This window comes from Rhodoferax sp. SPJ21, from assembly GCF_058216335.1.
The window spans coordinates 230363-286320 of sequence record NZ_JBYZMO010000004.1; the positions used below are offsets into that span (position 1 = coordinate 230363).

At 63.1% G+C, this 55958-nt stretch carries 56 protein-coding genes and 1 other RNA gene (2 of these 57 running past the window's edge); 29 read left to right on the forward strand and 28 right to left on the reverse strand.

Annotated features, from left to right (window positions below):
* Positions 1–25: the final stretch of an HDOD domain-containing protein gene (locus tag AC4BBN_RS20365; protein WP_490593841.1), read on the forward strand. 782 nt of this gene lie to the left of the window's left edge; only the last 25 of its 807 coding nucleotides appear in the window; the start codon falls outside the window, past its left edge; it ends in the stop codon at positions 23–25.
* Between the two features lie 18 nt (positions 26–43).
* Positions 44–682, forward strand: coding sequence for an endonuclease III (gene nth, locus AC4BBN_RS20370; protein ID WP_490593842.1), 639 nt, complete (start codon positions 44–46; stop codon positions 680–682).
* Positions 683–690: 8 nt separating this feature from the next.
* Here nth and AC4BBN_RS20375 read toward each other — a convergent pair whose 3' ends face one another.
* Positions 691–972, reverse strand: coding sequence for an EAL domain-containing protein (locus AC4BBN_RS20375; RefSeq protein ID WP_490593843.1), 282 nt, complete (start codon positions 970–972; stop codon positions 691–693).
* 1 nt (position 973) lies between these two features.
* Positions 974–2002 (reverse strand): nicotinate-nucleotide--dimethylbenzimidazole phosphoribosyltransferase, encoded by a 1029-nt coding sequence (cobT, locus tag AC4BBN_RS20380; RefSeq protein WP_490593844.1) that lies wholly within the window; start codon positions 2000–2002, stop codon positions 974–976.
* 211 nt (positions 2003–2213) lie between these two features.
* On the opposite strand from cobT, the gene AC4BBN_RS20385 reads away from it, so the two are divergent.
* The 12 genes from AC4BBN_RS20385 to AC4BBN_RS20440 all read left to right on the forward strand — a co-directional run bounded on the left by AC4BBN_RS20385 (position 2214) and on the right by AC4BBN_RS20440 (position 14215).
* Positions 2214–2984 (forward strand): lysine/arginine/ornithine ABC transporter substrate-binding protein, encoded by a 771-nt coding sequence (locus AC4BBN_RS20385; RefSeq protein ID WP_490593845.1) that lies wholly within the window; start codon positions 2214–2216, stop codon positions 2982–2984.
* A gap of 207 nt (positions 2985–3191) precedes the next feature.
* Entirely contained in the window at positions 3192–3878 is a 687-nt protein-coding gene (locus AC4BBN_RS20390; protein ID WP_490593846.1) for an ABC transporter permease, read from the forward strand.
* Between the two features lie 10 nt (positions 3879–3888).
* On the forward strand, positions 3889–4602 hold the full coding sequence (locus tag AC4BBN_RS20395) for an ABC transporter permease (RefSeq protein ID WP_490593847.1): 714 nt from the start codon (positions 3889–3891) through the stop codon (positions 4600–4602).
* The gene (locus AC4BBN_RS20400) at positions 4602–5720 is read left to right on the forward strand and encodes a succinylglutamate desuccinylase/aspartoacylase family protein (protein WP_490593848.1); all 1119 of its coding nucleotides are present in this window, start codon (positions 4602–4604) and stop codon (positions 5718–5720) included. Before AC4BBN_RS20395 ends, AC4BBN_RS20400 begins: the two co-directional genes overlap by 1 nt.
* Positions 5721–5738: 18 nt before the next feature.
* Entirely contained in the window at positions 5739–6515 is a 777-nt protein-coding gene (locus AC4BBN_RS20405) for an ABC transporter ATP-binding protein (RefSeq protein WP_490593849.1), read from the forward strand.
* 236 nt (positions 6516–6751) lie between these two features.
* Entirely contained in the window at positions 6752–7828 is a 1077-nt protein-coding gene (locus AC4BBN_RS20410) for a LacI family DNA-binding transcriptional regulator (RefSeq protein ID WP_490593976.1), read from the forward strand.
* Positions 7829–7957: 129 nt separating this feature from the next.
* Positions 7958–8923: an ABC transporter substrate-binding protein gene (locus tag AC4BBN_RS20415; protein ID WP_490593850.1), complete on the forward strand. Its 966-nt coding sequence runs from the start codon at positions 7958–7960 to the stop codon at positions 8921–8923.
* Between the two features lie 160 nt (positions 8924–9083).
* A complete protein-coding gene (locus AC4BBN_RS20420; RefSeq protein WP_490593977.1) occupies positions 9084–10604 on the forward strand; it encodes a sugar ABC transporter ATP-binding protein in 1521 nt (506 codons plus the stop codon).
* Entirely contained in the window at positions 10597–11553 is a 957-nt protein-coding gene (locus AC4BBN_RS20425) for an ABC transporter permease (RefSeq protein WP_490593851.1), read from the forward strand. The genes AC4BBN_RS20420 and AC4BBN_RS20425 overlap by 8 nt, the downstream gene beginning before the upstream one ends.
* The gene (locus AC4BBN_RS20430) at positions 11553–12494 is read left to right on the forward strand and encodes an ABC transporter permease (protein WP_490593852.1); all 942 of its coding nucleotides are present in this window, start codon (positions 11553–11555) and stop codon (positions 12492–12494) included. Before AC4BBN_RS20425 ends, AC4BBN_RS20430 begins: the two co-directional genes overlap by 1 nt.
* Complete coding sequence (locus AC4BBN_RS20435) at positions 12494–13282, forward strand: phytanoyl-CoA dioxygenase family protein (RefSeq protein ID WP_490593853.1); 789 nt, start codon at positions 12494–12496, stop codon at positions 13280–13282. The genes AC4BBN_RS20430 and AC4BBN_RS20435 overlap by 1 nt, the downstream gene beginning before the upstream one ends.
* Positions 13283–14215: an aldose 1-epimerase gene (locus AC4BBN_RS20440; RefSeq protein WP_490593854.1), complete on the forward strand. Its 933-nt coding sequence runs from the start codon at positions 13283–13285 to the stop codon at positions 14213–14215.
* Here the strand turns inward: AC4BBN_RS20440 and AC4BBN_RS20445 are convergent.
* From AC4BBN_RS20445 to AC4BBN_RS20455, 3 genes are all read right to left on the reverse strand, one after another.
* The gene (locus AC4BBN_RS20445; RefSeq protein ID WP_490593855.1) at positions 14207–16510 is read right to left on the reverse strand and encodes a putative bifunctional diguanylate cyclase/phosphodiesterase; all 2304 of its coding nucleotides are present in this window, start codon (positions 16508–16510) and stop codon (positions 14207–14209) included. The genes AC4BBN_RS20440 and AC4BBN_RS20445 overlap by 9 nt on opposite strands.
* 69 nt (positions 16511–16579) lie before the next feature.
* Positions 16580–18124: a cobyric acid synthase gene (locus tag AC4BBN_RS20450; RefSeq protein ID WP_490593856.1), complete on the reverse strand. Its 1545-nt coding sequence runs from the start codon at positions 18122–18124 to the stop codon at positions 16580–16582.
* Between the two features lie 121 nt (positions 18125–18245).
* Positions 18246–19166 carry a GGDEF domain-containing protein gene (locus AC4BBN_RS20455; RefSeq protein WP_490593857.1) on the reverse strand — a complete coding sequence of 307 codons (921 nt, stop codon included), beginning with the start codon at positions 19164–19166 and terminating at the stop codon, positions 18246–18248.
* 168 nt (positions 19167–19334) lie between these two features.
* On the opposite strand from AC4BBN_RS20455, the gene AC4BBN_RS20460 reads away from it, so the two are divergent.
* Together AC4BBN_RS20460 and AC4BBN_RS20465 are read left to right on the forward strand one after the other, a co-directional pair.
* On the forward strand, positions 19335–21542 hold the full coding sequence (locus tag AC4BBN_RS20460; protein WP_490593858.1) for a phosphocholine-specific phospholipase C: 2208 nt from the start codon (positions 19335–19337) through the stop codon (positions 21540–21542).
* A gap of 32 nt (positions 21543–21574) precedes the next feature.
* The gene (locus tag AC4BBN_RS20465; RefSeq protein WP_490593859.1) at positions 21575–22222 is read left to right on the forward strand and encodes a choice-of-anchor R domain-containing protein; all 648 of its coding nucleotides are present in this window, start codon (positions 21575–21577) and stop codon (positions 22220–22222) included.
* Here the strand turns inward: AC4BBN_RS20465 and AC4BBN_RS20470 are convergent.
* On the reverse strand, positions 22219–22890 hold the full coding sequence (locus AC4BBN_RS20470; RefSeq protein WP_490593860.1) for a nucleoside/nucleotide kinase family protein: 672 nt from the start codon (positions 22888–22890) through the stop codon (positions 22219–22221). The genes AC4BBN_RS20465 and AC4BBN_RS20470 overlap by 4 nt on opposite strands.
* A gap of 9 nt (positions 22891–22899) precedes the next feature.
* Positions 22900–23874 carry a TIGR01777 family oxidoreductase gene (locus AC4BBN_RS20475; RefSeq protein WP_490593861.1) on the reverse strand — a complete coding sequence of 325 codons (975 nt, stop codon included), beginning with the start codon at positions 23872–23874 and terminating at the stop codon, positions 22900–22902.
* A gap of 77 nt (positions 23875–23951) precedes the next feature.
* On the opposite strand from AC4BBN_RS20475, the gene AC4BBN_RS20480 reads away from it, so the two are divergent.
* From AC4BBN_RS20480 to AC4BBN_RS20495, 4 genes are all read left to right on the forward strand, one after another.
* Positions 23952–24779, forward strand: a complete 828-nt coding sequence (locus AC4BBN_RS20480; RefSeq protein ID WP_490593862.1) for a helix-turn-helix transcriptional regulator — start codon at positions 23952–23954, stop codon at positions 24777–24779.
* A 71-nt stretch (positions 24780–24850) separates the two neighbouring features.
* Entirely contained in the window at positions 24851–25420 is a 570-nt protein-coding gene (locus AC4BBN_RS20485) for a YbhB/YbcL family Raf kinase inhibitor-like protein (protein ID WP_490593863.1), read from the forward strand.
* A gap of 45 nt (positions 25421–25465) precedes the next feature.
* Entirely contained in the window at positions 25466–25996 is a 531-nt protein-coding gene (locus tag AC4BBN_RS20490) for a DinB family protein (RefSeq protein WP_490593864.1), read from the forward strand.
* Positions 25997–26145: 149 nt separating this feature from the next.
* Positions 26146–27033 carry a VOC family protein gene (locus AC4BBN_RS20495; RefSeq protein WP_490593865.1) on the forward strand — a complete coding sequence of 296 codons (888 nt, stop codon included), beginning with the start codon at positions 26146–26148 and terminating at the stop codon, positions 27031–27033.
* Here the strand turns inward: AC4BBN_RS20495 and AC4BBN_RS20500 are convergent.
* A complete protein-coding gene (locus tag AC4BBN_RS20500; protein ID WP_490593866.1) occupies positions 27030–27884 on the reverse strand; it encodes an amidohydrolase family protein in 855 nt (284 codons plus the stop codon). The two genes, AC4BBN_RS20495 and AC4BBN_RS20500, sit on opposite strands and share 4 nt — an antisense overlap.
* 188 nt (positions 27885–28072) lie before the next feature.
* Here AC4BBN_RS20500 and aroQ point away from each other — a divergent pair, with 188 nt between their 5' ends.
* The 6 genes from aroQ to AC4BBN_RS20530 all read left to right on the forward strand — a co-directional run bounded on the left by aroQ (position 28073) and on the right by AC4BBN_RS20530 (position 35513).
* Positions 28073–28522: a type II 3-dehydroquinate dehydratase gene (gene aroQ / locus AC4BBN_RS20505; protein ID WP_490593867.1), complete on the forward strand. Its 450-nt coding sequence runs from the start codon at positions 28073–28075 to the stop codon at positions 28520–28522.
* A gap of 9 nt (positions 28523–28531) precedes the next feature.
* Positions 28532–29365 carry a shikimate dehydrogenase family protein gene (locus tag AC4BBN_RS20510; protein ID WP_490593868.1) on the forward strand — a complete coding sequence of 278 codons (834 nt, stop codon included), beginning with the start codon at positions 28532–28534 and terminating at the stop codon, positions 29363–29365.
* Between the two features lie 79 nt (positions 29366–29444).
* Entirely contained in the window at positions 29445–30407 is a 963-nt protein-coding gene (locus AC4BBN_RS20515) for an AEC family transporter (RefSeq protein WP_490593869.1), read from the forward strand.
* A gap of 211 nt (positions 30408–30618) precedes the next feature.
* Positions 30619–32976, forward strand: coding sequence for a coiled-coil domain-containing protein (locus AC4BBN_RS20520; protein WP_490593870.1), 2358 nt, complete (start codon positions 30619–30621; stop codon positions 32974–32976).
* Positions 32977–33279: 303 nt separating this feature from the next.
* Positions 33280–34383 (forward strand): GGDEF domain-containing protein, encoded by a 1104-nt coding sequence (locus AC4BBN_RS20525; protein WP_490593871.1) that lies wholly within the window; start codon positions 33280–33282, stop codon positions 34381–34383.
* A 77-nt stretch (positions 34384–34460) separates the two neighbouring features.
* Positions 34461–35513: a Gfo/Idh/MocA family protein gene (locus tag AC4BBN_RS20530; RefSeq protein ID WP_490593872.1), complete on the forward strand. Its 1053-nt coding sequence runs from the start codon at positions 34461–34463 to the stop codon at positions 35511–35513.
* Between the two features lie 850 nt (positions 35514–36363).
* Here the strand turns inward: AC4BBN_RS20530 and AC4BBN_RS20535 are convergent.
* The 9 genes from AC4BBN_RS20535 to cobU all read right to left on the reverse strand — a co-directional run bounded on the left by AC4BBN_RS20535 (position 36364) and on the right by cobU (position 43141).
* Positions 36364–37323 carry an aminotransferase class I/II-fold pyridoxal phosphate-dependent enzyme gene (locus AC4BBN_RS20535; protein WP_490593873.1) on the reverse strand — a complete coding sequence of 320 codons (960 nt, stop codon included), beginning with the start codon at positions 37321–37323 and terminating at the stop codon, positions 36364–36366.
* A gap of 123 nt (positions 37324–37446) precedes the next feature.
* The gene (gene cbiB, locus AC4BBN_RS20540; RefSeq protein WP_490593874.1) at positions 37447–38415 is read right to left on the reverse strand and encodes an adenosylcobinamide-phosphate synthase CbiB; all 969 of its coding nucleotides are present in this window, start codon (positions 38413–38415) and stop codon (positions 37447–37449) included.
* A 4-nt stretch (positions 38416–38419) separates the two neighbouring features.
* Positions 38420–38800: a cupin domain-containing protein gene (locus AC4BBN_RS20545; protein WP_490593875.1), complete on the reverse strand. Its 381-nt coding sequence runs from the start codon at positions 38798–38800 to the stop codon at positions 38420–38422.
* A gap of 17 nt (positions 38801–38817) precedes the next feature.
* Positions 38818–39255 (reverse strand): GNAT family acetyltransferase, encoded by a 438-nt coding sequence (locus AC4BBN_RS20550; protein WP_490593876.1) that lies wholly within the window; start codon positions 39253–39255, stop codon positions 38818–38820.
* Between the two features lie 5 nt (positions 39256–39260).
* The gene (gene bluB / locus AC4BBN_RS20555) at positions 39261–39932 is read right to left on the reverse strand and encodes a 5,6-dimethylbenzimidazole synthase (protein WP_490593877.1); all 672 of its coding nucleotides are present in this window, start codon (positions 39930–39932) and stop codon (positions 39261–39263) included.
* 5 nt (positions 39933–39937) lie between these two features.
* Positions 39938–40717 carry an ABC transporter ATP-binding protein gene (locus tag AC4BBN_RS20560; protein ID WP_490593878.1) on the reverse strand — a complete coding sequence of 260 codons (780 nt, stop codon included), beginning with the start codon at positions 40715–40717 and terminating at the stop codon, positions 39938–39940.
* Complete coding sequence (locus AC4BBN_RS20565; protein ID WP_490593879.1) at positions 40714–41709, reverse strand: FecCD family ABC transporter permease; 996 nt, start codon at positions 41707–41709, stop codon at positions 40714–40716. The genes AC4BBN_RS20560 and AC4BBN_RS20565 overlap by 4 nt, the downstream gene beginning before the upstream one ends.
* Positions 41706–42563 (reverse strand): ABC transporter substrate-binding protein, encoded by an 858-nt coding sequence (locus tag AC4BBN_RS20570; protein ID WP_490593880.1) that lies wholly within the window; start codon positions 42561–42563, stop codon positions 41706–41708. Before AC4BBN_RS20570 ends, AC4BBN_RS20565 begins: the two co-directional genes overlap by 4 nt.
* The gene (cobU, locus tag AC4BBN_RS20575) at positions 42560–43141 is read right to left on the reverse strand and encodes a bifunctional adenosylcobinamide kinase/adenosylcobinamide-phosphate guanylyltransferase (protein ID WP_490593881.1); all 582 of its coding nucleotides are present in this window, start codon (positions 43139–43141) and stop codon (positions 42560–42562) included. Before cobU ends, AC4BBN_RS20570 begins: the two co-directional genes overlap by 4 nt.
* Positions 43142–43313: 172 nt before the next feature.
* On the opposite strand from cobU, the gene AC4BBN_RS20580 reads away from it, so the two are divergent.
* The 3 genes from AC4BBN_RS20580 (at position 43314) to ssrS (ending at position 44114) form a co-directional block, all read left to right on the forward strand.
* On the forward strand, positions 43314–43559 hold the full coding sequence (locus AC4BBN_RS20580) for a DUF904 domain-containing protein (protein ID WP_490593882.1): 246 nt from the start codon (positions 43314–43316) through the stop codon (positions 43557–43559).
* On the forward strand, positions 43556–43876 hold the full coding sequence (locus AC4BBN_RS20585) for a cell division protein ZapA (protein ID WP_490593883.1): 321 nt from the start codon (positions 43556–43558) through the stop codon (positions 43874–43876). The genes AC4BBN_RS20580 and AC4BBN_RS20585 overlap by 4 nt, the downstream gene beginning before the upstream one ends.
* A gap of 58 nt (positions 43877–43934) precedes the next feature.
* Positions 43935–44114: non-coding RNA, 6S RNA (gene ssrS / locus AC4BBN_RS20590), on the forward strand.
* Between the two features lie 133 nt (positions 44115–44247).
* On the opposite strand, the gene AC4BBN_RS20595 is transcribed toward ssrS, so the two are convergent.
* The 11 genes from AC4BBN_RS20595 to AC4BBN_RS20645 form a co-directional block, all read right to left on the reverse strand.
* On the reverse strand, positions 44248–44376 hold the full coding sequence (locus AC4BBN_RS20595) for a hypothetical protein (RefSeq protein WP_490593884.1): 129 nt from the start codon (positions 44374–44376) through the stop codon (positions 44248–44250).
* 13 nt (positions 44377–44389) lie between these two features.
* Positions 44390–44773 carry a hypothetical protein gene (locus AC4BBN_RS20600; RefSeq protein WP_490593885.1) on the reverse strand — a complete coding sequence of 128 codons (384 nt, stop codon included), beginning with the start codon at positions 44771–44773 and terminating at the stop codon, positions 44390–44392.
* Positions 44770–45237 carry a hypothetical protein gene (locus tag AC4BBN_RS20605; protein WP_490593886.1) on the reverse strand — a complete coding sequence of 156 codons (468 nt, stop codon included), beginning with the start codon at positions 45235–45237 and terminating at the stop codon, positions 44770–44772. Before AC4BBN_RS20605 ends, AC4BBN_RS20600 begins: the two co-directional genes overlap by 4 nt.
* On the reverse strand, positions 45234–45857 hold the full coding sequence (locus tag AC4BBN_RS20610; RefSeq protein WP_490593887.1) for a glycoside hydrolase family 19 protein: 624 nt from the start codon (positions 45855–45857) through the stop codon (positions 45234–45236). The genes AC4BBN_RS20605 and AC4BBN_RS20610 overlap by 4 nt, the downstream gene beginning before the upstream one ends.
* 13 nt (positions 45858–45870) lie before the next feature.
* The gene (locus AC4BBN_RS20615; RefSeq protein ID WP_490593888.1) at positions 45871–46365 is read right to left on the reverse strand and encodes a hypothetical protein; all 495 of its coding nucleotides are present in this window, start codon (positions 46363–46365) and stop codon (positions 45871–45873) included.
* The gene (locus AC4BBN_RS20620; RefSeq protein ID WP_490593889.1) at positions 46362–46844 is read right to left on the reverse strand and encodes a hypothetical protein; all 483 of its coding nucleotides are present in this window, start codon (positions 46842–46844) and stop codon (positions 46362–46364) included. The genes AC4BBN_RS20615 and AC4BBN_RS20620 overlap by 4 nt, the downstream gene beginning before the upstream one ends.
* A 108-nt stretch (positions 46845–46952) precedes the next feature.
* Positions 46953–47390 (reverse strand): hypothetical protein, encoded by a 438-nt coding sequence (locus AC4BBN_RS20625; protein WP_490593890.1) that lies wholly within the window; start codon positions 47388–47390, stop codon positions 46953–46955.
* A gap of 145 nt (positions 47391–47535) precedes the next feature.
* Positions 47536–48459, reverse strand: a complete 924-nt coding sequence (locus AC4BBN_RS20630; RefSeq protein WP_490593891.1) for a tyrosine-type recombinase/integrase — start codon at positions 48457–48459, stop codon at positions 47536–47538.
* A 341-nt stretch (positions 48460–48800) separates the two neighbouring features.
* Complete coding sequence (locus tag AC4BBN_RS20635) at positions 48801–50750, reverse strand: hypothetical protein (protein ID WP_490593892.1); 1950 nt, start codon at positions 50748–50750, stop codon at positions 48801–48803.
* A 3-nt stretch (positions 50751–50753) separates the two neighbouring features.
* Positions 50754–51362 (reverse strand): hypothetical protein, encoded by a 609-nt coding sequence (locus AC4BBN_RS20640; RefSeq protein WP_490593893.1) that lies wholly within the window; start codon positions 51360–51362, stop codon positions 50754–50756.
* Positions 51363–51560: 198 nt separating this feature from the next.
* Positions 51561–55958 carry the 3' portion of an LPD38 domain-containing protein gene (locus AC4BBN_RS20645; RefSeq protein WP_490593894.1) on the reverse strand. The gene runs 4422 nt beyond the window's last position, so 4398 of the gene's 8820 nt are visible here — the last part of the coding sequence; its start codon lies off the right edge, out of view — the gene reads right to left on this strand; it ends in the stop codon at positions 51561–51563.

The following is a 55958-nucleotide window of genomic DNA, read 5'->3' on the forward strand; positions in this document are numbered from 1 at the left end:
GTTTGTCGATATCTCCTCACTTTGAAATGAAACTCTGCCAGGCATGAATCGCAAATCCATCGCCGGATTTTTTGCCACCCTGCAGGCGGCCAACCCACACCCCGTCACCGAGCTGGAATACAGCAGCCCGTTTGAGCTGCTGGCGGCCGTGCTGCTGTCGGCCCAGGCCACCGACGTGGGCGTCAACAAAGCGACGCGCAAGCTGTATCCGGTCGCCAACACGCCGCAGGCCATTCTGGACCTGGGCCTGGAGGGACTGGAGAGCTACATCAAGACCATAGGCCTGTACCGTAGCAAGGCCAAGCACCTGATACAGGCCTGCCGCATGCTGGTAGACCTGCACGGCGGTGAGGTGCCGCACGACCGCGAGTCCCTGGAAGCCCTGCCAGGCGTGGGCCGCAAGACTGCCAATGTGGTGTTGAATGTGGCTTTTGGCGAACCCACCATGGCGGTAGACACGCACATTTTCCGCCTGGGCAACCGCACAGGGCTAGCGCCCGGCAAGACCCCGCTGGAGGTGGAAAAAGGCCTGCTCAAACGCATCCCGGCCGAATACATGGTGCACGCCCACCACTGGCTGATACTGCATGGCCGCTATATCTGCCAGGCACGCAAGCCCCTGTGCTGGCAGTGCGGCGTATCCAGCTACTGCGACTTCAAACCAAAGACTGCGGCGCCCTGAATCCTGAGTCAGGCCAGACGGGCACCTGCCTTGGCCCGGGACTGCAGCCATTGCTCCAGCCCGGCCGCAGGCGAAGTCCTAGCAAAGAGATTGCCCTGTAACACCGGGCAGTCGCGGTCTGTAAGGAAATCTGCCTGCAGCTGGGTTTCCACGCCTTCGGCAACCACCGTCAAACGCAGCCCATCGGCGATGCACGAGACGGTATTGGTCAGCGCCTGTGCTACAGAAAAATGCCTTGCAGCGCAGATAGAATATGCGCCAGAAGCTATCAATACAATAGCAAACAGCAAATCATGGAGCGGCGCTTTGCGAGACGCCGGCCGCTGCAAAACTGGCCATGTCCGCCAGCACAAAGCAGGCTGACTGTAGCAGCGGCCAAGCCATGGCAGCCCCGGAGCCTTCGCCCAGGCGCAGGCCCAAATCCAGCAACGGCGCCGCACCCATATGGTGCAGCATCAAGGCATGGCCGCGCTCGCCCGAGCTGTGGGCAAACACACAGCGCTGCAACACCAAGGGCTGTAGCGCATGCGCCACCAGCACCACTGCACTGGTGATGAAGCCATCGACCAGTATCACGCGGTTTTCTTGGGCCGCCTGCAATACGGCGCCCAGCATAGTCGCCATCTCGAAACCGCCAAACGCCTCTAGTGCCTCCAACGGATCGATCACACCAGCATGGCGCTCCAGCACCTGGGTCAGCACGGCGATCTTGCGCTGCAGGCCCGCATCGTCCAGGCCGGTACCCACGCCGGTGCAATCCGCAATATCCAACCCGGTCAAACGGGCCATTAACAGCGAAGCTGCAGAGGTATTGCCAATGCCCATTTCGCCCAGCAACAAGACGTTGCCGGGCAGGCTTTTCACTACCGCGCGGCCCTGGGCAATCGCGCGCTCGCATTCAGCGGCGCTCATGGCCGCTTCCTCCAGCGCATCGGCTGTGCCATATGCCAGCTTGTAGTCCAGCAGACCGGGGCGCGGCGCAAAGTCATGTCGCACGCCGCAATCCACCACCGTCAGCGCAATGCCGTGCTGGCGCGCCAATACGCTCACACAGGCTCCGCCGGCCAGAAAGTTTTCAACCATCTGCCAGGTCACATCGCTGGGATAGGCAGACACACCACGCGCGGCCAAGCCATGGTCGCCAGCAAACACCACCAACTGGGGTTGCTCCAGTACAGGGGCCTCGGTACCCAAAATCTCGCCCAGTTGCAGCGCCAAGGATTCCAGCCGCCCTAAAGAACCCAAGGGCTTGGTCTTCTGGTCGAGTTTGAGCTGTAACAATGGGCGCAAGGGAGATTGGGACAAATCCGTCAAAGTCATGGAGGGTTCTCGGTCGATGCAAAATACGCAGATTACAGCAGACCCAAGAAGCACCCCACCTTGCCAAGCTTGGTATGGGTCTTGCATTCGAAGCAACCTAGCTGTTAAGGGCAAACCCCTGCCGCTGCGCACCACCTTGGGGCCTAAAATTCAAGCCCCTAAAGTGTGTCCTGCAAGCTATTTTTGACACCCCCTCCTACCAGGAACATCAATGAAGAAAATCGTTCTGTCTTTCGCCCTGAGCGCCCTGTCTATTGCCGCAATGGCACAAGGTAAAGACCTCAAAGTCGCCATCGACCCCACCTACGAGCCCTTCACCTTCAAGACTGCCGACGGCAAGCCCACCGGCTTCGACGTGGACATCGCCAGCGCCCTGTGCGAGAAGATCAAACGCAAATGCGTGTTCGTCGAACAGGTCTGGGACAGCATGATCCCCGGCCTGCAAGCCAAGAAGTACGACGCCATCATCAGCTCCATGTCGATCACCGAAGACCGCCTCAAAGTGGTGGACTTCACCGACAAGTACTACAACACCCCTAGCAAGATCGTCGTCAAGAACGACATCAAGTTCACCGACCTGGCATCCCTCAAGGGCAAGAAGATCGGCGTGCTCAAGGGCAGCACACAAGAGAAGTACGCCAACGGCGAACTCAAGAAGGTCGGCGTGGTCGTCACCCCCTATGAAGCCCAGGACCAGGTCTACCTGGACATCAAGGCTGGCCGCCTGGACGGCACTGTCGCTGACATCATCGAAGTCACCGGTGGTTTCCTGAGCAAGCCCGAAGGCAAGGACTACGTCGCCGTGGGCCCAGAGTTGTACATCCCCAAATACTTTGGCGGCGGTGCTGGTGTGGCCATCCGTAAGGGTGACAAGGCACTGAAGGAAGAGCTGAACGGCGCCATCAAGGCTATCCGCGCCGACGGCACTTACAAGACCCTGAACGACAAGTACTTCAAGATCGACGTGTACGGCAAGAACTAGGCTCACCCCCAGGCTGCAGCGCTTCGCGTCTTTCGCCAACCCCCTTGCAGGGGGCGAACCCGGTGGACCGGCAGAGCCGGATCCACGGGTTCCTTGGAAGGGGAATCGGGGTGTCTATTGCGGTAGCGGTAGCCCTAGCCGTGGTCTTGCCGCGCAACTTTCTGCGCGGCGGCCACGGCGTATTTTTTTCTACTTGGGAAATGTGTTTTGTCTGATTACTACTGGTCCATCCTCCACGGCGCACTGCTCACGGTTGGCGTGTCCCTGGCCGCACTGGTGGTCTCGGTGCTGCTGGGCCTGCTGGGCGCGGCTGCCAAACTCTCCGGGCGGCCCCTTTTGGTGGTGCCCGCCACGCTGTACACCACCGTCATCCGAGGCATCCCGGACCTGGTGCTGATGCTGTTGGTGTTCTACGGCGGCACGATTGGCGTGAATTCCCTGCTGGAGTTGGCCGGCAGCGAGGCGACTCTGGACCTGGAGCCGTTCACGGCCGGGGTGCTGACCCTGGGTTTCATCTACGGTGCGTACATGACCGAGACGTTTCGCGGCGCCATCATGGCGATTCCGCGCGGGCAGTTCGAGGCTGCGGCCGCCTTCGGCATGGGGCCGCGCCAGGCGTTCCTGCGTATCACGGCGCCGCAGATGGTGCGCTATGCCTTGCCGGGCTTTACGAATAACTGGCTGGTGCTGATCAAGGCGACGGCCTTGGTGAGTTTGATTGGTCTGCAGGAGATGACCTATCTGGCCAAGCAGGCCAGTGCGGCGACCCGCTCGCCGTTTGTCTATTTGCTGTTTGCCGGGGCTTTGTTCCTGGTCTACACCTGGGTGTCGCTGGAGGTGTTGCGCAGGCTGAACGCCCGCTACAGCCTGGGCACCAAGCGCATTACGCTGTGAGGATGACGTTATGAACTGGGAAGTCATCTTTCGCGAAGAAAGCCTGGCCATGTTTGGCGAGGGGATTCTGAATACGCTGTGGCTGTTGGTGGCCTCTGTCGCCATCGGGGCGGTGCTGGCGGTGGCCTTTGCTTTGGCTTTGACGAGCAACAACACCGTTCTCAAACGGTTGGTGGGGGCCTATACCTTTGTGATTCGGGGTACGCCGCTGTTGATCCAGGTGTATTTGATTTACTACGGTCTGGCGCAACTGGAGTGGATACAGGCGCGCTGGGACACGGTGTGGCCGCTGGTGTATTTCAAGAACGCGTTCTTCTGCGCTCTGCTGGCATTTGCACTGAACACCGGGGGTTACACGGCGGAGATGCTGGCCGGGGCCATCCGCGAGACCAATGCGGGGGAGATCGAAGCAGCGCAAGCCTTTGGCATGAGCCACTTCAAGATCATGACCCGGGTGGTGCTGCCCAGCGCCATGCGGCGTACCTTGCCCGCTTACAGCAACGAGGTGGTAATGATGCTGCAAAGCACCAGCCTGGCCAGTGCGGTGCCGGGGCTGCTGGATGTGACGGCGGCGGCCAGCCGCATCTACTCGGACTTCTACCTGCCGTTTGAGGCTTATCTGTTTGCTGCGGCGATTTACCTTGTTGGTACTTTTGCGCTGATCGCAGCTTTCCGTTTGGCTGAACGGCATTTCCTGGCTTACATGGCACCTCGTAAACACTGATGCAACGCCACGACCACCTCCTACGCACCCAAAGCCTGGGTAGCCAAAAAACCCTGACCAGCTTCCACTTTGGCACGCCGGGTGCCCGGCCCAAGGTGTACATCCAGGCCAGCCTGCACGCTGAAGAGCTGCCTGGCATGCTGGCGGCCTACCACCTGCGCCGCTTGCTGGAACAGGCCGAGGCCCAAGGCCAGATCCAGGGCGAGATCATTCTGGTGCCTGTCGCCAACCCCATGGGACTGGCCCAGCGACTGGACCACAGGCCCATGGGCCGCTTCGAGCTGAATACCTCGGAGAACTTCAACCGCCACTACCCCGACTTCTGCGCAGCCGTATTACCGCTGGTGCAGGACAAGCTCGGCTCTGATGCCGCGCACAATGTGCACACCATACGCCAGGCCGTCGGACAGTACCTGCAAAACTGGGCACCCGAAACCGAGCTTGCAAGCCAGCGCAAAATTCTGACCAGCATGGCCTTTGATGCCGATGTGGTGCTGGACCTGCACTGCGACTGCGAAGCCGTCATGCACATGTACGCAGAGGTGCCTTGCTGGCCCACCCTGGAGCCGCTAGCCCGCCTGCTAGGCACCCAGGCCGTTCTATTAGCCAAGAACTCTGGCGGTCTGTCTTTTGACGAATGCATGTCCGGACTGTGGTGGCAACTGGCCGACAAGCTGGGCAATGCCTACCCGATTCCACAAGCCTGCTGCAGCACCACGGTAGAGCTGCGCGGTGAGGCCGAGGTCGGCCACGCCTGGGCCCAGGCCGATGCCGATGCCATCTTTGCGTATCTGCAGCATCTGGATGTAGTTGGCGGCACCAAGCCTGCCCTGCCCGCTTTGGCCTGCGCGGCAACGCCACTGGCCGGCGCCCAATTTGTCAAATCACCCGTGCCCGGCGTACTGGTGTTTGCAGCCAAACCCGGCGACCACCTGGCGCTGGGCGATCTGGTATGCGAAGTCATAGACCCTATTGGCAATACCGTGCACGCCCTGCGCGCCGAGGTACCTGGCGTTATGTATGCACGCACCAACGAGCGCTACGCCACGCCCGGCGACGACCTGGCCAATATTGCGGGTGCTGTCCCCTTCCGTACTGGCAATTTGCTGGGTGCCTAATTTTTCTGAATACCGCTTATGACCACCCAACCCCTAAAACTCCAGGCCATAGACATCCACAAGAAATTCGGCTCCAACGAAGTGCTCAAAGGCGTCTCGCTGGAAGCGCGCGCAGGCGATGTGATCAGCATCATCGGCAGCTCCGGCTCCGGCAAGAGCACTTTTTTGCGCTGCATGAACCTGCTGGAAAAGCCCAATGCGGGCCGCATCATCGTCGCCGGTGAAGAGCTGAAGCTGGTGCCCGACAAGCATGGCGAACTGGTGGCCGCCGAGGCCAAGCAGCTGCAACGCATGCGGACCAAGTTGGCCATGGTGTTCCAGCATTTCAATCTGTGGGCGCACATGACGGTGCTGCAAAACATCATCGAAGCACCGGTGCATGTGCTGGGCGTTCCCAAGGACGAAGCTATCGAGCGCGCCCGCAAATACCTGAAGCTGGTGGACCTGCAGAACAAGGAAGACAGCTACCCCGCCCATATGAGCGGCGGCCAGCAGCAGCGCGTGGCGATTGCGCGCTCCCTGGCCATCGAGCCCGAGGTGATGCTGTTTGACGAACCCACCAGTGCGCTCGACCCGGAGCTGGTCTCCGAGGTGCTGAAAGTGATGCAGAAGCTGGCCCAAGAAGGCCGCACCATGGTGGTGGTGACACACGAAATGGGCTTTGCCCGCGAGGTGGCCAACCACCTGATCTTTCTGCACAAGGGCCAGATCGAAGAGCAAGGCGTGCCGCGCGAGGTGCTGAGCCAGCCCAAGAGCGAGCGCCTGCAGCAGTTCTTGTCGGGCAGTTTGAAGTAGCGCAGAGCCACCACCCTTCGCCCGGGAAACCCGGTCGGGCCAAGGCATTGCCTACTTGGGTGGTGGGCGTGTTCACTTTGCGAATGCAGCTCCGTGGGCTACCCCGGACGCGTCTTATGATTTAATAAATTGTTTGCATACTTATTTATTAGTCATAACAAATCCAACTCACGACTATGACGACCTCCAAGACCATGGCCACCAAGCCCAAGGGCAAGGCATCCAAAAGAGTGACCATGACCGACATCGCCACGCAAGCCGGGGTGTCACAGTCCACCGTATCGCTGGTGCTGAACGCCATGACCGGCACCAAGCTATCAAGCGAAACCCGCCAGAAAGTATTGCGCATAGCCGAAGAACTCGGTTACCGGCTTCCCGAAGGGCGCAAGCCAGCGGGCACCGTGATAGCAGACCGATCTGCCACCACCGCGCCGGTACCGCCACGGGACGGCCGCCGGCTGGTGCTGTATCTCGTCGATGAAATCTCGACCAGTTCGCACCCGGTGGTCTCCGTGGATGGAGCGAAAGACGAAGCCTGGAGCCAGGGCACGCTGGTCGCCGTGTTTGCCACACGCTCCAACACCGACATCGAGTCCGCTGTACTCGAATCGATGCTGGCGAACCCCCTGCTGGCAGGGGTGATCTACTCCACCATCTTCACACGCCAGGCAGTGGCACCTGCGGTGCTTGCTTCCGTACCCACGGTGCTGCTCAATTGCTATGTGCCCGAAGGCGGCGAACCCCACTTCTCCTCCGTAGTACCTTCTGAAGTGGTCGGCGGTGCTACCGCGACCGAACATTTGATCCAGGCAGGCCACAGACGCATTGCCTTCATCAATGGCGAACCCTGGATGGACGCGGCCAAAGACCGCCTCAAGGGCTACCGCCGCGCGCTGGCCAGTGCCGACATCGCGTTTGACGACATCCTGCTGCGCGAGGGCGACTGGCAAGTTACCACCGGCTATGACTGCACGCTGTCATTGATGCGCGCAGCCCACCCACCCACCGCCATCTTCTGCGCCAACGATCTGATGGCTGTGGGATGCCTGGAGGCACTACAGCACCTTGGCTTGCGTGTGCCAGAGGACGTGTCCGTCGTTGGCTACGACGACCAGGAAATCGCCCGCCACACCCACCCTCCCCTCACCACACTGGTGCTGCCCAACTACGAAATGGGCCGCTTGGCGGTTGAGCTGCTGCTGGACGAGGCCAACGGCATGCCGCACCGCAAGCGGCGTATCAAAGTGGACGTGTCCCTGGTTGAGCGCGGCACGGTCGGCCCACCACGATCGCACACTTTAGCTATCGGATAGCCGTTAATAAATATTTACTAATATTAGTAATAACACCGATGAGGCAACGCATGATTATTCATACCATGCGTTGTCTTCATTCGATACCCCGTTTGAGGACTCTGTTTAACCACATAAAAAAGAGGACTCATGCGCTTTCACCACACACTCCTGGCCGTCGCAATGGCAGCCATCCATTTTTCTGGTGCGGCCGCTGACGCACCCAAGGTCGCCCAGAAAACCACCTACAAAGTGGGCTTTGCCCAAACCGAAAGCAACAACCCCTGGCGCCTGGCCGAAACCAAGAGCTTCCAGGACGTAGCTGCCTCCTGCGGCTGGCAAGTGATCTTCACCGACGCTGGTGGCTCCGCCGCCAAGCAGGTCGCCGACATCGACTCGCTGATTGCGCAAAAAGTGGATCTGCTGGTGTTCCCACCCCGTGAAGACAAGCCTTTGATTCCTGCAGTGATGAAGGCCAAGAAGGCCGGCATTCCCGTCATCCTGGTAGACCGTGACGTGGACCACAAGCTGGCCAAACCAGGCGTGGACTACATCACTTTCATTGGCTCGGACTTCATCGACCAAGGCCGCCGTGCAGCCCAGGCACTGGTAAAAGCCACCGGTGGTAAAGCCAACATCATCGAGCTCGAAGGCAGCACAGGCGCATCCGCCGCGACCGACCGCAAGAAGGGCTTTGACGACGAAATCGCCAAGAACCCCGGCATGAAGATCGTGGCATCGCAGTCTGGTGACTTCAACCGCGACAAGGGCCGCCAACTGGCGCAGACCCTGCTGCAAGCACACCCGGAAGCGAATGCGGTCTATGGCCACAACGACGAGATGGCCGTGGGCGCCATCACCGCCATTGAAGCCGCCGGCAAGGTGCCAGGCAAGGACATCTTCGTAGTGTCCATCGACGGCCAGCGCAACGCATTGGACGCCATCATCGCCGGCAAGATGGTTGCCACGGTGCAATCCTCGCCGTACTTCGGCGGCATCAGCTGCAAGACGGCCCAGGCTTCCGCCAAGGGTGAAAAGATCCCACCATGGGTCAAGGTGGAAGACAAGATCTACGACATCAGCAATGCGGCCAAGGACCTGGCCGAAGGCTTCTGATCAGCGTTCATCGCGTTTGATCGAAGCGCCGGTACAGCTGCAACGCGCAGGCTGAACCGGTTGCCACAGCCTCGGGGCGCAGTCACCACTGCGCCCCTGCCCAAGAAGTCACCCCAGGGATTAAAGAACTGTGTCAAACAACAGTCCGCCGCTGCTAGCCATGCAGGGCATTCAGAAATATTTTGCCGGCGTACCCGCTGTACGCAATGGCTCACTGAGCTTGCAGGCCGGTGAGGTACATGCGCTGATCGGCCAAAACGGTGCCGGCAAGTCGACGATGATAAAGATCGTCACCGGAGCATACGACCTGGATGGCCCGCAAGACGCCGGCGGCATCCGGTTCGAGGGCCGTGAAGTCCGCTTCCAATCCCCCAAGCAAGCACGCGAAAGCGGCATCAGCACCATCTACCAGGAGATCAACCTGGTGCCGTTTGCCTCGGTGGCAGAAAACATTTTTCTGGGCCGCGAACCTCGCCGGCTAGGCCTGATCGACTGGCCGCGCATCCACCGCGACGCCCAGCGGGCGGTCGAGTCTGTCGGCCTGTCGGTCGATGTACGCAAGCCCGTGTCCTCGCTGTCCACCGCCGCCCAGCAGATGGTGGCGATTGCGCGCGCAGTGTCGGTCGATGCCAAGCTGGTGATCATGGACGAATCTACCTCCAGCCTGGACGACCGTGAAGTCGATGTGCTGTTCGATGTCATCCGCCGTCTGAAAGCAGATGGCCGTACCGTGGTGTTTGTATCGCACCGACTGGATGAGCTGTATGCCATCTGCGACCGCGTCACCGTGATGCGCGACGGCCAGACGGTGCATGTCTCGGCCATGGCCGACATCTCCAAGCTGGACCTAGTGACCACCATGCTCGGCAAAGAGCTGGCCGTGGCCCACCGCAAGGCCGGTAGCCACAAGCCGGTAGCGGGCCTTGCGCCGCTACTGAAAGCCGACGCACTGCAAGCAGCACCCAAACTGCGCAATATCTCGCTGCAAGTGCATGCGGGTGAAACCGTGGGCCTGGCCGGCCTGCTGGGCTCGGGCCGCACCGAGACCATGCGACTGGTTTTTGGTGCCGACCGGCCTGATGGCGGCACCCTGCACTTCAACAACCAGGCCGTGGATTTCAATGCACCATCCGACGCCATCGCCCAAGGCATTGCCTACCTGTCCGAAGACCGCAAGATCGAAGGTATCTTCCCCGACCTGTCGGTGCGCGAAAACATGACCATGGTGATGCTGCCGCAGCTGGCCAAGCTCGGCGTGGTAGACCGCGCTGCGCAGATGCGCATCGTCGACGCCTTCATTGCCCGGCTGGGCATCAAGACATCCGGGCCAGAGCAGCCCATCAAGGAGTTATCAGGCGGGAACCAGCAAAAAGTCTTGCTGGCGCGCTGGCTGGCGCTATCACCCAAGCTGCTGCTGCTGGACGAGCCCACGCGCGGTATCGACGTCGGCGCCAAGGCCGATATCGCCAACCTGATCCACAGCCTGGCTGCCGACGGCATGGGCATTTTGATGTCAGCCTCTGAGCTGGAAGAACTGGTGAGCATGGGGGACCGTGTGGTCGTGGTGCGCGATGGCACCAGCATTGCCGAGATAAGCGGAGACGGCCTAAGTGAGCAATCCATCATGTCGGCTATTGCCGAAGGCCGCAGCGCCCACGCGTCGGAGGTCCAGCATGGATAAGCTGCAACACTGGGCTAAAAATAATATGAAGAACCTCATGCAAAGCGGCGGCGCACTGCTGGCGCTGGCCTTGCTGGTCGTCTTCAACCTGCTGTTTACCGATAGCTTTATATCGCTGCAAACGCTGAACGTGAACCTGACCCAGGTCACCACCATCGTGATTGTCGGCGTCGGCATGACGCTGGTCATCGCCACCGGCGGCATCGATCTGTCAGTCGGTGCGCTGATGGCGATTGCCGGCACCCTGGCGCCGCTGATTTTCCAGGCCATGCCCGGCCCGCTGGGCTTGCTGCTGGGCGTCGTCCTACCCATCCTGGTGGCGGCCGCCTGCGGCTGCTTCAATGGCTGGCTGGTGACAAGTTTCAACATCCAGCCCATTGTGGCGACGCTGGTGCTGTTCATCGCCGGGCGCGGCGTGGCCCAGGTGCTGACCAATGGCAATCTGCTGGCCTTCGCCAACGAAGGCTTTGCAATGTTGGGCAAGGGCAAGCTGCTGGGCATACCGGTGCAGGTGTTGCTGATGCTGGTGATCGTGCTGGCGGCGTCCTGGGTGCTGCGGCGTACGGTGTTTGGCCGCTTCATCGTAGCCACCGGTGCGAATGCGCGGGCCGCACACCTTGCGGGCATACCGGCTGCGCGCATCAAGGTGCTGGTCTATGCACTGTGCGGCGCCTTGGCAGGCTTGGCCGGGCTGATTACGGTATCGATCAACGCCTCGTCGGATGCCAACCAGAACGGCCTGGGCATGGAGCTGGACGCGATTGCCGCCACCGCCGTGGGCGGCACGCTGCTGGCCGGCGGGCGGGCCAACATTTTCGGCACGCTGGTCGGTGCACTGATCATCCAGCTCATGCGGTACACCCTGCTGGCGCACGGCGTGCCAGACGCGGCGGCCATGCTGGCCAAGGCGGCAATCATTGTTATCGCCGTATGGGTGCAGAAAAAATGATGAAAAACAAAGAACTTCTAGGTGTGTCCAGCGCCGTCATCCTGCTGGTATTGCTGGGCACGCTGCGGTATGAAAACTTCTTCAGCGCCTACAACCTGCTGGAATTCGGCCGGTACAACGCCATGTTTGCGCTGATCTCCATCGGCATGGCGTTTGTCATCATGGCCGGTGGCATCGACCTGTCGGTCGGCACCGTGGCGGCGCTGGCATCGGTGGTGTCGGCGCTGCTGTCGCCACACAGTGCCATCGGCGCCGTCATCGCCGGCACTCTGGCTGGCACGCTGTGCGGTGTGGTCAATGGCTTGGTGGTCTCGCGCATGCGCATCCAGCCCTTCATCGCCACGCTGGCGATGACCTTGGCGGCCCACGGCCTGGCGCTGTTGCTGGCGGACAACCAGGCGGTGTCCCCGTCCTACGACACCGGCTTTACCGAAGTCGGCCAGGGCGACCTGCTGGGCGTGCCGGTACCGATGTGGATCTTGCTAGTGGTGCTGGCGCTGGCCGGCGTGGCCCATGTGTACAGCGCTTTTGGGCGCCACACGCTGGCCATCGGCGGCAGCGAAGAGGCGGCCAAGCTGATGGGCCTGAACGTGCATAAAAACCTGCTGCTGGTCTACGCGCTGTCGGGCACTTTGGCCGGCCTGGCCGGCGTGCTGCTGGCGGCGCAGGGCTCGGGCCAGCCGAACGAAGGCATGGGCTGGGATTTGTTCGCCATTTCGGCGGTGGTGGTCGGCGGGACCCTGCTCAGCGGCGGTGCCGGCTCCATAGCGGCCACGATGGTAGGCGTGGTGCTGCTGGGCTTGGTGTTCAACCTGCTGAATTTTGAGAACGGCCTGGGCCAGTTCACGCTATCGTCTTACTGGCAATCGGTGGTGCGCGGCGTGTTCCTGCTGGTCGTGGTGCTGATCCAGGCCCACCTAATGAAGAAAAGGAGCCGCTGATGCGCCTGACAAGTTCAGAGCTCGACGCCCATGTGGCGGCCTTCAACCGCGACGGCATGGTGATGCTGCGCGGCCACTTCTCCAAAGACGTGCTGACCGCCTGGCGCGCAGCCTTCGAACCGCTGCTGCAGGCGCATATCGCCAGCGAACACGACAAGCCGAACCGTGGCACCCAGCGGCACTATGTCACCCTGCCCTTTGCCGGCCTGTTTGCCGACCCGGCCATCCACGCCGACCCCGATGTGCTGGCGATTGTCGAACGCGTCGTTGGCGCCGCCCCGGTGCTGTGCCAACTGGCCAGCGACACACCGCTGCGCGGCTCCGACTACCAGCCATGGCACCGCGACACACCGCCGCTGTTCGAAGAATGGGGCCGAGAAACACCGTCGTTCCAACTGGCGGTGAACTTTCCGCTGTGCGACGTGACGCCGGAAAACGGGCCACTGGAAACCACGCTAGGCACCCACGTTCTTGAGAAAAATAGGGTTCTAGCGCAGATAGATTCTGCGCAGACAGCTATAGAAAGCGTAGCAATGCAGCTGGGCGACGTGCTCATACGCGATGTGCGCCAGATCCACCGCGGCACGCCCAACCAGACCGACCAGCCGCGTCCGATGGTGGTGCTGGGCTACAGCCGGCGCTGGCTGTACCGGCCTGAAGTACATATCCGCGTGCCACAAGCCACCTGGGACACCCTGCCCGCACAAAGCCGCCAGTTGCTGCGCTTCAACCCCATCGTTTCGGACAACGGCGCGCCACTCGATAACTACCGGCAATTCGCCTACTAGATGCCGATAGCCCAACCCGCACCCCTGCTCTGGCTGCAGGCCGGCAACACCTACATGGCGCTGGCCCCTGAAATCGGCGGCTCCATCGCCGCGCTGTACACCGCCGATACGGCTACCGACCTCCCGCAGCTCGACCCCTACGGGGCTTTCCACTGGCTGCGCCCGGCAAGCGTTGCGGCGCTGCAGGCACGCGACCCGCTGGGCATGGCCAGCTTTCCACTGGTGCCATGGTGCAACCGCATCCGAGATGGCCGGGCCGAGGTACATGGCCAGCAATTGCAGTTACCTTCGCCTGGCAGCATGGACCACGCCATCCATGGCCTGGGCTGGCAAGATGCCTGGGAGACCATCGCCTACACGCAGCACAGCGCCACGCTGGAATATGCCTACCCCGGCGGTGCCTGGCCCTGGGCGTTCACGGCGCAGCAAAGCTTCACCCTGGCAGCCGACGGCCTGCATTGCGCAATGTCATTGCGCAACGACAGCCTGCGAACCATGCCGGCTGCACTGGGGCACCACCCCTACTTTCCGCACCGTGCTGGCACCCGGCTGCGCTGCGCGGTGGATGCCATGTGGGAGTCGGATACCGACATGCTGCCGCTGCGCCGCAGCCAGCCAGCTTTTCTGCCAGCTCTGTGCCACGGCATGCCTTTGAGCGAACTGAACCTGGACAACAACTTCACCGGGTGGGACCGGCAGTTCAGCATCGACTGGCCGGAGCAGCGCCGGCATCTGCGCTTGACGGCCGATGCACCACTGGACTACTTCGTGCTGTTCTGTCCGCAGGGTGCAGACCATTTTTGTGCCGAACCGGTGAGCAACTGCACCGACTGGCTGAACCGGCCACAAGATGCCCATGTGGGCGGCACGAGCTTGGCAGCCGGTGCAGAGCTGGTGAGCGGCTTCCGCCTGGCCTGGGGCCCATCAGGCTAGCTGCTTCTCTGTCCAGTTTGCGGTGAAAGCCCCCACCAATTCGGCATCCATGGGCTTGGCAAACAGATAACCCTGGCCATGGCTGCAGCCTATGCGCTCCAAAATATGGCGTTGGGCGGCGGTTTCCACCCCTTCCGCGGTGGTCTCCAACGCCAAAGCCTGGGCCAAAGCAATGATGGTCTGCACAATGGCCACCGCGCTGGCATCGCTCTCAGTCGCATCCAGAATACTGACAAACGAGCGATCGATCTTGAGCTTGTCTAGCGGGAAGCTGCGCAGATAGGACAACGAGGAATACCCGGTTCCAAAATCGTCCAAGGCGATACGTATGCCCTTGCGGCGGAAGTTGCGCAAAATGGCCTGTGCGGTCTGGCTGTCCTGCATCAATGTGGACTCGGTAATCTCCAGTTCCAGCCGCTCGCCAGGCAAACCGCTATGCGACAAGGCCTCTTCCACCATGGGCAGCACATCCACATTCGCCAGCTGCACGGCCGACAAATTCACCGCCACCCGCAGCGGATGCGGCCAGCGCATGGCATCCGTGCAGGCTTGGCGCAGCACCCAGGCACCCAGGGGTACGATCAAACCGCTCTCCTCGGCCGCCGGAATGAACTCGGCCGGCGACACCATGCCGCGCTGGGGGTGCATCCAGCGCACCAAAGCCTCAAAGCCCACCAAAGTACCGTTCAACAGGTCGATCTGCGGCTGGTAGTGCAGCACAAACTCACCCCGCACCAGGCCGTGGCCCATGTCGCTCAAAATATTCAGCTTGTGCTGCGCAAGCGCGTCCATGGCTGGATCGAAGAAGCACAAGGTGTGGCGGCCGGCCGCCTTGGCGGCATACAAAGCCATGTCGCAAACCTTCAGCAACTGCTCCGCACTGTGCGCGTCCTGCGGCGCAAACCCTATGCCTATGCTGGCGCGCACCTCAATGCGGTGGCTGTTCACCGACCACGCCTGGCCCAACGCAGCTTGCAGCCTTTCACCATAGGCCTGCGCTTGCGCCCGGGGCAGCTGTCCGGGCACGATCAGCGCAAACTCGTCGCCGCCCAGGCGCGCCAGCAGCTCACGTGGCCCCACCTCGGCCGTGAGGCGCCTGGCTACCTCCTGCAGCAGCAGATCACCCACGGCATGGCCCAGAGAGTCATTCACGGTCTTGAAGTTGTCCAGGTCGAACAGCAGCAAGGTGCAGGCAGCGCCACATCCTGGAGGCGAAAAATAGGCCTCCAGCGCATTGCCAAACTGCAATCGATTGGCCAAGCCCGTCAGCGCATCCTGGTGGGCCAGGCGCACCATTTCCATCTCGCGTAAACGCGCTGCGGTGATGTCAGAGCCCACGCCTCGCCAGCCTTGCAGCAGCCCTGCGGGCCCCACCAAAGGCTTGGCGGTCAGGGACCACCACTGCAGCTGCTCCCCCACCATCACAGGCACTACCACTTGGCGGAAAGGCGTGTCCAGGGCCATGCAGGCTTGCAGGTGCAAAAACATGTCCTGTTCTTCGTCGCGCAGCTGCGGAAACTGGGTCGACAGCATCTCGACCAGGTTGCGCCCGTGCAGCATTGCGGGTGCCACGCCCATGGCCGCCGCCAGGCGCACCGACACATGGCGCAGCCGGCCATTGCGGTCTGTTTCCCACAGCCAGTCACTCGCGTTTTCCTCGAAGTCGTTCAGCAGCAGGCCGACCAACTGTTTCTGTCGCTCGATCTCGGTTTCGGCATGCAAGCCATCCAGGAACATACGCGCGGTAATCTTTATAGTCCCCAACATGACGAAGGCATACAAGCACAGCAAGCCGATCATGTAAGCGTATACCGCCTCTGGCCGCACTGCGAGCGCAAACCCGACGCCTGTACACAGAATTAGCGCCCAGGACGTAGCCACCAGAGGGAGATAGGCAAACATCCAGCTGCCGGTGCCGACAAAACAGGCGGCCGTCGCGAGTAGAAATGCACGCCCGTCCGCATCGCTTAGGCTGAGTAGGTACCAGAATACCCAGGAGAACAATACTGCGGCAGCCGCGATGGAGATCGCCAGCGTCCAGCCTTTGAACTGCGGTACTTCATACGCCGCATGCATTGCCCGGTGCCCCCACCAGAGTGCTAGGTTCACGCCCGACGACACGGCCACAAGTAGCAGCCAAACCATCAAAAGCCCATGCTGCGCCTCTTGCCAAAAGGCCAACACCAGCACCACCGCCGAGACCATCATGCCCAGGCTGCTAAATGGAATGCGCTGTAGCACCGCCCGGAACTGGCGCCCACGGTAGGCCTTGGCCTGCTCGGGAAACGGTTTCACGTCGTGCCAAGCCAGGGCTTGAGCCCACCCGTATTGACGAAAGTGCTGAAAACGCATGGCCCAGTGTACTCAGCGCCTGGCGATCAGGGACTGTAGGAAACCCGGCTCAAAATGCGGCTCCAGGTAGTCGGCCAGCCCGTCAAACACCGCGTCCAGGGTGGGTACGCTGGCACCAAACAGGGCACGCAGCACGGCCGGGTCTTCCAGCATGCCGTGCAGATACAGGCCCAGCACATTGCCGGCAGCATTCTGCCAACCCAGGCCATCGGGCAGCACAGCATGGGCTATGTCGCCGGCCTGGGCCATGGCGCTGTGCTGCAGCGTTTGTCCGTGGTGGATTTCATAGCCCGCCACCGGCACGCCGGCCAAGGCGGCCCAGGGGCCGACCATAGCTTCGGCAAAACAGCTCTGCCGGTGCTGCACCGTCTTACGCTCTTCAAACTGCGTCACCAGGGGCAGCAGGCCCAGACCGGGCGCATTGCCGTCTATGCCATGCGTGTCGATCAAGGCCTCGCCCAGCATCTGCAGCCCGCCGCAAATGCCCAGCACGGCACCACCCCGCGCGGCATGGGCAGCCACCGCCGCGTCCAGGCCCCGCTGGCGCAGCCAGGCCAAGTCGCCACTGGTGTGCTTGGAGCCGGGCAGGATGACCCAGTCCGCACCTGCCAGATCTGCCGGGCTGCGCGCCCACACCAGGCGCACGCCGGGGACGTTCTTCAAGGGCTGGAATTCGTCCAGATTGCTGATGCGCGGATAGGCCACCACGGCGATGGTGCGCGTCACCGTGCCACTGCTATGGCTGCGGTCATCAAACACACCATCTTCCTCGGGCAGGCCGTGCTGCCACCACATGGGCAGCGTGGCCACCAGCGGCACGCCAGTCAAAGCCTGCAGCTGCTGCGGGCCTGGCGCCAGCAAGCGCGCATCGCCGCGGAACTTGTTCAGCACAAAGCCGCGCAGCAGCTCGCGGTCTGCCTCGGGTAGCAGGGCCCAGGTACCGTACAGGTGGGCAAACGCGCCCCCACGGTCAATGTCTGTGACCAGCAGGCAGCGCGCATCTGCATGGCGGGCCACACGCATATTGACGATGTCGCTGTCGTACAGATTGATTTCGGCAGGAGAGCCCGCACCCTCGATCACCACCACATCGTTTTCGGCACGCAATGCGTCCAATGCCTGGGCTACCACTGGCCAGACCTTGGCACTGCGGCTGCGCCAGTCCAGGCCCGTCAACTCGGGGCTGACCTGGCCCAGCAGTACCACCTGGCTATGGGTGTCCCGCTCGGGCTTGAGTAGCAGTGGGTTCATGCGTACATCGGGCTGAACCCTGGCCGCCAGCGCCTGGAAGTACTGGGCGCTACCGATTTCCCCACTGAACTCTGCCCCCACGCTTGTCACTGCGTGTACTGCGCTGCCCCCCGAGGGGGTCGCGCCTTGCTTGGGGCGGCCCGGCGCGGCGGCGACCACACGTGCGTTATTGCTCATGTTTTGCGCTTTGAAGGGGGCGACCTTCAGCCCCTGGCGGGCGTAGTAGCGACACAGGGCGGTGGTCAGCCAGCTTTTGCCAGCCCCGCTGGTGGTGCCCAGCACCATGGTGCAGACGGCAAGGCTCATGCGCGGAAATACCTCATTGGGGCGGTAGAAAAAAGGTGCAGACTGGGCACCGGTATTATGAATAAAAAATGGCTCTAGCGCATATTCTATCTGCGCCAGCAGCTATCGATTAAATAGCAAACTAAACGGCCCACATGCTACGATCCCGGCCAGCACCCTTGGCCTGGTACAGGGCTTCATCGACGCGCTTGTACACGCTGCGCACATCGTCACCCGGCCGCAGCTCGGTCATACCGGCCGAGCAGGTGTAGCCAAAATCCGGGTGCGCTGGCAACGGATGGCGCTGGCGCACCACATTCAATAAAACCGACACCACACCGCCCAGGTTCTTGGGAGACATGCCGCGAAATAGCAACAAAAACTCTTCTCCACCCAGGCGGCCAAAACCATCGTCGCGCCGCAGCGAGCGCTGCACCGTATGGGCAAAGTCCTTTAGCACGGCATCACCCGCCGGGTGGCCATAGCTGTCGTTGACCCGCTTGAAATAGTCCAGGTCCAGCAAGACCACACCGCAAGGCGTATCGCGCTGCTGCCGCTCGGCTATGGAGTCGCGCAGCTGTTCCATGATGTGCGCGCGGTTGCTGATGCCGGTCATACCGTCGGTCTGCGCGGCGCGCAAGGCCACGTCGCGTTGCTGGCGCATGCTGCGCTCGCCGCCTCTCAGCACAGTGATGTCCGACGCCACACACAGCATCCAGCCGTCGGCGCGCAAGGTCTCGGTCATCCAGATCCAGCGGCCATCGCACAGATCGGCCTCGAAGGCACGAAATGCCTGCTTGCCCCGGCGCGAACGGATAGTGGCCAGCCAGGTATCGATGTCGAGGGTTTCGATATACGCGCCGTTGCCTAGCGCATGGTTGCGGCGCATCAGCGCGCTCCAGCTGATCAGTTCGTCGGCATCCAAACCGTAAGCACTGCGAAAAGCAGGGTTGGCGTAGCGAAGGTGGTCGCCCGCGTCCAGTAGCGCAACCAACAACGGCGAATCGTTGTAGGCCATCAGCAGCTGCTGCGCGATCGGGTCGGTGCAAGCGGGATGCGGCATAAAAATCATCATACAGACGACAGGGCCAGAGCGCGAGCGAGACTGCGCAATCCCACGCCCACACGACCCACATAGCGCGGCCCTTGACATAGCGATGTCACATCTGAGCCAGAAGATGCACGTCGCCTACCGAACGTTCCCTCCAGCCCCTAGAACAAGGAGATCCCCATGACTTCCATTGACCGTCGCGCCCTTTTGCGCGGTGCGGCCGGCGTTGGCCTGTCCACCGTCTTCCCTGATGCCATCAAACAGGCCCTGGCGATCCCCGCCAACGCCGTGACCGGCACCATCCAGGACGTACAGCACATCGTGGTGCTGATGCAGGAAAACCGCTCGTTCGACCACTACTTCGGCACGCTGCGCGGCGTACGCGGCTTCAACGACCCGCGCGCCGTGCGCCTTTATGGGTCGGGAAACTCGGTATTCCAGCAGCCCAATCTGAACTCGTCCGGCGTCACACAAACCCCTGCCACGCTGCTGCCCTTCCGCCCCGCAGGCGCCGACTTGGGGCTGGCATTTCTGGCCGACCTGGCCCACTCCTGGAAAGACGCCCACGGCGCCTGGAACAACGGCCTCTACGACAAGTGGATTCCGAACAAGACCAGCAAGACCATGAGCTACCTGCAGCGCTCGGACATCCCCTACTACTTCTCGCTGGCCGATGCCTTCACCGTGTGCGATGCATACCACTGCTCGATCATGGCCTCCACCGACCCCAACCGCTACTACCTGTGGAGCGGCTGGGCCGGCCAGAACGGCACGCTGACGCCCGATGGCAGCGCCACCGGCAGCACCCCTGGCAACGTGGCCCTGGCGGGCAATGGCAATGGCGTGCCGCCCTACGGCCCGGTGGTGACCAATGCAGAAGCTGGCTACAACTGGCGCACCTACCCCGAGCGCCTGCAAAACGCTGGCGTGAGCTGGAAGATCTACCAGGACATCGGCGTAGGCCTGACCGCAGAAGGCTACTGGGGCTGGACCGGCCAACCCTACATCGGCAACTACGGCGACAACTCGCTGCTGTACTTCACCCAGTACCAGAACTCCACGCCCGGCCAGCCCCTGTATGACCGCGCCCGCAGCGGCACCAACATCTACAACAACGGCGCCTTCAACAACGGCGGCCTGTTCGACCAGTTGCGCAGCGATGTGATGAACAACACCCTGCCCCAGGTGTCGTGGATCGCCGCGCCCGAGGCCTATACCGAGCACCCCAACTGGCCCACCAACTACGGTGCCTGGTACGTCAACAACGTACTGGCCGCGCTGACCGCCAACCCCGCCGTCTGGGCCAGCACCGTGCTGATCATCTGCTACGACGAGAACGACGGCTTCTTCGACCACGTGGTGCCGCCCACCCCGCCCATGACAGCCGCGCAGGGCAAATCCACCGTCAGCACCGTGAATGAAATCTACCCTGGCAACGGCACGGCCAGCTACCCCGCCGGCCCCTACGGCCTGGGCGCACGGGTGCCCATGCTGGTGGTGTCGCCCTGGAGCAAGGGCGGCTGGGTCAACTCCCAGGTGTTCGACCACACCTCCATCGTCCAGTTCATCGAAAAACGCTTTGGCGTGATGGAGCCGAATATCTCGCCCTGGCGCCGTACGGTGTGCGGCGACCTGAGCTCAGCACTCGACTTCTCCATCGCCAGCGCCACCGCCTCGCGCCTGCCCAGCACCGCCGCCTATGTGCCGCCGGCAAGCGACGTCACCAGCGGCAAGACCTACCCCAACCTGGCCGTCACGCCGCCTGCCAACCAGACCATGCCGTCGCAAGAACCCGGCGCCCGCCTGGCGCGTGCCCTGCCCTACCAACTGCAGGCCCTGGGCGTGGCGAACGCGGCGGGCCAGAGCTTTGGCATCAGCTTCAGCAATACTGGCAGCGCTGGCGCCTGGTTCCATGTGCGCACCGCCAACGGCACCGTGGCCGGCGGCAGCACCGGCCCCTGGAGCTATACGGTAGAGGCCGGCAAAAGCCTGGCCGACACCTGGACACCCGCTGCGGGCACCAGCGCCTATGACCTGTCGGTGTACGGCCCGAATGGCTTCTTCCGCAAATTCGCAGGTGGCACCGGCGCATCGGCGGCCAAGCTGACCGTGCAAACCGTGTACGACACCATTGGCGGCGGTATTTCGCTGGTGGTCACCAACATCGGCACCGTCTCCACCAGCGTCACCGTGACCGATCAGTACATGAAGAACGCGTCGCACCAAACGGTAGCCCCAGGTGCCAGCTTCCGCTCGGACTGGACGCTGCAAACCAGCGCGCGCTGGTACGACCTGGTGGTCACGGCCAGCACCGACGCCAGCTTTGTCTGCCAATGCGCTGGCCATGTGGAAACCGGCAAGCACGGCGTCAGCGACCCGCTGCTCTGAGCCCCCTCAATCTATAGATGTCAGGAACAGCTATGTTTTCCCCATTGAAAATGTCTTTCCGCCAGGCTGCCGTGTCCGCTGGCGCCTGCCTGTGCTTCGCCATGGCCCTGCCCGCGCAAGCCACCGTGGTCTACAACAACCTTGACGCCGTACAAAGCGGCTCCGATGCGGTGTACGGCACCGGCCCGCTTGCCAACTCGTTCAACACTGGCACTTACGGCGGCACACTGAACAGCATCCAGGCACTGCTGATGAACCTGGGCCCGGACCTGAGCTCCAACCTGCAGGTCAGCCTGCTGTCCAGCAACAGCGGCGCCCCTGGCAGCCTGCTGGCGACTTTCGACAGCCTGTCCAGTTCTACCATCTCATCCAGTGGATTCGGCTCCTACCGTTTCTCGCTGGCATCCGGCTACAGCCTGGCGGCCAATACCACCTACTGGATCGAGATCGCCGCAGCCGACCCGAATGCGGTCCAGTGGTCGTATTCGTCCGACCTGTCCGCGCTGGGTGTGGCCGGTGAATCGTCTTACAGCGCCGCGTTTGGTGTCAGCCCCAACGACACGGCAGCATTGGCCGGCTTTGGCCCCTACCAGATGGCGGTGGAGTTGCCCGAGCCTGGCTCGCTGGCCCTGATCGGCCTGGGCTTGGCGGGCCTGGTGTTCATCCGCCGCCGCGCCTAAGCCACCAGCGCGTCAGCCCGGGCACGGGTCTGCTGCACGATCTCGGCGTTCAGCTGGTCGTTCATGGCCACCCGTGCCTGCGCCTGGGCCACGCTGAAACCCCAGGCCGCCTGGTGGCGCGCCACCAAGCGCTGCAGGGCTACGTCCATGGGCACATCAAGGTACCAGCGGGTATCCAGCAGCCCGTCCAGGTTCCAGCCATGTTCGCGGTGTAGCAGGTAAAGCCCCTCCACCAGCACCAGGCGCACAGCCGCATCGATCTGCACTGCGCCCTCCACCGGGTCACCCACGCTGTGCTCGAAACCGGGCCAAGGCACGGGGGGCGCATCAACAGCCGCGTTGCGCACCGCGCGCAGACGGTCCGCTAGACCGGCCGGATCGAAAGTCCAGGGTGATCCACGCCGGGCCAGGGCCGCCTCCGGGTCGGGCATGCGCGCCAGGGCCGCCCGGCTCAGGTGGAAGCCATCCATGCCCAAGACTACCGCCGTACCTGCACCCGCCTCGGCATTCACCGCTGCCACCAACTTGTCAGCCAAGGTACTTTTGCCCGAACCAGGCAGTCCCACCAGCCCGACGATGCGGCGGCGTGGCCCCGGCGTGCGCAGCATTTGCAGCAACTGCTGGACGGGGTCGGTGAGTACGGGGGGTGCAATGTCTAAAGTCGCCATGGGCATTTCTCAGTTCTTTCTTTTACGTTCCAGGTCTTGCAGCGCCGCTTCCAGGCGCTCAAACCGGAAATGGTAGCCGTCTGCAAGCAGGCGCCGCGGCACCACGCGCTGGCCTTCGGTCAGCAGGCAGGCCTGCTCGCCCAGCATCAGCTGCAGCAAGGCCGCCGGCACGGGCAGCGCCAGCGGGCGGTGCAATACCCGGCAGACGGTGTCGGTGAATTCCTGTTGGCTCACCGGATGGGGTGCGGTCAGGTTGTAGGCGCCGCTGGGCGGCATATCTGGAGACTGGTGCAGTTGGGCCAGCAGATGCAACACGCCGGCCACCACATCGTCCAGATGCACCCAGGTCAACACCTGGTCACCCCGGCCCATGCGCGTGCCTACACCCAGGCGGAACGGGCGCAGCATCTCGGGCAACGCGCCCTTCAGGCCCAGCACTACGCCCAGCCGCACACAGGCCACCGCCACGCCCTGGGCGGCCATGCCCTGTGCCGTGCGCTCCCAGCGCTGGCACAGCTCAGACATGAAGATAGGCTGCGGCGGCGCATCCTCGCCCAACGCGGCCGCGTCGCCCGGCGCCTGTATGCCGTAGTAGCCAATGGCGGAAGCACTCAGCAGCAGGCGCGGTTTGCGCGCCGATGCCGCCACCCAATCCACCAGGGCCTGGGTCACACCGCTGCGGCTGGCATGCAGCTGCTGCTTGCGCTGCGGCGACCAACGCGGGCCCAGTATCGGCTCGCCCGAGAAGTTCAGCAGCACATCCGGCATATCGTCTGGCGCCACGTCGGCCAGCCTGGTCACATGGCGCACTGCGGTACCAAAGAGCGCTTCGGCCTTTTCGGCATTGCGCACCCACAACGTGAGCCTATGGCCCTGTAGCAACAGCGCACGGCACAGCGCCTGGCCAAGAAAGCCGGTGCCACCGGTCAGCAGAATGTGCAAGGGCGGGACATTGGGGGCGGAACTGTGCGGGGTGGTGGGCATACAACTCCAAAGGGAAACGAACAGAGACTGGCGACGATTGTGGCGCGCCGCGCGGATTGCGCTAGAGTCCTAGCCCCATGTCCCTCCAAACCGCCGCCCCAACCGCCCCGGACGACGCCCTGCACAGCATTGGCGCTTCCTGCCAAATCAGTGCGCGGGCTCGGCACAGGGTGGCCACCCTGACTGTTCACGCCGACCTGCTGATCTGGGTACAGGCCGGCAGCAAGACTGTGCAACATGCGCGAGGCAGCCACCGTTGTGGCCCGGGCCAACTGCTGATGCTGGCACAAGGCAGCGTATGGGACGTGGTGAACGACCCCACACCCCACGCCAGCTACCAGGCCTGCGCACTTCAGATCGCCCCCGAGATGGTGGCCGACTTCAGCCAGCGCTACCCTGCCCTGGCAGGGAATGCACGCACCGCTCTGGCCAGCCTGCTCACGGTGGACGACAGCCTGGGCCAATCGCTGCAGGCCGCTGCAGACGCACTCGCCGGCAGGGGCCAGTTTCCAGCCTCGGTCCGCCGCCACCGTGCGACCGAGGTGCTGCTGATGCTGGCCGAGCGCGGCTGGGCATTTCCGCCGAACGGCACGCTGCGCGCCACAGAGCGGGTCCGCCGCGTGGTTGCAGGGCGGCTATACGCCGACTGGACAGCCGAAGAGATCGCCCAGGCGCTGCACACCAGCCCCAGCACCCTGGGTCGCCAGTTGGCCAAGGAAGGCAGCAGCATCGCCGCAACCGTGCGTGCTCTGCGGCTGGAGACGGCGCTGAACATGCTGCAGTCCAGCGCGCTGCCAGTGGGCGAAATTGCGCAGCAATGCGGCTACACCTCGCACAGCCGGTTTGGCGCTGCCTTCAAGGCGCGCTTTGGTTTTGCCCCTTCGCTGTTGCGCGAAACGGCATAGCTGCTGCACGGCGCGGGCTAAAGCTTTGGCGGGTCTGCGGTGACAGTAAGGCCTTGTCTACAAGGAGTCGTATGTTTACCCGCCTGTTCCCCCGCTTGATACCACCTATCGCTGCAGCTGCTCTGTGCTGCGCCAGCCTGGCCGCCCAGGCCGAACCCTTCACCCTCACCAGCCCCGACATCACGGAAGGACGCAGCCTGCTCGCTACCCAGGTGCTACAAGGCTTTGGCTGCAGTGGCGGCAACCAGTCACCCGCGCTGCAATGGCAGGGCGTGCCGCCCGGCACCCAAAGCCTGGCGCTGACGGTGTACGACCCCGACGCACCCACCGGCTCCGGCTGGTGGCACTGGGTGGTCTACAACCTGCCGGCCAACACGTCCGGCCTGCCCGCCCAGGCCGGCAGTGGCCAGCCAGGTTTGCCAGCGGGCACGGTACAGGGCCGCACCGACTTTGGCGCGCCAGGCTACGGTGGCGCCTGCCCGCCAGCCGGCGACCAACCGCACCGCTACATCTTCACGCTGTACGCGCTGAAAGTTCCGCGCATAGACCTGCCCGCCGATGCCAGTGCCGCCATGGTCGGCTTCATGCTCCATGCCAACACCCTTGCTCAGACCCAGCTGACGGCCATCTACGGGCGCTAAAAAGCCAGTACGGTCGTGTGGCAACATCCAGCCATGGACAACAGCATGATGGATAACTACCAATTTCTGGCGCGCTACAACCGCTGGTTCAACCAACGCCTGTACGCCTGCTGCAGCGGCCTGGACGATGCCACACGCAAGCAAAACAGCGGGGCCTTCTTTGGCTCCATCCACCGCACGCTGAACCACGTGCTGGTGGGCGACCAGGTTTGGCTGCAGCGCTTTGTGCAATGCGGCGCCGACCATGCCAGCGCTTGGCCCGCGCTGAGCGGCGCCATCCACCTGCCGCCCGGCTACCAGCTGAACCAGCCGCTGTACGACGACTGGGCCACGCTCATGGCCCGGCGTGAGGTGCTGGACGCAGCCATCGAAGCCTGGCTGGCCAGCGCACCACCCGACATGACAGGCTGGACCATGCGCTACAGCAACACCTTGGGCACGCAACGCCAGCACCCGATGTGGCAGGCCTTGACGCATTTTTTCAACCACCAGACCCACCACCGTGGCCAGGTCACCACTCTGCTGTCGCAGCAAGGTGTGGACGTGGGCGATACGGATCTGATCAGCCTGGTCTAGCCCGGTCTGGAGGGCCATCCATGCAATTTTGATAGCAGCTAGCGCAGGTAATACATGCGCTAGAGCCTCATTTCATATAAAAGACCGGACCACACGGCAGCAGGCAAACACTGCCAAAATGCGAGTCCCTCCGCCCAAACGCCCCCAACATGCACACCCCCTACAACCGCGCCACCGAAGACGTAGGCAATATCGTCGAGTTTGGCCACGTCAATGTGCGCGTAGCCGACCAGCAGCAGGCCATCATCTTCTACGGCATGGGCCTGGGTCTGACCCGCGACCCCTACCAGCGCACCGGCATCAGCAATGCCTGGATGAACGTGGGCAGCTGCCAGTTCCATCTGCCGGTAGGCAAGACCGAGGTGCTGCGCGGCGTGGTTGGCCTGGTGCTGCCGGAGCTGGACAGCCTGGTGCAGCGGCTGCAGGCCGTGGCCCCGCTGCTGCAGGGCACGCAGTTCCGCTTTGAACGCCGTGGCGATGTAGTGGACACCGTCTGCCCCTGGGGCAACCGCATCCGCGTGCACGCCCCGGACCCGGCACGCTTCGGCCCGCTGCGCCTGGGCATGCCCTATGTGGAGGTGGACTGCGCACCCGGCACGGTGGCCGGCATTGCCCGCTTCTATACCGAGGTGCTGGCCGCGCCGGCCACGCTGGGATCGGATGCAGACGGCAACTTTGTGCGCATTCCCATCGGTCTGGCCGAGAGCCTGGTGTTCCGCGAAACCACACGCAGCCTGCCGCCATACGACGGCCACCATGTGCAGATCAGCGTGGCGGATTTTTCAGGGGTGCACCGCCGCCTGCTGGCGCGCGGCCTGGTGACGGAGGAAAGCGACCAGAGCCAGTACCGCTTTCAGGACATCATCGACCTCGACAACGGCCAGGTGCTTGCCACGCTGGAGCACGAGGTGCGCAGCATGCGCCACCCGATGTACGCCCGCCGCCTGGTGAACCGCAACTTGGACAACGGCCCCGACAGCTTTGTAGGCGGCTACGAAGAAGCCGCCTGGCGGCTGCCGCCCACCGCTGCGAATTAACTGGAGCTTGCGTCCCAGCCGAACAGGCGCCGGGGCGTGTCCCACATCAGCGCCTGGCGCGCCGCCGCGTCGGGCACCAGCTTGTCGAACAGGGCCAGCAAGGGGCCGTAGTCCACCCGCGCCGGGGCCCGCAGAAACGGCCAGTCCGAGGCCCAGACCAGGGCCTGTGGCGTATAGGCCTGCAGCAGCGCCTGCACAAAAGGCCACATGTCCGCATGCGGAAAAGCCTGGCCCGAGCTTTTCACCAGGCTGGAGAGCTTCACGCAGGCGCGTCCCGTTTCAGCCAGGCCCAGCAAAGCCTGGAAGCCAGCCTGGCCCACGCCCGCCGCCGGGTTAGGCCGGCCGCAATGGTCGAACAGCAGGCGCGCGCCGCTGTCCACCAGCATGGGCTTGAGCGCTACCAGTTGGTCCTGCTGCACCTGCACCTGGGCCCACAAGCCCAGCGAACGCAGGCGCTCCAGCAAGGGGCCTATGCCGAGGTAATAGTCCACGCCCAGCAAGGCTGGGTTGAAGGCCACGCCAACCACGCCCTGGGCCTGCAGATCTTGCAGCTCGCCCAGGCTGGCGTCGTTGCGCAGCACCACCACGCCCTTGTAGCGGCCCCGGCCCCGCGCCAGCGCATCCAGCAGGCAGCGGTTGTCCAGGCCATAGCCGGAGTTGGGGCCGACCAGCACCGCATGCTGCACGCCGTGCGCGTCCAGCACGGCGTCCAGTTGCTCAGCCGTGGCCAGCTCCTGGCCCGAGGGCCGGTAGGCAGTGTCGGGCTGGAAGGGAAAGCGCGCCGGGTCAAATATGTGCACATGGCAATCCACCCTGGGCTGGGCGTACGGGTTGGCGGGGCTGGTGGTCATATCGTCATCTCCTTCACCTTGCTGTATTTGGAGGGCTTAACCTGGCACATCTGGATAAAACAAAGGGTAAACCCTTTATTTTGAAAATGAACTATTTAGTACATTTCGAGCCATTCTAGCGATAACATGCGGGGTTCAACACCCGCCCCCTCTTCCGCCCGACCGGCCCCTCAACCCAAGGAACTCCCATGCGCATCCTCGTACTCCACGGTGTCAACCTGAACATGTTTGGCAAACGCGACCCCAAGCAATACGGCACCACTACGCTGGACCAGATCAACACCAGCCTGGTGGCGCTGGGCCAGGAACTGGGCGCGACGGTAGAGCACTTCCAGACCAACCACGAAGGCGCCATGTGCGAGCGCATCCACCAGGCCTACGCCGACAAGGTGGACGCGGTGCTGATCAACGCCGGTGCCTGGACGCACTACAGCTACGGCATCCGTGATGCGCTGGCCATCCTGCCCTGCCCCATCATCGAGGTGCATATGTCCAACATCCACGCCCGAGAGGAGTTCCGCCACCACTCGGTGTTCGGTGAAATCGTCAAGGGCCAGATCTGCGGCTTTGGGGCCGAGAGCTATCTGCTGGGCCTGCGTGCCGGTGTATCCGCTGCCCAGGCAGCACAAAAGGCATAAGGAAGCACCATGATCAGCGGCAAAACCGAGCTCATCGCCCACATCGGCTTCCCCACCCACGCCTTCAAGGCGCCGATGATCTACAACCCCTATTTCGACCAGGCCGGCATTGACGCCGTGGTCGTGCCCATGGGCTGCAAGGCCGAGGACTATCCCACGTTTCTGCGTGCCGTATTCAGCCTGCAGAACATCCGTGGCGCGCTCATCACCATGCCGCACAAGGTCACCACCGCCGGCCTGCTGGACGAAGTCTCGCCCACGGCGCAGATTGCCGGCGCCTGCAACGCCGTGCGCCGCACCGAAGACGGCCGCCTAGTGGGCGACATGTTCGACGGTGAAGGCTTTGTGCGCGGCGTGCTGCGCAAGGGCCAGAACCTGACCGGCATCCGCGCCCTGGTGGTGGGCTGCGGCGGCGTGGGCTCGGCCATCGCAGCCTCGCTGGCGGCGGCGGGCGTCAGCACGCTGCAGTTGTTCGACGCCTACACACCCTCCATGGAAGGCCTTGCCAGCCGCCTGCGCCAGCACTACCCCGCCTTGCTGGTGGAAACCGGCACCAACGACCCAGCCGGCTGCGACCTGGTGGTCAACGCCACGCCCATGGGCATGAACGAAGGCGACCCCCTGCCCATGGACGTAGACCGCATCGCCCCCACCGCCTTTGTGGGCGAAGTGGTGATGAAGGCCGAGACCACCGCCTTCCTGGCGGCGGCCCAGGCGCGTGGCTGCCGGGTGCAGGTGGGCACGGACATGCTGTTCGAGCAAATCCCGGCTTATCTGGAATTCTTCGGCCTGCCCAGCACCACGGCCGAGGTACTGCGCGAAGTCGCCACGCTGAAGTACTGAACGCCCTTGCACAGGCCGGGTCTGTCTACTTTTTGACATGCCCGGCCCGTAAGTCCCCTACCGCAACACCACCCCAAGCATGCTGCAAATCCTGGCCATCACCACGCCGATCTACCTGATCATCGCAGCAGGTTATCTGTCTGTGCGATTTGGCCTGTTCAACAAGCCCGACATGCGGGTACTGGGCCGCTTTGTCATCAACTTCTGCCTGCCGGCGCTGATCTTCAACGCCCTGTCAAAGCGCCCGCTGGGCGAAGTGCTGAACGGCCCTTACCTGCTGGCTTACGCCGCTGGCTCGCTAACCGTGGTGCTGATCGGCATGCTGGTCGGCCTGCGGTTGCGCCGCCAAAGCATGCCCCTGGCCACCATGCAAAGCCTGGGCATGGCCGCATCCAACAGCGGCTTTGTGGGCTACCCCATCGTGCTGCAGCTGCTGGGCCCCACGGCCGGCGTGGCCCTGGCGCTGACCATGGTGGTCGAGAACCTGCTGGTGCTGCCGCTGTGCTTCGCCATGGCCGACAACGAAGGCCAGGACGCCGCCCAGCGCTGGCACCACACCCTGGCTGTCAGCCTGCGCAACCTGCTGAAAAACCCCATGGTGCTGGCCATACTGGCCGGCTTCGGCTTCTCGCTGTCGGGTCTGCACCTGCCTGCCGTGCTGGCGCAAACCGTGCAAATCGTAGCCACTGCCTCCAGCCCGGTGGCGCTGTTCGTCATCGGCGGCAGCTTGGTCGGCCTGAAGCTGGCCGGCGTGCGCCGCGACCTGGCCTGGGTAGCCTGCGGCAAGCTGCTGCTGCACCCGCTGGCCGTATTCACCATGCTGTGGCTGCTTCCTGCCGGGCTGGTGGTGGCGCCCGAGCTGCGCGTCGCCGCCGTGCTGTTTGCCGCCATGCCCATGCTCAGCATCTACCCGGTGGTAGCGCAGAAATACGGACTGGAAGGCTTCACCGCCGCCGCCCTGCTGGTGGCCACCGTCAGCTCGTTTTTCACCATCAGCAGCCTGCTGTGGGCCATGCACCATCTGCTGGGCTGGGTGGCCTGAGGTTCAGCATCAAATAGGCCTGCGGCGCAGACGATACCTGCGCAACATGCTTTTAATTTGATAGCATATTGCAGCCGCATTTCTGCCCACGGTGCAAGGCAGATGGTTGAGACGGATTGGCTCGCCCCTGGGGCAATGCCCGCAACAGCGGCTACATTCGTCACTCCACCATACCCGGCGATCTTCACGTAGCCGTAGCCTCCATTTACCCGTGACAACCGAAGCGGCCCCACCCTCCACCAACCCCAGCGACGAACCCGGCGATGCGCAGTGGCTCAGCCCCAGCGCAGTCCCTGCCCGGACACGGCTGCCCGTGGGGCTGGTGCTGTCGCTGCTGTTCCATGCGCTGCTGCTGAGCCTGAGCTTCGGCGGCCAGGGCGATGGCCTGCCGGGTTTCGACTTCCCCTGGCAGGCGCGGCGCGCCGAGGTGCCAACCGTGCGTGTGGTGCTGGACCCGGCGGAACCGGCCAGCGCCGAACCCACGGGCACGGAGCCGTCGCAAGATACCGGCACCAGCACCGCAGACGCCCTGAACACCACGTCCACGCCAGCCCCCCAACCCACCGACAGCGACGAAGCTGCGGCCTTGCCCTTCGATGGCGCCGCCACCTGGGTCGCACTGCCCACGCCCGCCGCTGAGACCGCCCAGAAAGAAGCAGAGCGTCTAGAGACCAAACGAAAGGAAGCCCAAGCAGCCCGGGCAGAAGCTGCCCGCCAGGCCGCAGCAGTCGCTGAGGCCCGCCGGCAAGAGGCGCGGCAAAAAGAAGCCGAGCGCCAGGCCACGGCCCGCCTGGAAGCGGCCCGCGCAGAAGTCGCACGCCTGGAGGCTGCGCAACAAGCCGCCACCCTCGCCGCCACACATCAGGAAGAAGCCCAGGCAGCACGCGCCAAAACGGCCAAGCTGGAGACAGAACACCAAGAGAGCTTGCGCCAGGACACAGCCCGGGCCGAGGCCACGCGCCTGGAGGCGCTACGCCAAGAAGCCAGCCGCCAGGAGGCAGCGCAGGCAGAAGCCCCACGGCAGGCCGAGGCGCAACAGCAGGTCCTGACCGTCGCCCGCGCAGAAGCCGAGCGCCTGGAAACCGCGCGGGTCGAAGCCGCAAAGCAGGAACGTGAACGCCAAGACGCAGAGCGGCAGGCCAGCGCACGCCAGGATGCTGCGCGGCTAGAGACGGCCAGGGCCGAGGCTGCCAAGCAAGAAGCTGAGCGTCTGGAAGCCGCCAAGAAAGCCGCCGCACGGCTGGAGGCCGCCCAACAAGAAGCCGCAAATGCCGCCAAGGCAGCACGCGCCGAAGCCGAACGTCAAGAGGCCGCACGCCAGGAAGTTGCACGCCTGGAGGCCGCCCGGGCCGAAGCCGCCAAGCAGGCGGCCGCACGCCAAGAGGCCGCCAGGATAGAAGCCGCGCGCCGGGAGGCTGAACGCCAGGCCGCCGCCAAGGCAGAAGCCGAACGCCTGGAAGCCGCCAAACAAGCTGCCGCGCGCCAAGAGGCGGAGCGCCAGGCCACAGCCCGGCAAGAAGCCGCCCGGGCCGAGGCCGCCAAGCAAGAGGCGGCCCGCCTGGAGGCCGCCAAGGCAGAAGCCGCACGACGTGACGCCGAGCGCCTGGAGGCGGAAAAGCAAGCTGGGGCAAAGCAAGCTGCGGCACGGCAAGAAGCCGCACAGCAGGAAGCCGCCAAGGCCGCCCGGGCCGAGGCCGAACGCCAGGCCACCGCACGCCAGGAGGCAGCAAAGGCCGAGGCAACCAAACAAGAAGCAGCGCGCCAGGAAACAGCACGCGCCGAAGCCGCCAAGCAGGAAGCTGCACGCCAGGAGGCCGCCAAAGCAGAAGCCTCGCGACGCGAAGCTGAACGCCAGGCTGCGCAGCAAGAAGCGGCAAGGGCCGGAGCAGCTAAACAAGAGGCCAAACAAGAGGCTGAGCGACAGGAGGCCGCTAGGCAGGAGGCCGCGAAGCAGGAGGCCGCAAGGCAGGCTGCTGCACGCCAAGAAGCGGCCCAGCAGGAGGCTGCCAACGCCGCAAAGGCCGAAGCCGACCGCCAGAACGCCGCCCGCCAGGATGCCGCACGGGCCGAGGCCACCAAACAAGAAGCCAAGCGCCTGGCCGCCGAACAACGCGAAGAAAAGCTCAAGGCCATAGGACGGCAGCTGAACGAAGAAGCCGACAAGCGCGAGGCCGCAGCGCGCGCCGCCAACGCACTTCCCTCCTCCTGGAGCAGCGCACGCCGAGGCAGGATCTTCGGCCGCATCGACACCAACGAGGAAATGGTGCGTTACGCTGAAGCCTGGACCCGAAAAATCGAGTCCCCCATGACCTTCGATGCTGCAGTCCGCCAAGTCGTCAAGCAGCCCCATGCCGATCCCCTGGTGCTGGTGGCGGTGCGAAGCGATGGTTCGGTGGAGTCGGTGAGCTTCGTCATCTCCAGCGGCGTACCAGCCATCGACGAGGCGATCCGCCGCATCATCTACGGCCAGGCGAACTACCAGGCCTTCCAGCCCGCCCTGGCCCGCGAATTCGACGTGATCGAAATCCGCCGCACCTGGTACTTCGACATGGCGATACGGTTGTATTGATGGCTCATTGCGTGCGCGACCCGCGTTAAGGCGCATTCTGCATGAGTGCCCACGCCTTGGCATCAAATACCCTGCTAGCCCTTATTTCACCTGCGTAATACGCTCTCTATTCAATAGCACCAACATCCAGGGGCGCAGCACGCTTGGTTGCAGCCTACGGGGCCTTTCGCCTTGCCTATTCGAGCCGGCTTACAGCATCCACCAGCCGCGCCTGCGCCGCTCGTGGGCATACCTTCATGAGTTGTTACAAAATGTGTATACTATTGAAACACCCCGATTTGCACCTGCATTACTAGCCACTATGTGCAGCGTGTCGCCCAACCTTACAAGCACATCGACTCCGTGCTGCAGCCAAGCCACAACCTCAAACGCAATGCACTGATGGCGATTCTGGCCCTGAGCTGGGTCGGCTCGGCTGCGGGCTGGGCAGCCATGGAGTTGCGCGGTGTGTCATCGACCGTCTTGCGCGGAGTGTTTGGTGCAAACATGCTGTTCCACCCGGTCATGTTCATCATCCTCTGGAGAAAGCTGCTGTCGCAGCGCGTGGTCGATGTGGCGTGTTTGCTTTTTGCAGTCGGCCTATGCGCTGCCTGCATGGCCCTGCGGCTGTACGCGCCAGTTTTTGGCGCCAGCATCGACCTGCAGCCGCTGTACCTGTGGATTCCGGTGATCTACGTATTTGCCTTCACGCAGATGGGCCACACATCCAGCCTGAAACTGGCGCTGGCCATTCTGGCAATCTTCATCGTGATCAGCCTGCCCTATCTTGTTTTTCATTTCGACGAAGGCTACGGCAACTTCACAGTCCAGCTGCACATGGTGTCTGCCGTGTTGATTGCGGCGCTGTATTTCTTCTCCAGCTACCAGCACCGCTTCCAGATTGCCCAGCTCACCGTGGACCAGCTGGCGCGCCTGGCCAATACCGATGAACTCACCCAGTTGGCCAACCGCCGCCGCATGTCCGAGGCCATTGAATCCGAGTTGCTGCGCTTCGCGCGGTATGGCCACGCCTTCGCCATCATCCTGATCGACATCGACCACTTCAAGACCATCAACGACCAGTTCGGCCACAGCGCGGGCGACACCGCACTAGTGGCATTGGCGCAACGTGCAACCGAAGTGCTGCGCGATGTCGACACGCTGGGGCGCTGGGGCGGTGAAGAGTTCGTGGTGATCCTGCCGGAAACCTCGTTCACAGAGGCAATGCACAAAGCCACGGCGCTGTGTGCCCATGTCGCCGCCAAGCCCTTGCTGGCCGAAAACACAATCACCATTAGCTGCGGAGTGGCAAGTGTTATGGCAGCCGACACCGCCGATGCCCTGCTGCAGCGCGCAGACGAAGCGCTCTATACGGCTAAGCGCCTTGGCCGTAACCGGGCCGAGGGTGTTGCCCCGAACCGGGTGTAACCGGCAGGCGCTAGCCCGTAATCCGCCCATTAAGATGGCTTGTGGCTAGCATGCCCCATTCCCACACCAGAGGCTGCATGACTTCTTCCCCTAAGCTCCGTATCGCCGTGGCCGGCGCCGGCACGATCGGCGTGGCGCATATCGCCGTGCTGAAGCGCAGTCCGCGCTGCGCACTGTCCGCCATCGTGGACCCCTCGCCCGGCGCGGTTGCCGTTGCTGAACAAGCCGGCGTGCCGCTGTTCACCTCGCTGGCCGATCTGCTGGCCCAGGCCCGGCCCGACGGCGTGCTGCTGGCCACGCCCAACCATCTGCACCTGCCGCAGGCGCTGGAGTGCATCGCCGCCGGCGTGCCCATCCTGCTGGAAAAGCCCATTGCCACCACCCTGGCCGAAGGGCTGCAGCTGCAAAAGGTGGTGGAAGACACCCAGGCCCGCGTGCTCATAGGCCACCACCGCGCCCACAGCCCCATCATGGCCAAGGCCAAGCAGGTGGTAGACAGCGGCCAGCTGGGCCGCTTGGTGAGCGTGACCGGTAGCGCCCAGTTCTACAAGCCCGACGACTACTTTGCCAGCGGTCCCTGGCGTACCCAGGCCGGCGGCGGCCCCATCCTCATCAACCTGATCCACGAGGTGCACAACCTGCGCATGCTGTGCGGCGACATCAGCGCCGTGCAGGCCTTTGCCAGCAACGCAACGCGCGGCTTCGCAGTGGAAGACACCGTGGCCATCAACCTGCGCTTTGCCAACGGTGTGCTGGGCAGCTTCATGCTGAGCGACACCGCCGCCAGCGCCCGCAGCTGGGAGCAGACCAGCCAGGAAAACAAGGCCTACACCACCTACACCGACGAGGACTGCTACGTTATTGCCGGCACCCAGGGCAGCCTGGCCGTACCCACCATGCGCATCAAAACCTACCCCCGCCCGGACGACCGTTCGTGGTGGAAGGAGTTTGAGGTAGGCACCATCGGCATGGTGCGCGACGACCCGCTGAAGCACCAGATGAACCACTTCGCCGACGTCATAGAAGGCAAAGCCACCCCCCTGGTCAGCGCCCGCGACGGCGTGCAGAACCTGCGGGTGACAGAGGCCATTGCGGAAGCCGCCCGCACGGGGCTGGTGGTGCAGATTTAGGCTTTCTACGTCTTCTGGTCGCCCGGTTCATTTGCTATAGAAATAGGAGCTTCTTGCGCAGGTATTTTGTGCGCTAGCGGTCGATTTGGCTTGTAGTTTCTTTGGGCGCTGATAACGCCACCAACATCCCTGGCCGGGTAGTGCGCCCGGCGGCGCAGTCACTATTTTTGCGTGGCCAAAAATAGTAACCACAAAAAGGCCAGCCGAAGTCGTCGCCCCCTTCGCTGCGCTGCGGGGTACGCTGCGTTGCTCGGTCTGGTCGGGGTCCCGCTCGAACTCGGCCTGCGGCCTCAAACAATCGCGGGCCCTGATCCGCCCAGCCCTGCGCTACTCGCCGACGCCACACGGCGGGGGAGCGGACAGCCGAACAGCCAGCCCGGCTGCGCCGGGCATCGCGTATCTCGCGAACCCCTCACCCCAACCCTCTCCCCGCAGGGGCGAGGGAGTCATGCGGGGACACGCGTAATTTTCACGCCGGTATTGCCCCCTCTCCCCAGCGGGGAGAGGGCTGGGGTGAGGGCAAACTCGCGCCCTAGGCGCGATGTGGCGCTGCGCGCCACCGATCCCGATCCCCGGGGTTCCCCTCTGTATGCGCCGAGGAGCACAGCTTTGGGCGGATCAGGGCTGGCGTTGTCTGAGCGCAGCGAGTTTAGCCAGACCCCGACCAAAGCGCGCACCGCAGGTTCCCGTAGCGCAAGCGGAGGGCGCAGACAGTGGGGGTGCCTTTCTTTTGGTGACTTTTCTTTTGCGCAAAAGAATAAGTTACTCGCCCGCCGGGGCGAACTCCCGGCCGGGGATCGCATAGACGTCAACCCCACCTACGGTCATCAACCATCCCCAAAAACCACACTCAGCCCGGCAATGCCAACGCATCCTGCCCCAACGGCGGCAACACTCCCAGCCGCACATATCCCGGCAAGCCAAAAGACGCAGCATCCCGCAGCTTGATACCCCGCGCGCGCAAACGCTGCAAGCGCAACGGCATATCATCCCCGCTGGGCCGAGCGCAGAAGAAGTTGGCGGTGCTGGGCAAACACTCCCAGCCCAGGGCGCGGCACAGAATGATCTGCCGGGCCTTCCAGGCACGCAGCTTCACCAGGCTCTGCGCCAGCCACTGCTGGCTGGCCGGGCGGCACCAGGCTTGCAGCATGGCCACGCCGTGCGCACCCACCGGCCAGGACGGACACAGGATCGACACGATCTGCACATCCGCCCCCAATGGCGCAATCGCGTAAGCCGCACGTATGCCCGTCAGGCCCAGAGCCTTGTTGGGCGTCCACATCTGCCAGACCCGGTCGCGCTGGGCGGCATCCAGGCTGGGGGCGCCCTCCAACCGTAATGGAGCGTAGGCGCAGTCCAGCACCAGTTGCTGGTCTGGCCGCAAGCCGTCCACCAAGTCGGCCAAACCAGGGTGGGCCTGGCCCAAGGGGCTGGACGGCTCGCAGGCCCACAGCAAATGGGCTTCTTGCGCATCAGCCTGGGTCAGCCCCCAGGCCTGGGCGGCTTGCAAGTAGTCGCCGTAATGGTGCTGCGGCAGGTACACCCGCTGGCGCTGGTGCGCGGCACTGATGCGGTGGATGAACTCACTGGCGCTGCCTGCCAGCAGGATGCGCTGCGCGGCCACGCCGTGGAAGGCCGCCAGCTGCTCTTTCAAGGCGGTGTAATGCGGGTCGGGGTAGCGCGTGGCATCGGCCTGCTGCAGATCGGCCAGGGCGTGCGGGCACGGGCCGCAGGCGTTGCTGTTGGTCGAGAAATCCCAGCGCGGCACGCCCAGCGCATCTGGGCCGCCATGGGTGAAAAAAGAGCTCATGTGCTATTCAATATATAGCTGCCTGCGCTGGAAACACATGCTCCAACACGGCATAAGGCTGCAGAGTGTAGGGCAAGCCTGTGACAGGCGTTGTACATGCCACACGCCACTGCGCGCAGTCACTCACCGCGCTATAAAAAACAAAGCTAACAGCGTAATCAATACCAGCGCCAGCAGCGCATTGCGCGCATGGATTCCGGCGCGGTACATATCGGGTGCGCCCGGTACGCGGCCGGTGGGGTGCAGCACGTAAACACCGGGCTTGCCCAGCCGCACATCCAGCGCCAAGGCCATGGCGGCCATGGGCCAGCCGCTGTTGGGCGACGGCGTGTAGGCCGCCTGCGTGACCAGGGCGCGCCAGCCACGGCCGCCAGAGACCAGCAGCAACAGCACGGCGGTGATGCGCGCGGGCAGCCAGCTCAGCACGTCATCGGCCCAGGCAGCCCATTTACCAGCCCATTCCCAGACCTGGCCGTTGCGCACGCCACGGTAGCCCCACATGGCATCAGCGGTGTTGGCGAAGCGGTACAGCGCCGCGCCGGGCAGGCCCAGCAGCAAAAACCAGAAAATGGGGGCGACCACCGAGTCGTTCAGGTTCTCGGCCAGCGACTCGATGGCGCTTTCACGCACCTCGCTCTCGCTGAGCTGCGTCACGTCGCGGCTGACCAGCCAGGACAGGCGTTCCCGCCCCGCTGCCAGCGACTCGGCCAGGGCGTCCTCCACCGCCTGCACCTCGCTGTACAGCATGGCCCAGGCCAGCGTCGGCTTGAGCACCAGGCCCAGCAACACCATGGCCAAGGCCGTGGCCCACAGGCTTTGGTAGTGCTGCGGCAGCCATAGCAGGCCTTTTTGCACCGCCACAGATGCTACACAAACCATAGCTGCCCCCACACACCACACCAGCGCCCCCAGCCCAAAAGACTTGTAATCCGGGTCGGGTGCCGGAACCGGGCCGTCCAGCGGCGCCACCCGGCGCCCAGCCCAACCCAGGGCCTTGCCTATCCACACCACCGGGTGGCACCAGCTGGGCGGCTCGCCCAGGCGCCAGTCCACCACGAGAGCAATCAACAGTACGACAGCAATCAGCAGCATGCTTTCAAACACGGGCCAGCGGCCGCAACTGGTCGGCGAGCGAGCGCGTTTTTTCAGTGGCCACGTCGCCGGTGTGCAGCGTCGATTTGCGCTCGATCAGCATGATGTGGCATTCCTCCTGCGCCACGGGGTTGTGCCGCGTGCCTTTGGGCACGACATACATCTCGCCCTGGCACAGATCGACCACGCCGGTTTCCAGCTCGATGCGCAGATGGCCTTTGAGCACCATGAACAGCTCGTCCTCGTGTTCATGGCTATGCCAGGCCAGAGAGCCCAGCACCTTGGCGACCTTGATGTAGGAGTCGTCCAGCTCGGCGATCACGCGGGGCGACCAATGCTCGGTCAGCGATGCGGCAATGTCGGCAGGGGAACTGATGGGTGTCATGGAAATCCTTGGTTTGTTCAAAGCGCTGACTGCGCCGGGCCGTCCGGTATCAGGCGCTTGCCCAGGCTCACGGCCTCGTCCTGCGCGTAGCCCAGGTGGCGGTAAAAGGCCAACACGGCGCTGTTGCTGGTGCGTACCTGCATGTTCAGCTTGGGGCAGCCCATCGCCAGCAGCTGTTGCTCAATGTGCTGCATCAATTGGGCCGCGTAGCCGCGCCGCTGCTGTTCTGGCGCCACGGCCAGGTAGTTGACCCAGCCACGGTGGCCGTCGTAGCCAGCCATGGCCGTGGCGATCAGCTGGCCGTCCAGCTCACCCACCAGGAACAGCTCGGGCTGCACCTGCAGCTTGCGGGCGATGTCTTTGTAGGGGTCGTTCCAGGGGCGGGTCAGGCCGCAGGCCTGCCACAGGGCGACCACGGCGGATTCGTCGGAGTTTTGGTAGCTACGGATCTGCATGAGGGCTATTTTCCCTCTGCGAACAAGGTGGATGTTTGGCCCCACTGGTCGTCGAACACCAGGTCGGCCAGGGCTTCGCGGCGGGCCCAGTTTTCTTCCTCCAGCATGGGCCGGTCGTAGAACTGGGCCACCGGCCCCAGGCACAGCAGGCCCACCGGCTCGGCACCTGCGGGCAGGCCCAGCACCTCGGCCACGGTGAGCGGGTCGAAGATCGACACCCAGCCCATGCCCAGGCCCTCGGCGCGCGCCGCCAACCACAGGTTCTGGATGGCGCAGGAGGTGGAGGCCAGGTCCATCTGCGGCAGGGTGCGGCGGCCAAAGATGTGCTTTTCGCGCCCATCGGGCAGCACCACGGCCAGCAGCTCGGCAGCGTCCAGCAGGCCCTGCACCTTCAGGCGCATGAAGTCGTCCTCGCGCTCGCCCATGGCCTGGGCGGTGCGGATGCGCTCCACCTCCACCACGGCGTGTAGCTGCTGGCGCAGCGCCAGCGCAGAGACGCGGATGAAGCGCCAGGGCTGCATGAAACCCACGCTGGGGCCGTGGTGCGCGGCCATCAAGAGCCGGCGCAGCAGCTCGGGCTCAACCTCGCCGCCATTGAAGTGGCGCATGTCGCGGCGCTCGTAGATGGCGCGGTAGACGGCTTGGCGTTCGGGCGCGCTGAAGGCGTGGTCGTTCATTCTGTTTACTCTAGTTTTGGTAGCGCAACCCATTGGTTGGCTATACGGTGGACGGCGATGCGTCCGTCAAAAACCTGTTCCAGCGCGCGGTGGCTGGCGGCATCGTCGCAGGCGCCCTGGTGCAGCACCCGGCCCTGGGCCAAGATCAGCATGTCGTCGGCCTGCAAGGCCATGGACACCTCATGCAGCACGCTGACCACCGTGTGGCCGCGCGCCACCAGCGCACGCACCAGCAGCAGCCAGTCGGTCTGGTGTGGCGGGTCCAGGTTGGCCAGGGGTTCGTCCATCAGCAGCACCGGGGCCTGCACCGCCAAGGCCCGCGCCAAAAGCACGCGCTGGCGTTCGCCGCCGGACAGCTGGCCCAGGCTGCGGGTGCGCCAGTCCCAGGCCTGGGTGGAACGCAGGGCCTGCTCCACGGCGGCATGGTCGGCGGCACTGGGTGCGGCCAGCCAGGGCTGGTGCGGCAGGCGGCCCAGCATGGCCACGTCCCACACCGTCAAATCGTCAGCGCTGCCCTCACCACTTTCGCCCTGCCCTAGCCAGGCCAACTGCTGTGCGCGCTGGCGGCCCGATAAGGCGGCCAATGGCTGGCCCAGCAGCTCGACGCGGCCGCTGCAGGGCAGCAAGCCGGCCAGCACCTTCAACAGGGTGGATTTGCCCGCACCATTGGGGCCGACGATGCTGGTCCAGCGGCCTGCGCCCAGCGCCAGATCGATACCGTGCAGCACAGGCACATTTCCCAGGCTGGCGCAGATTCCACTTGCGCGGAAAGCTATATTATTCATAGCACACCTGCCGTACGCTTGTGCATGCGCCAAAGCAGATAGCAGCCACCCAGCGCGGCCGTCAACACGCCCACCGGCAGCTCCTGCGGCGCGGTTAGCCAGCGCGCCAGGATGTCAGCAGCCATCAGCAGCACGCCACCGGTCAGGCTGGACAACACCATCCAGCGGCCATGCGTGGTCGGCACCAGGGAGCGCGCCAAGTGCGGCGCCACCAGGCCAACGAAGGCGATCATGCCGCTCTGCGCCACGGCCGTGCCGGTGGCCAGCGCCAGCACCGCAATTAGCGCGGCGCGCATCTGCAGCAGCGGCAGGCCCAGGCTGCGTGCGGTGGCCTCGCCCAGGCTCAGGCCGTCCAGCACCGGCGCCAGCACCCAGGCCACCAGCAGGCACACCAGCCACACGCCGGCCATCAGCACACAGGCGCTCCAACCTATGAAGCCGGTGGTGCCCAGGTTGAAGCCCACGCTGGCGCTCAAAATCTCGGGCACGGCCTGTAGCACCAGGTCTTTGGCGGCGCCCAGCACCACGCCGACGATGACGCCGGCCAGCAGCAGGCGCAGCGTGTGCTGCACACCGCGCGCCAGCACCAGGGTCAGCAGCACGCCGCCCACCGCACCGGCGAACGCAGCCCCCGTCAACCCAATGCGCACCAGCCAGGCCGTAGCGGCCGGCGACACACCCAGCAGCGCCAGGGCCACGGCAATCGCCAGCGACGCACCGGACGCGCTGCCCAGCAGATAGGGATCGGCCAACGGATTTCGAAACAACCCTTGCGCCACCGCACCGGCCAGCGCAAACAAGGCGCCCGCCAGCCAGGCACCCACGGTACGCGGCAGGCGGATATCCCACAAAATTTGCAGCGCCACCGGGTCATGGCGCGCGGCCAGCAGGCTGTCCAGCCCGGTACTGCCTATGCTGGCGCCGACCAGCAACAAGGCCAGGGACAGCAGCAGCAATGCCGCCCCCGTGGGCCAGGGTGTACGCCGGTTCACGGAGCCTTGTCCTGCAGGCAGGCAGCCATGGTGCGGGCGGCCTCGGCCATGCGTGGGCCGGGGCGCACCAAGGTATCTGACTGCTCGGCCGTGAAAACGCAGACGCGCTTTTCACGGATGGCGCGTATTCCGGCCCAGCCGGGGCGCTGCGCCATGTTCAGCGCATTGCGGTCGCCCACCATGATCAGGTCCGGGTTGGCGCGCACCACGAATTCGGGGTTCAGTTTGGGGAATGGCCCCAGCGCAGCAGGCACCACGTTCTGCGCGCCCAGGCGGGCCAGGGTTTCACCGATGAAAGACGCTGTGCCGGCGGCATAGGGCGCGGCATTCACCTCAAAGTACACCCGCGTGTTTTTGACCCGGGCCGGCAGCGACTGGGCCGCAGCGGCCACGCCAGCGTCGATGTTGCGCCAGATGCGGGCGGCATCAGGCACGTCCAGCAGCTGGCCCAGCTTGTCCAGCACGCGGCGCACATCGGCCGAGGTTTTGGGCTCCAGCGCCACTACCTTCAGGCCCAGGGCTTCCAGCCGGGCACTGGCGCGCGAGGCGGTGGCCAGCACCACCACGTCGGGCCGCAGGGCGACGATGGCCTCGATATTCGGGTCCAGCCCACCGCCCACCTGGGGCAAGCCGCGCACGCTGGCCGGAAAATTGGAATAGCGGTCCACGCCTACCAGGCGCTGGCACTGGTCCAGCGCGCAAATGCTTTCGGTCAAGGACGGCAGCAGGCTGACGATGCGCTGCGGCGCCTGGCTGAACTGCACCACAGTGCCTCGGTCGTCGGTGAGCTGCAACGCCTGGGCAGGCAGGGCCAGGCATAGCAGCAGCCACAGAAACAGATCTGGCAGCTTCAAGCAGCGCCCTTCAGGCTCAGCGGCAAACCGGCGGCCATCAAGGTAACGCGCTGGCAGCGCTGCGCCACCTGCTGGTTCAGGCTGCCCAGCGCGTCCACAAAGGCGCGTACCTCGCGGCCCAGCGGAATCACGCCCAAGCCGATCTCGTTGCCCACCAGCACCAGCGGGCCGGGTGCCTGTGTGATCGCTTCCAAAAATATAGCTACTGGCGCAGGTATTTCCTGCGCTGCAGGCCTTTTTTCTTCAAAGTCTGCGGGCATCAGCAAGTTGGTCAACCACAGCGTCAGGCAGTCCACCACCACCAGGGTGTCGGCACGGCTGTGCTGGGCGATGGCTTCGGCCAGACGCAGCGGCTCTTCCACCGTCGCCATGCCGGGTACGCGCTCGGCCCTGTCGCTTTGGTGGCGGGCGATGCGGACGCGGATTTCCTCGTCCCACGGCTGGGCGGTGGCGATGAAGACGGCGCGGTGCGCGGGCGATGCGGCCAGCCAGTCGGCGGCCAGCTGTTCGGCTCGGCGCGACTTGCCGCTTTTCTGGCCGCCGAGTATGAGTTCACTGCGAAATGTGTGGACGGACATGGTCCTGGATAAGCACTTGCGTGGATAGGGATGGTGGAGGAATGGATGCGGGGCGTCCGCCCGTGGCTGGCCCGCTGTCGCAAGCCGCTGTACTGCGGCGTGTGAACCATGCTGCGCGTAGCGAGTGCATGATTTTACGACGCCACGGCGCACCACTACAATCACAGAGCTTATGGCCTCCCCCACCCAAATTGAACACATTGCTGAACGCACCGAGCGCTTGCTGCTGCGTTATAGCGAGCTGCAACGCACCAACCAATTGCTGACCGAGCAGGTCAACAGCCTGGCGCAGGAACGCGACTCGCTGAAGTCCCGCCTGGGCGCCGCACGTGCCCGCATCGACGCCCTGCTGGAGCGCCTGCCCGAAATCAGCAGCCCGCCCGCCGTGCGCGCAGCCCCCCGCAAGGACCAGCCATGAAGCAAGTGGAAGTACAGATCCTGGGCCAAAGCTACCGCCTGGGCTGCCCCGAGGACGGCGAAGCCCGTTTGCTGGATGCGGTGAAGATGGTGGATACGGCCATGTGCGCTATCCGCGATGGCGGCAAGATCAAGGCCCGCGACCGTATTGCGGTGCTGGCTGCGCTGAATCTGGCGTTCGACCTGTCCGACCGCAACAACCCGGCCGCAGCGCCACTCAGCCCCCGCGCCGAAGCCGCAGAAGACGGCGATCCTGCGCTGGCAGCCCTTATCACCAAGCTCGACCTGGCGCTGGGCGACGACGGGCAATTGCTGTAAAGCAAGCCCAGGATTTAGCGGCTGCGGCGTCGGCGCGGCACTTAATGGCCTAGAATTGCGTTGTCTGCGATGTATGCTGGGCTTTATATTTCCTTGAACCAATGCTCTATGAGCCCGGGCCTGGAATATCCCCTGGGGAGCGTGATCATCTCGCGTTAGATGAACCCAACTTCAGGGTGACCTAGCCCACCTGAACCCCGGTTCAGGATGCCGGTCCGGTGACATTCGCAGACACCTAGCTTCTCAGTTAATGCGTTGATTTATAAGTGTTTTATGGCAAAAGCTCCACTCAAAACACACACGCATTCAACCATATTCAGCACCAATAGAATCAATCACTTACGCGATGGTTTTGAACTAGACGGCTGCATTTATGACGCCAGGCGGCGTATCAGCTTAATGCAGTGCCCCACCGTCGCAGCCTTCAAAGGCTGGCCCCGCTTGATCAGGTAAGCGCGGTAAGCGGTCAGCGCCTCAACAACTTTTCCGAGGTCAACCATGGCGCGGGAATCGTTACAAACTGGCAAAGCTCGAATCGGTTATCTCCACCCCGGGTTTCCCAGATGCCGTCAGTTCAATCCAGTGCATGGGTATATCGTCCACGACGGTGGGCCGGTGCACCGTCACATTCACCAAGGGCATGCGCTCCAGCAGCAGCCGCAAATGCAGGTCGGTGACGGCGGCGTACACGTGCGCAATGCCCATGTCCTGAAATGGCTTGATGCCTACCTGCTCCATGAGTCGATAGAAGCCTGGCCCCATCAGTGTGTCGATCACGGCGTTGTCGCCCATTCGGGTCAGCTGCAGGCTGGAGGTGGGGCGCTTGTCTGGGCCGCGCTCGAACACAAGCATGGTCACGCGGCGATCGACTATGCGGTGCGTGACGGTAGCGGTCATTTTGGCCAGCCGTCCTGGTACATCAGGGTGTCAGAGGCGTGGCCATCAGCCTTTTCCGCGACTCCTCCACCAGCTTTCTCCAGGTCTCCAAGTACGGCGTTTGCGGCTGCGGCGTAGTTGCGGCAGGCATCGAGGGTGGCGCGGGACAAGTTTGCGGTGTTGGCGTCGAGATCCCGGCGCAGGCCGTCAGACTCAGCGCGCACGCCAGCTGCAGCCACCTGCAGGCCCTGAACACGTTTGGTACTTGCATTTTGTGCCTCCACTACTTTGGCCGACCGGAGGGATTCCATGCGGCGAATTTCTTGTACTGAGGCCAAATCAACGGCCGCCTGTTCAACCTTGGACTTGTCCCAGTCCGCCCGCACGCTGGCCTTGCCGGCGCGGTAGATGAATGCATGGGAAAACGCCAGGGCGCAGGCTAGCGCAATCGCCAGCCACGCCTTGGGGGACAGCAGATCCATCATGGTTTCCCCAAGCCAGCCATCGCGGCGCGCGCACGGTCTGTCAATGCAGTGCGGCGGCCCAGAGCTTCGTCACCACCTTGCACTCGCTTGGTCACCGCCTCCGGGTCGTTCAGGATGGCGTCAGGGATACGGTTCTCCCACCAGTGGATGCCAGCTTCTAGGGCGTAGTGCGGCTGAGTCAGCAGCTCGGGTACGCTTTCCAGGCTTTGTCCGATCAGGTCGCCCGTGAATGCATAGCCCGTGCGGCCGGTGATCATCGGGAAGCCTCGGCCACGAAACCGCCAGCCGTCGCCCATCTCCACGTTGCCCATGCGGCCGCCGTACGTACGATTGGCCAGCGCTTCGGGGTTATGGGCGTAAGGCCGAGCATCGGCTAGTTCCGAGAAGCGGCGCGGCCACACCGCGCAGATGCGTTCGGCACTGTAGTTCAAGTCCTCTTCCAACTTCTCCAGTAGGCTGGACTCAACCAGGATCTGGCCCAAGAACGGCGCCAGGTCATCCGGGCTGCTGAATGTGGTGTCCTCGATGGTTTCGGCGAACACCGGGCCCCAAGCTGTGGCCGTTGCGGACTTCACGGTGCACGCTATCAAGACTTGGGTCCATTGGTCTGTTGTGTACATGGCGCACTCCTAGTTACGCCGCGTCCGGCTTCTTGGCGCCGAATCCGGAGGTTGCATACTTCTCGGCCATCACTTCCAGCGCCTTGGAGCCCAGGAAGCTGGCGCTTAGCACGGACCCCAGCGTGGGCCATAGGTCGAACTGGTACTGCCGGCTGATGATGAAAGCCAAGATGCCGGCCAGCCACGCTCCGAACATGTGGGAGCTGCTCATGATCCAGGGGCGCGGCAGCGGTTTATCGGGCGATGCGCTCAGCTCTCGGTCAATGCGCATAAGCAGCGACGTTGCCCCGGCCATGGTGCTAATCACCACGGCTAGGCCCATCAACACTGGCGGGATGTTCAGCGGGTCCTCGATCGTGGCCACTGGTGCAATGGCGGCGATGGCAGGCAGCGCAGCGAACGGAGCCCACACCAAAAGGATCACGCACCAGATAAGGCGTCGCAATAAGGAGGCTGTCAACCGGGCGCTAGGCTCTGTCGTCAGGCGGTCGTGGAGTTCTTGCATCATTGCGGGGCCCGGTGGCGTTGAAAGAGATCAAGGAATGCGACGGCAGCGGAGACGATGCCATTCAGCAAAAATGGCAAGACCAACGGGCGAAAGGTGCTGCCATCGCCGGCCACAAAGACATAGGTCATGCAAAAGATGCCCATGGCCAGGGCGATGTAAATCAGGTGCCGATAGCGCTTGGCGCTGATGAGCTTGAATTGGTCTGGTAGCAGATCGTTTACGACGACATCGGCGATGGCAACGATGCAGACGGCCCCCAGGATGCCGACCATCACCCAACCCTGCTGCCCGCTGGCATCAATCAGCTTGTGGGTCAACGCCTGGGGCTCGTACCACGATGCCAGGATGTTGAATAGGATGGACAGTGCCACATACAACCTGGTTATCCAGTAGCGCGGCAGCGTGCTGATGTGGCGGCTGCCCAGCTGCTCAATGTCGCCCCATGCGGATGGACTACCGGTTGCTGTGCGGGCGGTCATGGCTGCAGTCCATGCACATTGGTTGCAAGCGAGAGGGTCGGGGTTATCTGGCTCATGCCCCGATTCTGTTTTTCAGAGCCGGTTGGACAAAGCCCTACTGGGGGGGGGCTAGTTCTCGCGGATGCGCAGGTAGACGGTCTGGTCCTGCTTTTCGCCGTTCGCGGCAGTGAGGCGGCACGTCACCGGGTAATCGGCGCATTCTTCAATGACAGCACCGGGCAGGCGCTTGATCATCACCAACACCACGCCGTTCAGCACGCCAGCCTCGGCAAATGTCAACTCGGGGGCCGTGATGAACTCGTGGCTGCCATAGGCGGAGTTGATGCCGTCTTCGCTCAAGAATCCGGACCAGTCGAATGGGATAACGCGTTCTGCATCAGGATCGAACCAGGCCCACGGGTGGATAGACTTTGGGGCGTTCCATGCCTTGCCGGTAGCCGCAGTGCCCTGGGCAGCCGGGCCGACGCGAAAGATCCAGAACTTTCCGTAGGCCGTGAGATCGGCGGGGGTGCCGGTGTAAATCGTGTTGTAAAGGGATAGCAGCATGTTGAACCTCTGGGAATAGACCTGTGTTTGGTGGATTCTGGTTTTTTTGGCATCTGGTCAACAAGCCATAGCGGGGGTTTTGTTCCAATAAAAGAAAAGCCGCCTGCGTTACCACGGGCGGCTCGGGTCGCTTACTTTCTGAAAATCATGGGTCAATCGCCAAGTGCTTCCAGTCACCAGCACTCAGGCCGCGATCATCGTTGTAACGGTCGGTCATCGATTGGCTCTTGTGCCCCAGCAGCGTTTGCGTATCGATACCTTGCTTACGATAAAGCCGCTCGGCCAGCGACCGGCATTCGTGCAGGCTGGGGCGCACACCGTGAGGCCAGGTACCGATGTTGTTGATGCACTCTTCGAAACGGTAGCTCAGCATCTCAGGCCGCTCGAATGCAGTGCCGTTTTTCTTTCGCAGCATGGTAGGGCCAAGCTTGGCGTAACAGCGGCATAGCTCAATCACGTCGCCGACTGTCATGGCGATGACTTCAAGCCGCAAGACCAACGGTATGGCCACGCGCGCACCGTGCGCCTTACCCGCCTTCTTTTGCTGCTCTATGTGGAGGTATCCGTCGCTCACATCATCGAAACGCATCTTGCAAAGATCGGCCCGGCGCTGCCCAGTTACCAGCGCCAACAAAAGCATCGGCTCTAACCACTTGATCGACCCGGCAGCTGCGAGCGTGCGCATTTGCTGCCACAGCTCCAGCGTGAGCCGCTGGCGCTTGACTTTGGCTGCTGGGCGACGGACGTGCAACGCCGGGTTCAGATCCAGCCATCCATTAGCCACCGCCTCCGTGAACACATCGCGTAACTCGTCGAGCACGCGCTGCGCAGTAGGTGCCCGATCTGGCAAAAAACTGCGGATAGCCGTGGTCAGATGATGGGGCCGAATGCTGCGCATTGTGTGGCTGCCAAGGCCTCGGCGAATATGGCGCACACAAATGGACTTGTTCTTGATGGTCTGCGGCTGGTACTCGCGCTGGGCAATGATCCCCTCGTACACGTCCAGCCACTCACCTAGCGTTCGCCACCGTGGCGACATGCGCCCCAAAATGTTCGTCACGAAACTCATTTTTAGCCCTATTGTTGGAATTCAACAATAAGTCTAATAAATGGATTCCAAAAAACGCGTTTGCTTGTATTTATGGATTCCAACAAACGAGCATAAAATCACGAAATGGAACCATCAAAACCCAAGAAGGGGCCTGGCCGCCCTGTTACGCCCGGCGATCAATCGCTGGAAGCCATGTCGATCCGCTTCAATGCCGGTCAGCGAGAGAAGATAAACATAGGTGGCCGACAGTGGTTGCGTGACCTAGTAGACGCTGCACCAATGCCAAAACCATTGACGAAAAAGCCACCCGCAGGTGGCTCAAAAGACTGACGCTTCACCGGTAGGGGATGGGAATCGATTTAAACGACCGTGATGGCATCCAGCAGCGGGGCGATTTCCGCTGTGATTGCAGTGATATCGCCACCGGTGACATGCCGCCCAATAGTGCTGCTGTTTACCCAGGTGTCGTAGACATGCTGGCCGAGCTGGCCTTTGAACTTGTAGAAGTCGCCCGAAGCACGAATACTTGCCAGGTCCAGCAGCACATCGATCGTGCCGGCATTCTTGTAGGCCACCATAGCATTGTTGAATGCGCCCTGGTTTCCAGCCGCTCCGCCGTCGGTGTAGGCCTGGTCAGCCTCGACGTTCCAGTCGTTACCCCAAATGACCGTGCCGGTAGCCGTTCCCGTGCCAGTGTTGACGTTGGAGCCCGCCTTGCTGCAGGTGAACTGCCCACTTCCCGAGGAAATTACCAGGTGGCGAGTATTGAGGCCTGCGGGCATAGCGCCAGCAACGTTGACTGTCTGCCCAACCTGCGGTAAGGCCGCAGCGGTTTGCACTGTCAGCACGGTCTTGGTGCCGTCGTAGGCATAAGTCACAGAGGTCGTGCTGTACTGAGCAGTAGTTACAGAGGGCGTCAGCTTGGTTTTGACGATCTTCTGGATACCACCACTGCGGGCCTTGGGCCAGGACACTCCGAAAGAGGTGGAAGTATCTGTGCTGTTGTTGATGCCCATAGCATCGATCAGCACATTGGCGTACTGGTAGGTCTCGGTGCCGAGCCAGGTAACGTCGCTTTGATGGCCGCCAGAAATCGCACACTCGCACAAGGCGGGCATACCCTGCGAGGAGCCCAGTAGAGCCGCACGAATGAAGCCCAGACTCGCGTCTTGCAGCGAATCTCCAGTTATGAGGTACGCCTTCTTGCCAGCGTTGCGGTTGCGGCCCAGCAAAATCGGGCAGTAGCCGAACTGGCTTGCAATTGGAGTGGCCGCAGTGCCGGTAACGGTTGGGGTTGTACCCCAGTTTCCCGGGGTCATGATCGAACCGGGAGTAGTAACCGCAGGATCGTAAGTCCAGCAGCGGAATTTGACAGTTCCGCTCATGTCTGCACCGTCGCCCTCGTTGTAGCGGCGGGAAGTCATCAACGTGTTTCCGGCTGCGGGGACATTCAAAATCCCACGCACTCGATACTTGTCACCTTGCGTGAACTTCGTCGCACCGAATGCCGTTGGGGATATTTCGTCGGAGAGCTTGCCGACCTCGCTTGCGGAAAGGGTGACACCATTCGCCCCGCCCACGGTAAAGCGCACGCATTGGTTGCTAACGCTGCTGTTGGCTGACTCCAACACCAGATCCGTAATAGTGACCGTATTGGTGTTGTTGATCGCTGGGCCAGAGGTCCCAAGTCGGATGTTTGGCAAAAGCAGAGCCAACGAATCTTGGTCATCGCCGCCGATGTACACGTCGTAGCTAAAGAAGGCAGAAAGCTGCGTACCGGTCAGCGCAGAGCTTGTAGTCGGAAATTTGTTGATAGAGGACGCGTAAAGAAGTGGACGCAGCGCAATGGGCGTGACGGAATTGGACTGCGCCGACCAGGGGCCGTAACCCTGCGCGTTTCTGGCGCGGACAGCGCCAATGTACGCTGAGCCGTTGGTTTTCCCGGTAAAGACAGCGGGGCTTGTGCTGACCACTTGGATCGTGCCGTCGATTACCTGTGCCTGGTAGTCGAGGATCGCACTCGCGCCTGGATTGGCCGGTGCGGTGAAAGGAATCGTGACTGTGCCATTCCCAGCGGTGGCAGTGCCGATGGTGGGCGCACCTGGAACAAACGGCCCGATACTCCCACCCCCATCCACCCGGGAGAAGGATGTCTGCGCCGCGTTAATCACATACCGCTTTGTCGGATCAGCAGCATCGTAGAACGTAGTGCCCGCACCGAGGGCAATGTCGGCAGCTTGTGGCGCAGCAGCGAGTTGCGCAGCCGTGCGAGCGATCGCGCCGCTTTGGGCGGGATTAAACATTGGCATAAATTAATACTCCCGTGCAGCGAATGCTTGGCCTGTCGTCGCGCCAAAAATAGACAAAGCGGTGGGCGACACGAACGAAGGTGACTCGTAATATGCGCCCGCTACGATTTTTAAACTGGGCTGCACTGCGGCTGCAGTGCCGACGCCGGAAACCCACAGATCGCCTGTAGACAAATTTTGCAGCCACCACCCGCGACGCGACGCGTTCGCGGCCATAAGCGCTTGCGCCGTGCCGCCCGCCGTGATCGTGCCACTGCGGTCGGCATGCGTAGCCGAAGTGCCCTGGGCGACAACGGGCACGGCTCCCCCGAGCAGCGTAGGGCTGTTGGCTGCAAGCATGGCTAGGCTAGCGTTGCCTGTATCTTGTTTCGCTGCTGTAGCGCCCGCAGCGTTTACGATAGGCACTGCGCCTCCAACCAGTGCTGGGGCTTTTGAGTCCAGGCTAGTCAGCAAGGGCCCGCCCACCTGCACGGGATCAGTTGCCTCGTTTGCAATTCGCACATTTTGGATAAACACGGTGACAGCGTTAATCAAGCGCATAACACCTGATACTTTTTTTCCGCTGTTCGGCGTATCAACCGGAAGAGTGTTGAAATCGGGTGTGTCGGCCATCGCTAAATCCTTTTGGGGGTGTAACTGCTACTCCCTAGATTCTGCGAAGCCATCCATATGTGGCATAACCCTAATGGGGGTGGCCTAAAATCCGCCGATGCTCACAAAGATCATCCACTGGCTGGTGGTTATCGCCCTGGCCCTGCAGTTGTATTCCTGCATTTTCTTGGGCCAGAGCAATATGCCAGGGGTCGGCTTCTAAGCTGGGTTCAACACCCTGGCCCGCTGATCCTTCTGCTCCTGCAGCTTGCGGATCAACTCCCGCTTGGTATCCGGGTCCACGTTGCTGCGCTCGATCATCCGCTGGCGAGCATTCAGCGAAGCCTCTGCCTTCTTCACCTGCTCCACCTGCCTATACCGGCTCAGCTCGTCCTGATGGTCTTGCCGGAATGCCTGGGCCTCTTCGACCTTGCCTTCCTTCACCAACGATTTCCAGGTGCCATATGCCTGCTCCAGCTCCTTGGCCTGGGCGTACATAGCGGACACGTAGCGGCTAGGCGCGTTACGCAAGTCGCTCACGATACCGCCGGTTGCGTCCTTCCAATAGTCGGGCGTGGCCTTCTCCGGCTGGTCGGTCGCCGGCCGGGCCAGCACGTCAGCTGCACCCACCACGAATGAACCCAGCCAGCCAAAGTAGCCACGCAGCATGCTGTCGATCTGCACCGGCGACAGGGAGTCCTGGCCCACCAGTCCGGTTACCGCGTTCATGCCCGTGCTCAGCGCGCGCGCCGTCATGCTGGTGTTACCGTTAAACCGGTATTCCGACTTCAACTTCTCCATGCCCAGCGACTCGATGGGCCGGCCTGAGAAACTGTCCTTGTTCGCGTACACGTCCAGCATGGGCTTCACCAACTGCGGGATGGGGTTCATGGACAGGTTGTCGCCGGCCAAGGTCATCACCTGGTCCAGGAAGCGCTTATTTGTCATTTCCTTATCGAACGCCAGTTCAAAGCCCCGCTCGGCCAGGGTGCCGATGGCGCCCATTTCGAATGGCTTGGGAATGCGGATGGCCGTGCCGCCCACCTTGAACCACCAGAAGTTATTGCGGTCCCAGTCTTCGCGCTTCTTCCAGTCGTCGTCATCAGCGTAGGCGGTCAGCAAGCCCACCGACACAGCCGCTACGGCCCCCAGCACCGTGGCGAACTTGGCCGGGTCTTCCTTGGCCGACTTGCCCAGCTTGTATAGGCCCTGTATGCGGGCATTCATAAACGGAACCACCTGAGTCAGGAATCGCACGGTGGCAAAGCTGCCCTGCATGGAGAAGTCCATCAGGTCGCGGGCCTGCAGGCTGGCCTCGGCGTGGCTGACGCCGCGCTTCACGAGTTGGTCGTACAGCGCCGCACGGTTGATGGCCTCGCCCCGATCGCCCAGCTCGTTATAGGCATGCACCGCAGGCTGGACATACCTCTTGTAAAAGGCGTTGACCGCGTTCTGGTCTTTCAGGATGGTGGCCGCGTCCACGCCGGATTCCACCAGCTGCTGGATACGCTTGCCCTGCGAGCCCTCCAGCATGGTGCCGAAGTGGATGGTGCCACCGCCGGCCAGCAGCCGGAAGTAGGCATCACTCTTGGGGTCCGTCAGCTCCCAGCCCTGGGCCAGGTTGGCCGCAGGGTTGTAGCCCAGCTCGGACACGCCAATGGCCTGCACCGAGTCCCGGATCAAGTTGCGCACCTTGAAGAACGGCGATGCCGTCACGCCCAAGGTCAGCGCGTGCTTGAAGGCCGACATGGCGTTCATCACCGGGTTCTTCATCCCCGCGTATTCCAGGCTGGAAATGGCCGTCAAGATCCGGGGCCCAGCGTCCTGGTCGGAGATCAGGCTGTACCGCTTCTGGCCACCGTCCATGAACCAGACCACGCCCTTCTTGTTGCCGATGCTGGATGCCATCTGGCCCAGGGTGGCCTCAGTACCGGGCATGGCCACGCCCATACGTTCCGCCGCTTCGATCGTCGCCTTAGCCGCCCGGTTCTTGGCCGCCGCGTCCAGCAAGTGGGCCCAGTTCATCAGCGTGTTGTCCATCAGGTCGGCGTTCAGGGCGTTCTTGCCCCCCTTGAGGGCCTTGAATGCCTCTTGCCGAACATAGCTGCCCTTGATATTTGTGCCGCCGGCGCCGCCATCCTCCGAAACGCGATAGAACGGCACATAGAACTCGTGTTCCCACAGGTGGCGTGATCCCCCATCGATCAGGCCCGACTGCTCGGCCAGGTCCAGCACGTTCTTGTTGAAGCCGTTGAACGTCACCAGGGAGTCGCGGTAGATCTCGGCGCGGTTGCGCGTCACCTGGCCCTTGCGAATCCCGTTCTGAACGGTGTAGTCAAAGCCGGTCTGGCCTTGGGCCAGGGTCTTGAAAGCCGCGATGTCTTCGGGCGAGAACAGGTTTTCCTTGCCCTCCCCGCGCAGGCGCTCGGCCCGGTTCGCCGCAACCCAGCGGAAAAAGTCGTGGTGCTCGCCACCCAGTGGTTTCAGCAGTCGATCCACCACCCCGCCCTTGGAGCTGCCGTCGAAGTCATAAACCCCGTCGGTCAGCTTGAGCTGACCACCTTTGAGCAGGGTTTCGAACGCGCCGGCGGCGCCTTTGGCCAGGCGCATCAGGCCGTAAGCCTCTTTGTCCAAGTCTTTGATCGGGGCGAACTGGTCCACGATGCCCTGCGCCAGCTTCTTGCCAGCGTCCTTCCAGATCGCCTGGGCCCGCTCCTTCATGGTCGGCACTTCGACCTTGAAACCTACGTGCTCCATGGCGCGGAGCAACTCCGGCGAGTACACGCGCTTGGTCTCCCCTATGATCTTGGAGCGGCTGTACTGCTGGTCGCCGGACGAATCCCCTAGCTTTGCCCCCTCGGCCGGGGCGCTTTCTTGACCCGGTTTCGCGTCTGGGTAGATAATCCGCACATCCCCGCCGTCGTTTCGCACGTTGAGAAGGACGGACCGGATCGCTTCGGTGGCATTCTTCGCGGCGGGGTATTTTCTAATGCTGGTCATCGCCAAACGGTTTTTACCCGTGCGGACTTCTTCGATGTACAGCGCAGTCCCATCGTCTTGCACCTTCACGTAGCCCACCAGGTCACGGCCAATCTTGCTTTTGGCACCCAGGATGTAGGCATCTGGAGCAGCCAGGATCTCGGGGATTCGTGCAATCTCGGCATCGGTGATCGGCACCTGGCCACGGGCACGCTCTGCAGCCTCGTCGCCGTGCTTCTTGAACGCATGCCGCACCGCGTACACGTCGGCCGTGTGCGTGAAGCCCGGCGTCACCGGCAGGCCTTCACGCGACAGCACAGCCGCCTGGTCAGGCGACACCTTGCCCATGTCCACCGTCAGGTTTTCGTTTGAGCCGGCGCGCGCCAGGGTAGCCAGCGCTTTGAGCCGTTCGGGCGTGGGCGCCATGGCTTCGGCTACGGCCGGCGCGTGCTCGGGGTTCTCCATCTGGGCAATACCGAAGGCCAAATCCACCAAGTCCTGGGTCTTGAACAGGTCCGGCTTGCCGGTGATCTTGTCCCAGGCCTCGCGCATAGCTTTGGTGACCGCCGCCAGCCAGCGCGCCACGGTGCCCTGGGGGGCCATGGCATTTGGCCGCACGCCGTATTCCAGCGCGACCTGCACCGCGTAGGGGAACAGCTCCTGGTTGGACAGGTCGGCGCCGGAATCGCGCACACGCTGCGCGGCTTCCTCGTATACCTCGCGCTCCAGGCTACCGGGCTTGGCCTTCGCCCAACCCTCAATGGCACCGTGTAGCTTGTCCCAGCCCTCTTTGCCCAGCACCGTCTCGCCGTGCTTGTGCATCAGCTCGTGGGCGGCCACACCCATCTCCTGGCCAGCCGGGATGTTGTCGGCAATCAGGAATACAGTTTTCGTCTTTGGGCTGTAGAAGCCCAGAGCATCGCCTTTAGATTCAGATTTGACATCGACCTTGCCAATCAATGGCTCCCAGTCGGACTTGATCTTGTCTGAGGTCGTGACCACGATGCGGCCCAGGCTGTTGGGCAGCACGCCGATTCCGTTGACCAGTTGCCGCACGGCGGCCTGTACGGATTCGACGGACGACATGGGAGTGCGCAAGGCGGCGGCCAGGGCGGCCTCTGGCGGAATGTCAGACCGGCTGTAGAGTGCAGTGCCCTTGTCAGTTTCCTTGGTCTGTATGGTGCTGGCCAGATTGTCAAAAGCCGCGTTGATGGTTGCACGCTCCTGCCCCGTCGGGTACGGGTTGCCCTTGTAACCACCACCGGCAAAGCGATCTTCCTCCACGCCGTGCACCAGGTAATCCGACTTCGCGCCCATAGCGGCCACCTTGTCAAACACCCAGCTCTCAAAAGCACGAGCAAACATCTCAGTTGGACGAGTCCAGTAGCCCGTTGCCGACTTGCCCACCAGCTTCTGCGCTTCACCGGCATACGATGAGCGGCCCTTGGGGTAGGTCTTGTCCTCGGGGTCTTTGCGCAGTTCCTCCAATGCCTGCTGGCGAGACTTGATGCTGTTGAGGTAGACCGCCTTCATTTCTGGGTCGATCTCCTTGTCGGCCAGCGCCTGGTAGCGTTCGATGACTAGCTCGTCGCTACGCACCATTTGCGCTTTTGTTTCCTGTCCGCTGAATAGCGCCGA

Bases quoted from the DNA above. Each gene is read 5' to 3' on its own strand.
- nth (WP_490593842.1), top strand. From the start codon at position 44: ATGAATCGCAAATCCATCGCCGGATTTTTTGCCACCCTGCAGGCGGCC.
- cobT (WP_490593844.1), bottom strand. From the start codon at position 2,002: ATGACTTTGACGGATTTGTCCCAATCTCCCTTGCGCCCATTGTTACAG.
- AC4BBN_RS20385 (WP_490593845.1), top strand. From the start codon at position 2,214: ATGAAGAAAATCGTTCTGTCTTTCGCCCTGAGCGCCCTGTCTATTGCC.
- AC4BBN_RS20395 (WP_490593847.1), top strand. From the start codon at position 3,889: ATGAACTGGGAAGTCATCTTTCGCGAAGAAAGCCTGGCCATGTTTGGC.
- AC4BBN_RS20400 (WP_490593848.1), top strand. From the start codon at position 4,602: ATGCAACGCCACGACCACCTCCTACGCACCCAAAGCCTGGGTAGCCAA.
- AC4BBN_RS20405 (WP_490593849.1), top strand. From the start codon at position 5,739: ATGACCACCCAACCCCTAAAACTCCAGGCCATAGACATCCACAAGAAA.
- AC4BBN_RS20410 (WP_490593976.1), top strand. From the start codon at position 6,752: ATGACCGACATCGCCACGCAAGCCGGGGTGTCACAGTCCACCGTATCG.
- AC4BBN_RS20415 (WP_490593850.1), top strand. From the start codon at position 7,958: ATGCGCTTTCACCACACACTCCTGGCCGTCGCAATGGCAGCCATCCAT.
- AC4BBN_RS20420 (WP_490593977.1), top strand. From the start codon at position 9,084: ATGCAGGGCATTCAGAAATATTTTGCCGGCGTACCCGCTGTACGCAAT.
- AC4BBN_RS20425 (WP_490593851.1), top strand. From the start codon at position 10,597: ATGGATAAGCTGCAACACTGGGCTAAAAATAATATGAAGAACCTCATG.
- AC4BBN_RS20430 (WP_490593852.1), top strand. From the start codon at position 11,553: ATGAAAAACAAAGAACTTCTAGGTGTGTCCAGCGCCGTCATCCTGCTG.
- AC4BBN_RS20435 (WP_490593853.1), top strand. From the start codon at position 12,494: ATGCGCCTGACAAGTTCAGAGCTCGACGCCCATGTGGCGGCCTTCAAC.
- AC4BBN_RS20440 (WP_490593854.1), top strand. From the start codon at position 13,283: ATGCCGATAGCCCAACCCGCACCCCTGCTCTGGCTGCAGGCCGGCAAC.
- AC4BBN_RS20450 (WP_490593856.1), bottom strand. From the start codon at position 18,124: ATGAGCCTTGCCGTCTGCACCATGGTGCTGGGCACCACCAGCGGGGCT.
- AC4BBN_RS20455 (WP_490593857.1), bottom strand. From the start codon at position 19,166: ATGCCGCATCCCGCTTGCACCGACCCGATCGCGCAGCAGCTGCTGATG.
- AC4BBN_RS20460 (WP_490593858.1), top strand. From the start codon at position 19,335: ATGACTTCCATTGACCGTCGCGCCCTTTTGCGCGGTGCGGCCGGCGTT.
- AC4BBN_RS20465 (WP_490593859.1), top strand. From the start codon at position 21,575: ATGTTTTCCCCATTGAAAATGTCTTTCCGCCAGGCTGCCGTGTCCGCT.
- AC4BBN_RS20470 (WP_490593860.1), bottom strand. From the start codon at position 22,890: ATGGCGACTTTAGACATTGCACCCCCCGTACTCACCGACCCCGTCCAG.
- AC4BBN_RS20475 (WP_490593861.1), bottom strand. From the start codon at position 23,874: ATGCCCACCACCCCGCACAGTTCCGCCCCCAATGTCCCGCCCTTGCAC.
- AC4BBN_RS20480 (WP_490593862.1), top strand. From the start codon at position 23,952: ATGTCCCTCCAAACCGCCGCCCCAACCGCCCCGGACGACGCCCTGCAC.
- AC4BBN_RS20485 (WP_490593863.1), top strand. From the start codon at position 24,851: ATGTTTACCCGCCTGTTCCCCCGCTTGATACCACCTATCGCTGCAGCT.
- AC4BBN_RS20490 (WP_490593864.1), top strand. From the start codon at position 25,466: ATGATGGATAACTACCAATTTCTGGCGCGCTACAACCGCTGGTTCAAC.
- AC4BBN_RS20495 (WP_490593865.1), top strand. From the start codon at position 26,146: ATGCACACCCCCTACAACCGCGCCACCGAAGACGTAGGCAATATCGTC.
- AC4BBN_RS20500 (WP_490593866.1), bottom strand. From the start codon at position 27,884: ATGACCACCAGCCCCGCCAACCCGTACGCCCAGCCCAGGGTGGATTGC.
- aroQ (WP_490593867.1), top strand. From the start codon at position 28,073: ATGCGCATCCTCGTACTCCACGGTGTCAACCTGAACATGTTTGGCAAA.
- AC4BBN_RS20510 (WP_490593868.1), top strand. From the start codon at position 28,532: ATGATCAGCGGCAAAACCGAGCTCATCGCCCACATCGGCTTCCCCACC.
- AC4BBN_RS20515 (WP_490593869.1), top strand. From the start codon at position 29,445: ATGCTGCAAATCCTGGCCATCACCACGCCGATCTACCTGATCATCGCA.
- AC4BBN_RS20530 (WP_490593872.1), top strand. From the start codon at position 34,461: ATGACTTCTTCCCCTAAGCTCCGTATCGCCGTGGCCGGCGCCGGCACG.
- AC4BBN_RS20535 (WP_490593873.1), bottom strand. From the start codon at position 37,323: ATGAGCTCTTTTTTCACCCATGGCGGCCCAGATGCGCTGGGCGTGCCG.
- cbiB (WP_490593874.1), bottom strand. From the start codon at position 38,415: ATGCTGCTGATTGCTGTCGTACTGTTGATTGCTCTCGTGGTGGACTGG.
- AC4BBN_RS20545 (WP_490593875.1), bottom strand. From the start codon at position 38,800: ATGACACCCATCAGTTCCCCTGCCGACATTGCCGCATCGCTGACCGAG.
- AC4BBN_RS20550 (WP_490593876.1), bottom strand. From the start codon at position 39,255: ATGCAGATCCGTAGCTACCAAAACTCCGACGAATCCGCCGTGGTCGCC.
- bluB (WP_490593877.1), bottom strand. From the start codon at position 39,932: ATGAACGACCACGCCTTCAGCGCGCCCGAACGCCAAGCCGTCTACCGC.
- AC4BBN_RS20560 (WP_490593878.1), bottom strand. From the start codon at position 40,717: ATGAATAATATAGCTTTCCGCGCAAGTGGAATCTGCGCCAGCCTGGGA.
- cobU (WP_490593881.1), bottom strand. From the start codon at position 43,141: ATGTCCGTCCACACATTTCGCAGTGAACTCATACTCGGCGGCCAGAAA.
- AC4BBN_RS20580 (WP_490593882.1), top strand. From the start codon at position 43,314: ATGGCCTCCCCCACCCAAATTGAACACATTGCTGAACGCACCGAGCGC.
- AC4BBN_RS20585 (WP_490593883.1), top strand. From the start codon at position 43,556: ATGAAGCAAGTGGAAGTACAGATCCTGGGCCAAAGCTACCGCCTGGGC.
- AC4BBN_RS20595 (WP_490593884.1), bottom strand. From the start codon at position 44,376: ATGGTTGACCTCGGAAAAGTTGTTGAGGCGCTGACCGCTTACCGCGCT.
- AC4BBN_RS20600 (WP_490593885.1), bottom strand. From the start codon at position 44,773: ATGACCGCTACCGTCACGCACCGCATAGTCGATCGCCGCGTGACCATG.
- AC4BBN_RS20605 (WP_490593886.1), bottom strand. From the start codon at position 45,237: ATGATGGATCTGCTGTCCCCCAAGGCGTGGCTGGCGATTGCGCTAGCC.
- AC4BBN_RS20610 (WP_490593887.1), bottom strand. From the start codon at position 45,857: ATGTACACAACAGACCAATGGACCCAAGTCTTGATAGCGTGCACCGTG.
- AC4BBN_RS20615 (WP_490593888.1), bottom strand. From the start codon at position 46,365: ATGATGCAAGAACTCCACGACCGCCTGACGACAGAGCCTAGCGCCCGG.
- AC4BBN_RS20620 (WP_490593889.1), bottom strand. From the start codon at position 46,844: ATGACCGCCCGCACAGCAACCGGTAGTCCATCCGCATGGGGCGACATT.
- AC4BBN_RS20625 (WP_490593890.1), bottom strand. From the start codon at position 47,390: ATGCTGCTATCCCTTTACAACACGATTTACACCGGCACCCCCGCCGAT.
- AC4BBN_RS20630 (WP_490593891.1), bottom strand. From the start codon at position 48,459: ATGAGTTTCGTGACGAACATTTTGGGGCGCATGTCGCCACGGTGGCGA.
- AC4BBN_RS20635 (WP_490593892.1), bottom strand. From the start codon at position 50,750: ATGCCAATGTTTAATCCCGCCCAAAGCGGCGCGATCGCTCGCACGGCT.
- AC4BBN_RS20640 (WP_490593893.1), bottom strand. From the start codon at position 51,362: ATGGCCGACACACCCGATTTCAACACTCTTCCGGTTGATACGCCGAAC.